Raw genomic sequence first — 57,671 nt, forward strand, 5'->3', positions numbered from 1 at the left:
GAACTAGCTATACATCATTCCCACTCAATCGTCGCTGGTGGCTTACCGCTGATGTCATACACCACGCGGGAAATACCGTTCACTTCGTTGATGATGCGGTTGGACACGCGGCCCAGGAAGTCATATGGCAGGTGCGCCCAGTGGGCGGTCATAAAGTCGATAGTTTCAACAGCACGCAAGGAAACGACCCAGTCGTACTTACGTCCATCGCCCATCACACCAACGGAACGGACCGGCAGGAACACGGTGAACGCCTGGCTCACTTTATTGTACAGGTCAGCTTTGTGCAGCTCTTCAATGAAGATAGCGTCCGCACGACGCAGCAGGTCGCAGTACTCTTTCTTCACTTCGCCCAGCACGCGCACGCCTAAACCTGGACCCGGGAACGGGTGACGGTACAGCATGTCGTACGGCAGGCCCAGCTCCAGACCAATTTTACGCACTTCGTCTTTGAACAGCTCACGCAGCGGTTCAACCAGACCCATCTTCATCTCTTTCGGCAGGCCGCCGACGTTGTGGTGAGATTTGATGACGTGTGCTTTACCGGTTGCAGACGCGGCAGATTCAATCACGTCTGGGTAGATGGTGCCTTGCGCCAGCCACTTCACGTCCTGCAGTTTCAACGCTTCTTCGTCGAACACTTCAACGAACACGCGACCGATAATTTTACGTTTCGCTTCTGGATCGTTCTCCCCTTTCAGCGCGTCGAGGAAACGCTGTTCGCCTTTAACGTGAATGATGTTCAGACCGAAGTGGTCGCCGAACATATCCATAACCTGCTCTGCTTCGTTTAGGCGCAGTAGCCCGTTATCAACAAAGACGCAGGTCAGATTTTTACCGATAGCACGGTGCAGCAGCATGGCAGTTACGGAAGAGTCAACGCCGCCGGACAGGCCGAGGATCACTTTATCGTCACCAACCTGCTCGCGAATACGGGCAACGGCGTCATCGATTATTTTTGCCGGTGTCCACAGCGCTTCACACTGGCAGATGTCACGCACAAAGCGCTCCAGCATACGCAGGCCCTGACGGGTGTGGGTTACTTCCGGGTGGAACTGCACGCCGTAGAAACGTTTTTCTTCGTGCGCCATAATGGCAAACGGGCAGCTTTCGGTGCTGGCAACGGTGACAAAGCCTTCCGGGATAGCGGTAACTTTGTCGCCATGGCTCATCCACACATCCAGCAACGGTTTGCCATCTGCGGTCAGTGAATCTTCGATGCCACGGATCAGTGCGCTGTCGGTCTGAACTTCAACCTGTGCGTAGCCGAATTCACGCTCGTGAGACCCTTCAACATGGCCACCCAGCTGCATCGCCATGGTCTGCATACCATAGCAGACGCCGAATACTGGTACGCCTGCATTGAAGACGTACTCTGGTGCACGCGGGCTGTTCGCTTCGGTGGTGCTTTCCGGGCCACCGGAAAGAATAATACCGCTTGGGTTGAATTCGCGAATTTGTGCTTCCGTAACATCCCATGCCCACAGCTCACAGTAGACGCCCAGCTCACGTACGCGACGTGCCACCAGTTGCGTGTACTGCGATCCGAAATCGAGGATGAGAATGCGATGTTTATGAATATTGTCTGTCATTGACGCTAATTCCGAGGCAAGTGAAACAAATTCGCCCGGCATAGAAGCCGGGCGCGGAAACTGATCAGGAGCCCATACGGTAGTTAGGGGACTCTTTGGTAATGGTCACGTCGTGAACGTGACTTTCCTGAATACCCGCACCGCTGATGCGTACAAACTCTGCTTTCGTTCGCAGCGCGTCGATAGTACCACAGCCGGTCAGACCCATACAGGAGCGCAGGCCCCCCATCTGCTGGTGGATAATCTCTTTCAGGCGGCCTTTATAGGCCACGCGGCCTTCGATACCTTCCGGTACCAGTTTGTCAGCGGCGTTATCGCTCTGGAAATAACGGTCAGAAGAGCCTTTGGACATCGCGCCCAGAGAACCCATACCACGGTAGGATTTATAAGAACGCCCCTGGTACAGTTCAATTTCACCCGGAGATTCTTCGGTACCGGCCAGCATAGAGCCCACCATTACCGCCGCCGCACCTGCCGCGATCGCTTTCGCGATATCGCCAGAGAAACGAATACCGCCGTCAGCGATAACCGGAATACCCGTACCTTCCAGCGCTTCAACCGCGTCAGAAACGGCAGTGATCTGTGGAACACCCACACCGGTAACGATACGGGTCGTACAGATGGAACCAGGGCCGATACCCACTTTCACCGCACTGCAACCGGCTTCAGCCAGCGCACGAGCACCAGCGCCCGTTGCAACGTTACCGCCGATGATTTGCAGATCCGGGTATTTCGCACGGGTTTCACGGATACGCTGTAAAACACCTTCAGAGTGGCCGTGAGAAGAGTCAATCAGCAGCACGTCAACGCCTGCAGCAACCAGTGCATCAACACGATCTTCGTTACCTGCACCCGCACCGACTGCAGCACCAACGCGCAGACGACCATGCTCGTCTTTACAAGCGTTAGGTTTACGCTCAGCTTTCTGGAAGTCTTTTACGGTGATCATGCCGCGCAGATGGAAGCCGTCATCAACGACCAGCGCTTTCTCAACGCGTTTTTCGTGCATTTTTGCCAGCACAACTTCACGCGCTTCGCCTTCACGTACGGTCACCAGACGCTCTTTCGGCGTCATGTATACGCTAACCGGCTGGCTGAGGTCGGTCACAAAACGCACGTCACGACCGGTGATGATACCCACCAGCTCGTTATCTTCTGTCACTACCGGGTAGCCCGCAAAACCGTTACGCTCGGTCAGTTCTTTTACTTCACGCAGGGTGGTAGTCGGCAGCACGGTCTGTGGGTCAGTAACCACGCCAGATTCGTGTTTCTTCACGCGGCGAACTTCTTCCGCCTGACGTTCAATAGACATGTTTTTGTGGATAAAACCGATGCCACCTTCCTGTGCCAGAGCAATGGCAAGGCGCGCTTCAGTCACGGTATCCATGGCTGCGGAGAGCATAGGAATGTTCAGACGAATCGTTTTCGTCAACTGCGTGCTGAGGTCAGCAGTATTCGGCAGAACGGTAGAATGAGCGGGAACGAGGAGGACGTCGTCAAACGTCAGGGCTTCTTTGGCAATACGTAGCATGGGCAATATCTCGACCAGATTGGTTAATAAATATTGCCGTGGCATTATACAGAGCGTAACCGATTGCATCCACACTTTTTTGCAAAAAAACCTTGCGATCCCCGGTAGGCGGGTTACTATCGATTGAATAACCTGCTGATTTAGAATTTGATCCCGCTCACATGTTATCCTCTCAAACCTCTTCAATTTTTACCGTAAGTCGCCTTAACCAGACGGTGCGCCTGCTGCTCGAGCAAGAGATGGGGCAAGTGTGGATCAGCGGCGAGATTTCTAACTTTACCCAGCCCTCTTCCGGTCATTGGTACTTCACCTTAAAAGACGATACCGCCCAGGTACGCTGCGCGATGTTTCGCAACAGCAACCGCCGCGTCACGTTCCGTCCGCAGCACGGACAACAAGTGCTGGTACGTGCCAATATTACGCTGTACGAACCGCGCGGTGATTATCAAATCATCGTCGAAAGCATGCAGCCAGCGGGTGAAGGTTTATTGCAGCAGAAGTATGAACAGCTCAAAGCCAAACTGCAGGCCGAAGGATTGTTCGATCAGCAGTTCAAACAATCACTCCCAACGCCAGCTCATTGTGTCGGGGTGATCACTTCGAAAACCGGGGCGGCGCTGCACGATATTCTCCACGTACTCAAACGTCGTGATCCTTCCCTGCCGGTGATTATCTACCCGACAGCGGTACAGGGCGACGATGCACCGGGGCAAATCGTTCGCGCCATCGAACTGGCGAACGCCCGTAACGAGTGTGATGTCCTGATCGTTGGCCGTGGCGGCGGTTCGCTGGAAGATTTATGGAGCTTTAACGACGAACGCGTGGCGCGGGCTATTTTCGCCAGCCGCATTCCGGTGGTCAGCGCCGTCGGTCATGAAACCGATGTCACCATCGCTGATTTTGTCAGTGACCTGCGGGCCCCTACGCCGTCTGCGGCAGCAGAGATTGTTAGCCGCAATCAGCAGGAATTATTACGCCAGATTCAGTCCGTTCAGCAGCGTCTGGGCATGGCGATGGACTACTACCTCGCCAACCGCAGTCGTCGCTTCACGCAGACCTTCCACCGTCTGCAACAGCAACACCCTCAGCTACGTCTGGCGCGTCAGCAAACCACACTGGAACGACTGCGTCAGCGGATGAGCTTTGCGCTGGAAAACCAAATCAAACAGGCCAACCAGCGCCAGCAGCGCATACTGCATCGTCTGAACCAGCAAAACCCGCAGCCACGTATTCATCGTGCACAAACGCGCATTCAGCAACTGGAATATCGGCTGGCGGAAAATATTCGTGCACGGCTTAGCGAGCAACGAGAACGTTTCGGGAATACCGTTACCCATCTGGAAGCCGTCAGCCCGCTGGCAACATTGGCACGCGGCTATAGCGTTTCTACCGCCACCGGCGGCGGCGTGTTGAAAAAGGTCAAGCAGGTGAAAGCCGGCGATCTCATTACCACACGGCTGGAAGACGGCTGGGTGGAGAGCGAGGTCACCACCGTGACCCCGCAGAAAAAAACGCGTTCGCGTAAAGTACAGTAGCGGAAGGCTACTGTACACAGGCCGCAAATCCGTTCGTTTTAGCCGGATCGATATTGCAGTTATCATCACCACTTGACTCATTGACTGCACAATAATATTTACTGCCTTTGGTGTTTGACAGATACGAGTAACTGGCTGTTGTCGGCTATCCTGTAGTGCTGAATATGCGATACAACGCCGTTAAATCACTTGAGGAAGGCGCTTTCAGCAAACTGCCACATTGGGCAGCCAGATCCCAGGTATTCGCATCATTTACACGCGCCATTGCCCAGTCTTCTTTATTCATCGTCACATGCAGCGGCGGCGTTATCCCGGACGGCAATTCCGCCAACAATCGCGGTCGGAGCAAGGTCACACCATTAGCCTTTACAGTGTCCTTCATATGCCCCCAGTAGTTCGCTTTGTCAGTGTCTGGGCTTGTGGGCACCGTAAAAATATTATCCAGCGTAATGCTAACCTGCGTGTTACTCATCAATGCAGCCGTCAGCGTCGTTTTCAAACCGAGGCTCTTATTTTGTGCCAGGGTAAACGTCGCTGTACCATCTGCCCCCGTGGTTCCGGTAAACATGCTGGCGGCTGTAGTCATATCGCTGGTCGAACTGGCTGGCGTGACCGCGTGCAGGATTAAATCATCCGCGCCCATATCCGCTTCAACATCACCGTCAGTTATCACCACGCCAGCGCGGTTTGTCGAATCTCCACGAGAGAGGGTAAAGCTGGCATTGGCGACCGGGTTGCCGCTACCGTCTTTGACCGTAACGGTCAATGGAATGGTGTCACCCTTCTCAGCTACTGCCGCCGATTTCGCCGTATCCATCGCGGTGGAAGTCAGCGTTATGGCGGACTCCATTTCACGAGGATCGACCAGACAAACCTGACCGGCGGTCGCGCTTGCCGAACTGGTTGATCCGCCGCCACCCGTGCTCAACATCATGAACTGGTAGTTTCCCGTGCTTGCCTCTTTATCACCCGCCCACCAGGGTTCGTTTGAACCGCTAGGCCAGCCGTAGCGAGCACCAATTCCGCCGGACACGCTGAGGTTATCCATAAACAGCTTTTCCATATCACTCTTGAGCGGCTGATAAGCTTTATCACAGCCTGTGGCACCGGCTTTATCTGTGTTCCCGGCTGTCACCATCGGCCAGATTTCGTTGTTATAAGTATACGTTTTGCTGTACGACGACATCTCTGCGGCGAGCAACGGTCTTTTGAAGCTCACCCCCGCGCTGTTGGTCGCGGTTTCCGGCATATGGCCCCAGTACGCGGCTTTATCGGTATCCGGGCTGGTCACGACAGTAAATATCGTCTCCAGGGCGGACGTTGGCGTTGGATAAGTCCCTAATTTCGCCGTAATGGTGGTCTTAAGCCCCATAGCATCATCCTGGCTCAAACTAAATGTTGCCGTACCGTCTGCCCCCGTCACGCCGCTATAGGTGCTGGCCTTAGTGCCCAGCACCGTGGTCGCAGGTGTTGGCGTTAGTTCCTCCAGTGCAAGATCGTCCGTCGCCCCTTTACTGTCAGAGGTCTTCACCAGGCCACTGCGCGATACACCATCACCCCGTGAAAGGGTAAAGGCGGCATTCGCGGCAGGACTGCCATTCACATCTTTCACCGTGACGGTCAGCGGGACGGTTTCGCCTTTTTTAACCTTCGCGTACTGATTCGCTTCATCGAAAACACTGGATGTCAGTTCAATCGTTGCCGGCTGCGGCGCATGAGGCGTCGTTCGGCAGGCCTGCATCTGCATCGTGGTCGACGACGTCGTAGCATTACTCGTACCCGTGCTTAAATTAAGGCTTTGATATTGGCCTGTACTGGATAAGTCTACTGCCCACCAGTTTCTGCCCGACGACAGTGGCCAGCCATAGGTAGTTTCCAGTTCAGTGTTCGGGTATTTATTATACAGCGCCTGCAAATCGCTCAGCAGCGGTTGGTAGGTAGGATCACAGCCCGTTGCCCCTGCCGTTTGAGCTTGAACAGCCGTTGGATGCGCCCAATATTCATTGTTTTTATTATAGAAACCTACGCCTGATGGGACTTCTGACTGTAATTTTGGACGCGTATAGGTGACGCCGTCCGGCCCTTCAACCGTCTCCGGCATATGGCCCCAGCGGAAAGCCGTATCGACGTCCGGGCTGGTCAAGACGGTAAAGATACCGCCAACGCCCTCGGTCGAGACATTGTTGTCCACAATCACTGCATAGAATTCGGTTTTCAACCCCGTCGTACTATCCTGGCTCACATTGAGCTGAACTTTACCGTTACTGTCAGTCGTGCCGTACCAGTATGTCGGTGACAAATTGTATTTTTGCGTCACAGCATCCGACGCTGGCGAAACCGGTTCTAAAAGTGTGTAGGATTCCGTAAGCGTATCGTTTGTGGAGGAACCCGGTGCATTTCTAAAATTTGAAAGCCCACGGTAAAATTTAATACTCATACCCACCTGAGGCTGCCCAGCATTATCGGTGATGCCAATTGTCAGAGGGATTTTCTCACCTTTTTTCACCACGTAGCCCGCTTTATTAGCATCCCATAACAAACTGGAGGTCATCGCAATATTTAGCGTTCTTGGCTCCACGCGACACAACTGCAAAGCTGCCTGAGAGCTCGCTTGCGTATTCTCGCCCGAGTACAAATTAATACGTTGTGTCATCACGCCGGTATGGGCAGCATTAGTGACTACATTGCCAGCAATCCACACAAGCGACGTGCTGTTTACCGGCAAGCCAAACTGCGTCATCAGCTCACCGTTCGGGTGGTCGCTTTGCAGCGTCGCCAGATCGCTCGCTGAGGCGGTGCTCATCTGATCGCACTGTACTAAATACGCCATGTTCGTTGTTGAGTACCAGACTTCTCCGTCCCCGGTCAGCGAGTATGCTGTCGTGTTGCTTGTCGACGAGAGCTCTGCTCGCAGCAGCGGACGTTTAAATTCAACATTTTTACTGTTGGTAAACGTCTCTGGCATATGACCCCAGTATTTCGCGATGCTGGTATCCGGGCTAGTAATTACCGTGAAAATGGCATTTTTACTGTCCGTTACCTTACTATCATCCGCCAGCGTCGCACTAATGGTTGTTTGCAGACCAGTAGTGCTATCCTGCGTAATGTTAAACGTCATGAGTCCTTGGGCATCTGTCTGTACGTAAAGGTATTTTTCTTTAGTATCCAGCAGTGTGCTGACCTGGCCTGAAGAGATATCACTCAGTGTGATATCGTCTGCGTTGTTAGTGCTATAAATCACGTTCGCACGGGTTTTGGCATCACTACGGGTAATCTTCACCAACGCATTGCTCACCGGTAGTCCGGTTGTATCGGTAACCATAACAGTCGCGGCAATCTTCTCGCCTTTTTTCGCTTTCGCGATGCCTGTAGTTTCATCTTCACTGGCAAGCGTCAGCGTTAGCTTGCTGGCAAGCTGGCGCGGTGAGGCAAGACAGGTTTGCATGTAATAGGTTGATGTACTGGTTGTGGATTTAATATCCGCAGCACTCAATAGATTGACTGCCGCATACTGTAACTGGCTAGCGTCCTCAGACAACACAGAATCACCAGACCACCAGTACTGACTATCGCTGACGGCGCCGTTATTGCTCATCGGCCAACCGTTGATGGTACGCATTGCTCCGTCAGGATAGCGGGTGTACAGCGTCTGCAAATTCGCCGTTATTGGCAAATTGCTACGTCCGCAACCGTTAGTACCTTTCCAAGCCTCACTGGCGGTGAGCATTCCCCACGTTTCGCCTTTATCATAACTGCCATTGACGATAGTCACCGTTTTACCCGGTGTAGCGCTAAACTCGCTCGACAACAGTGGGCGTTTATACACCAACCCTGTACTGTCAGTCACCGTTTCGGCCATATGCCCCCAATAGTTGGCTTTTGCCGTATCCGGGCTGGTCACTACGGTAAAAATCGTTGATAAAGACTGACTGGTGTTGGTGATATTCTCAATCGATGCCTGTAATGGCGTACTGAATCCCGCGCCACCGTCTTGGTTAATACTCAGCGTCACTGTACCGTCGCCGCCAGTGGCCGTGTAGTACTCAACGCCGCTATCAATGCCAGTGCCCTGGTTAATCTGAATAGCTGCGGCTTCACTCGCGTTAACGTCCTGATTACTGCGCCCCACGCTGTCACCGTGTGTAAAGATAACCGGCGTATTGCCCACCGGATTACCGCTGTCGTCGAGGGTGGTAATAACAATCGGGATGGTTTCACCTACTTTCGCTTTGGCGAAGCCGTCGCTCTCTTTATAGAGCGTTGAGGTCAACGTCAGATGCGTTGCCGTAGAACGCGCATTCTGCAAACAGGAGAAATAGAGCTTTTCGCTCCACAATTGCGACGTGATGCCGTTATCGCGCAGGTTGAGCGATTTAACATAGCGATTCTCCGTTGCGCGGCTGAGATCGGCGGTGCTGTTTTGGTAGTTTTTTCCATCCAGCGGCCAGCCCTGCTGTGTATTCATTCCTCCACTCGGCCACCCCGAATACAGCGACTGCAGGTCTGCCAGTGTCGGAACATAAGCCGCACCACAAGCAGTAGAAATCGAGTGGAAATCTACGGTTCCCCAGGCTTCATTATTTTCATTTACGCTACCTGCGGTAACGCCGCTGGCAATTTCAGCCAACAACAGTGGACGCTTAAATACTGCACCGTTCGCCGCCGTGACGGTTTCCGGCATATGCCCCCACATAGCGGCTTTATCGCTATCCGGGCTGGATACCACGGTGAAGATGGTGTCCAGATTGTCGCTCACACTGGCGTTGTCATACAGCGTGGCGGTTATCGCGACTTTGGTGCCATGGGTATCCGGACGGGTAACGCTAATCGTTTTGCTACCATCATTGCCGGTAATGCCGCCAATTTTTGTCACCGTATCATTCAGTGATTCACCATCAATCACCACGGGTGACACAATACCATCACCGCTACCGGCAATATGTTTGCTACCCTGGCGCGTATAACCATCGCCGCGGCTCAGTACAAAAGGTACACCGGGCAACGGATTACCGCTGGCATCTTTTACCGTCACCTTAAGCGCCAGCGTATCGCCCTTTTTCACCTTCGCCGCCTGCACAACATCGCTCCACTGCGCAGGGGTTACCGCCTCAATGGTAATAGTGGAGGCAACGGGGTTATCACTGGCAAGACAGCTGGTATAGACAGAGGCGTTACCGCCGGTACTTTCTGCGCCACTGGCTAGCGACATCATTTTCCACGTGGTCTCACTGGCAAACGTCGCCGACCAGTATGATTGAGCCACCGGCCAGCCTTGGACATTGTGCATAGCTCCACTGCTGTTGGCGTTATATAGCGCACTGAGTTGATCGGCGCGAGGCAAGCGGTTTGCCGCACATCCACCAGCCCCGGTACTGCCCGCCGCATCGGTATGCGTGATGCGCACCCACGTTTCGTTATCTTCCTCCTGAGTTCGCGTTGCAGTGACCTCTGTTGCCAGCTTAGGCCGCTCAAATGTCAGGCCATCTGCGGTCACCGTATCCGCCATGTGGCCCCACATTTCCGCATTTGCCGTGTCCGGGCTAGTCGATACCGTAAACTTCACACTGCGTGCTATCGGCGTTGTGATAAGCGAATTGACGGGGACAATGCTCAGTTGAGTCAGTAACCCAACTCCCTGCGGTTGCTCGATGATAAGCGTCGCGTTACCGCTGTCATCAGTCATTCCCTGATACGTCATAGAAGCCTGAGATGAGCCAAAAGACTCGCCGCCCATCACCAACGTACCATCAGTTGCATCGATATAACCTGCAGTCAGTCCGCTACGGCTTTTACCGTGTGCCATCGTGACGGCAAACGCCGCATTAGGGACAACCAGCCCATTCAGCGCATTGACCGAGTGCACCGTCATGGTTATCTGCTCACCTACCTTCGCCACCGCCTGACGTAGATTGGCATCACCATTCATCGACACGTCTAGCTGTGTAACCAGTTCGTTGCCAGAGCAGCTGAGATAGTTGGGTTCTGTACCGCTAAACATCGCATCGGTTCCGTTCGCGAGATTGACGTGCGCAGTCTGAGTACCGTCGGTATCGGCGGAAATATAGCTATGGCTGGCAGTTGGCCAACCATAATTGGTCAGCATGGCGTTGCCAGAGTGGGCCGAATAGAGCGCATCCAGAATCACCTGCCCCGGCACTTGCCCTACACCACACTGCGCGGTCGCCGCAGTGACGGAATTAAAAGTCGCCCAGTCCTCATGATTCTCAACGGTTGAACTGGTATTTGCCGTTGCCTCACCCGCTAGCAGTGGTCGTTTGTAGATATTACCCGCCTCAACAACGCCCTGCATATGACCCCACATGCGTGCCTGCGTAACATCCGGACTCGTTACTACAGTAAAGATGACGTTAGCCGTGGATTCGGTGCCATCCGCCAGTACCACACGCAGCGGTGTCAGAACGCCTGCACCGTTGTTCTGCGTTAACTCCAGTGACAGCTGGCCGTTGGCGTCGGTAATACCATGGTAATGATTCGGCGTACCGGACCCTTCAATGCCCACCAGCACAGGATTGTCATCCCAACCGTATTTAGCCCCTTCAGCCTGAGCCTCGGTATTGGTTTGCCCCTTACGGTTCTGCTCATCACCGACAAAAAGATCAAAATAGCGATAAGGCAGTGCTGAACCGGTCTCTTTATCGGTAATGGTGATCCTCATACTGATAGAGTCCCCCACCGGCACCTTTGCAGCATTCAGACTGCTATCCATATTATCCAGCGTCAACGTCAACGCAGGCGTCACGTCCGGCGAGGCTTTATCGACACAGCTCACCACCGATGTTGTCGTATCGGGTTCTTCAACAACACGACGGCTGAACATATTGACACCTAAGTGATTCGTCGCCAGCGTCCCTGCCGACGATGACCAATACTCATTGGTACCCGCCACCGGCCAACCCAACTGGTTCGCCAGATCGCCGCGAGCAATTTTCAACCCCATTAACTGACGCGCATCGGGTAAAATGTCACAGTGTTCATCGGCACCACTCCAGTTAAATAGCGCCCAGGTCTCGTTATTTGCACTCACGGTCCCGCTTGTACCTTCTGCTTCTGCCGCGAGCTTCGGTCGAGTGAAGGTATAGGTTTCACCTTCCACATCCGCGCTGGAGGTTTCCGCCATATGCCCCCACATATTGGCATTGGTGCTATCCGGGCTGGTTAGTGTGGTGAAAATCACATCAACGCTAGCTTTCAACGTGGAGGCATTGGCCGGAGAAACCGTCAGCAGAGTTTTGACGCCAGGGCCATTCGCCTGCGTGATTACAACGCTGGCGTTACCATTAGCATCAGTGGTGCCGTGATATTCCGTTGTCGTGGTGGTCAGTTCGGTGTCGCCAACATGCACGGGTGCAGTATTATTCACGGTATTCTGGCGGTTCAGTGCATCGCCACGGGTGATTACAAATGCCGTATTACCTACAGCATTACCCTGACAGTCATGCGTGGTGACCGTCAGCGTGATGCTCCCGCCCACATTCACCTTTGCAGCTTTCAGCGTTTCGTTGTAATTATCCGCCGTTACCTTCACTGGATCGCCAGCCGCGGCGGTAATCGTTACCGGAATCTTCTGCTCTAGCAGGGTGGTGGCATTGCTGAAGGGGGTACCCGTGATCGTTTGCAGATATAAAACAGCCGGCGTGGATGAATCATCGTTCTCAATTTTCGGCCAGATTACATAGTTTTTCCCGGCCATATTCTGCGCACAGAATGTTTGATTGGCGACAGGCTGCGGATTGAGCGGCTCATCCGGAGTCGCAGCATCGGCCCAGGTTAGGGCAACGTTCGGCGTTTTCTCTTCCCAACGAACGGGCGGTACCGCAAAAATATCGCCTTCGGTATCCAGAGGATTAACGAGCTGCAGCGCGCTAGCCGTATCGTCGGTGTTGAAGTCACGTGGCATAGCACTAAAATTAATGGTGTTGGTTTCATCTGACTTGAGCTGAATACTGCCCTGATAGACAGGGATCGTGACACCGTCGGCCAGCGGCACAGTACCGTTGATTGCATCGGTTGAGGTGTTCACTTCTTGCCAGGTACCGCTTTTCAACGCACCGGACACTGGCGCAGAAAAACTGCTGAACATTAACAGCATGATCAATAAAAAGTGGGAAATCCCTTCCCTGCGCAGACTGCCATCCATAAGCTATATCCACCTGTATTTGCTCTGTATTCAACATCTTTTGCTTAACCGTTAGCTAAGCAAAAGACGCGGAAAAGACCATCCCTTTGCAGGGATGGTCGGGTAAGTATTATTTGCGTTGATAATCGATAGACAGTCCGTAACCCTGCACGCCATCGTTGCCAAGGGTAACACCACTGCTTTCGCCGTTGTCGAAGGCACTCTTCGCTTCGGCATTGGTAACCGGAACCACCAGATCGGTGTTGTTATAGGTACTGCTGACAAGACCGCCCGCCGCGCCCAGTTGCTTACTGTTGCCGGTAAATTTCCAGCGGTAGTTGTAATCGCTGGTAACGTCTTCACCGGTATCGTAGGTGCCGTTACTGTTTTTATCTTTCCACAGCAGAACTTTATAGGTGGTATTGGTTTTAAGCGTAGTCGCCGTACCCAACAGGTTAGTCGTCGAACCTGACTCGTAAACAACCACTTTCACGTTTTCATCAACCACTGGACCTTCCGGAATATCATCATCGTCCGCACCGCCGCCCGCGTTGGTAGAAAGGTCACCGAGCAGCAGTACGGTGGCAGCGTTGGGATCCCCGGTGGTAGTGGTTGGTGTCATTTTGATACCGAGATAATAGTCGGCATCATCGGCCTGAATGGTGTAGCTATCCTGCCCGGTTGTTCCGCTAATCTCTGCCGCATCCGAACCATCCTGGCTCTTAGAACGCACCCAAACCATTGTCGCTTTGGTGGCGGTATTGTTGGCGTCAAGGTCACCTTCCGTATCGCCAATCGCCCAGTTGAGCGTCACCTTATCGCCCACGTGGAACTGCTTGTCACCTTCGCTGATGACCGTACGACTAGCGCGTTCGACAGTGACCGTCACATGATCTTTGTCGGTATCTGTAGTTTTATCTGCCGCGCGAGTGATCCACGGTACAGTCCCCTGAATCGTCCCCGTGCTGTCGGAAACAATCTGCCATTGTCCACTCTTAAGATTGCCATTTGCCGCCATAGCCGGAACGGAACAATATCCTGCGACTACCAGTGCCAGAGCGACCTTAGTTAGTCGACGTTTTACGATTTGCTGCATTAAGACTCTCCTTTTCTTTATGTTTCAGCGATTGGCCGCTCAGCCACTACGCTGTGCTATTTCTGGCTATACGAAACCCGTATGCCGTATCCCTGAACGCCATCCTGGACATTCGCGCCAAATTTCTGCGCGGCCTCTTTGTTGGTTGCAGGAAGAACTAGATCTTCATTGGTGGTATTTGACTCGGCGCCGGTATGCCCATGCGTGCTCTGCCCAGTGAAGTCCCACTGGTAGTCATACTGCGCCATTTCTTCTTCCGTCAGCTGCTCTGACATCTGGAATACGCTATCGCTGTTGGCATCACGCCAAAGCACGAAGCGGTAGGTATTATTGAGCGTGGGGTGTTGTTGTTCTTTGCCCATCAAATTGACCGGCTGTGCGGCTTTTACTTGATAGATGATACCGCTGACACCACCGGAGTCACTTCCCAGGAAGGTAACGTCAACATAGTTACTGTCGCCATAAACATCCGTATTTGCTTTCCAGCGGTAGGTTCCCGGCAACGTACTCGACAACGTAACCGTACCCGCCGTTTTGTCTCGATTAGCGATAAATACACAGGGGTTTTCTACAGTACACGCCGTCGTCGACAGCGCGACTTTTTTATCATTGCTGTCGTACAGCTCAGGGGTCATTACGTCATCAACCAGCTCGTTGCCATTACGGTCGGTGGTATCACCATTCGAATCGGTTAACAGCACGTCCAGCACCACGCCATCAGCACCATCAGCCTGTGCACTGGCAGCGTGGCTGTGATCGGTACGATCGGCATCAGCGATATTATCGACAACCAGCTCAATCCGCCTGTCCTGCTGCACGGTAATTTCCGCAATGCCCGAGTTCTGTTTGTTCCCCTTATCATCTTCCAGGGTGATGCGGACTTTCCAGGTATTCAACGTCGTGCGTTCTTCTTCTGTGCTGGCATTGATCCACGCTGGTAGCACCAAATTCCAGCGGTTATTGTTACCTTCTGTGAGCATGTTCGCTTTTACCACCGGCATCACCAGCGTGCGGTTGGCGTTGTTTTTCGCCTGCCATGAGGCTGTAATAATTTTATAGCGATGGTTAATGAGCGCGTTGATCGTCCATTTACATTTCTCCAGGCCAATACCGGCTTCCGGTTTGTCCTGAATGACGCATTCTGGGTTTTCGTTGGTTTCATCGGCTTTCAGCCACAGAGTGACATCCAGCGGATCCTTTTCGCGGTATTCCAGAACGATAAAATTATTACGATCGACAAAATCGGTGCGGCTTCCAGCCAACGAGTGCTGGGTTTTCACATTTTCGGGATCAAGCTGTGCTGCCAGCGGGGTACCAAACTGGTAGGTCATTGATGCCGTTACGCTTAAGTCAGTATTGTCTCCCGTACCAGCCTTATAATCTGCCGCCAGCGTAAGTAAAGGAACCGGTGTGTAACTCATTCCAACGGTCACAGCGTGCGGATTTTTTTGCAGGTTATCTGTCCCGAACAGCGCGACCTCATCACCATAATACTGCTCATAAATCAGTTTGCCGCCAAGCTGCGGATAGAATGGTAGCCACGCCTCTGTCCGCACGTCCCAGCCTTGAGCCGGACGTTCTTCGTAAAACTCAAAATCTTCGGAATCTTTCCAGTCCGACAGAGGATGGTAATAGTTTCCGGAAAAACGCAGAAAATCGGTCCACGCCTCGCCACCTAAACCCAGACGGCGGTGACCACGCGTAAAATCGTAGTCATAAAACACGTTGCTCCCCAGCAACCACGCCCCTACATTCTGACGCACGCCGAACCCCACGTTACCAATGGTACGATCTTCTTTTCGCTGGGCTGAAAACTGACTAAAAAACAATGTGCTTTGGGTATCGTACCAGGGAACAAAATAATCCAGCGAACTACCTTCCAGATCCCCCCCTTCACCAATTGCCAGGTTGGTACGCACTTTGCCATAGGGCGACATTAATGATTCAATTCCAGATTGTGCAGACGAAGTCATTTGCCCCTGAAAATAGCTACGGGCCTGAGATTCAAGCGCTTCTGGTGTTAGATTATCAAACCCTTGCGTGGCAGAATTAATAAAATAGTCAGCGCTTTTTTCTGTATATGATTTTCCGAGATTCTCTTGTTCTTTTTTTTGCGCTGAGTCACTGGCTAAATCAGGTAATGAGGTTTCACTCACTTTTTCAGCTACTGGAGATACACTGGTGCCTGAGGCTGAAACAACGCCACCATAAAGTAACACGAGTATGAGAATGCGCATCCATTGCGCCATACGACAACCATCCTTGAGTTTATCGCAATAACTAAAATATAATATTGTTTTATATCGAGAAATTCACTCCGGCTTACAATGTAAATATCAATTCATTACGCGAATGAATATATAAACATTCTAAATATTGCCTACTATTGATAATATCAGACATAAAAATAAGTAGGCAAATTAGAAACTCTAAATTTACTTTTAATTATTATTAATAAAAAACTCGACGCGTTTCTTTGAAATAAGTCCGTGCCCATACGGACAAAAGTAGTCCACAGCACCGCAGGCTTTTAATATCTGGAGTTGCTGATGACACTCCGGACAACGCGCTTCGAGCTGAATATCTTTATGACAGTTTTCGCAGTGCGCCGCTCCGTTTTGTGGCTCTACTCGTGTCTGACAATCCGGGCAAGTAACCGACATGATAACTCCTTGAGATAATTTTCACTGTCTGGATTTTAACACGATTCACCGAATGAATGAGACCGACGCCGATGCGGACACCTCAAATGGTGCAAAGATGCGGTAGTGATAAACAGGGGATGGCGTGGTATGGGCTGGATTGCCGGGGCATAACGCCACCCCGGCGAAATGGAGAGATTACTTCGCGTTAGCTGCCGGTTTAGTCTGTGTATTTTCCAGCATACGGCGGATCGGAACAATGAGGACGATCAGGACCGCGGCGCAGATAAGCAGCGCAATGGAGCAACGCGCAAACAGGTCTGGCAGCATATCCAACTGGTCAGCCTTCACGTGGCCACCAATCAGGCCTGCGGCCAGGTTACCCAGCGCGCTTGCACAGAACCACAGCCCCATCATCTGACCACGCATTCTTTCTGGCGCCAGCAGCGTCATGGTCGCCAGACCAATTGGGCTCAGGCACAGTTCGCCGAGCGTCAGCATCAGGATACTGCCCACCAGCCAGAATGGAGAAACACCCGCGCCGCCATTTGTCAGCACGTCCTGCGCTGCAAGCATCATTATGCCAAAGCCCGCCGCCGCACAAAGAATGCCGATAACAAACTTGGTGATACTGCTTGGGCGAATGTTCATGCTCGCAAGTTTAGGCCACGCCCAGCTGAATACCGGCGCCAGCAGAATGATAAACAGGGCGTTAATCGACTGGAACCACACGGCCGGGATTTCAAAGTCCCCGATCATACGGTTAGTGTAGTCGTTGGCAAACAGGTTAAACGAGGTCGGTTTCTGCTCAAACGCAGACCAGAAGAACGCCGCAGAAACCAGCAAGATAAAGCAGACCAGCAGTCTCGCGCGTTCTTTACGGTTCAGGCCCGCAAAGACAAACAAGTAGATGAAATAACAGGCGACGGATGCCGCAATCACGTACACCAGCATGCTGGCTACCGCAACCGGGTTAATCACAATCACACCCTGCGCAATCAGCGTAACAACGACGGCCACACCCGCAGCCAGCGCGAGTAACCACGCACCGACACCGTTTTTCTTCGCTACCGGGTTGTTCCAGGTGGAGTCCAGCCCCACTTCGCTATCGTAACGTTTCATCGCCGGTACGGCAAAGATACGGAAGATAATCAAAGCTACCAGCATTCCGATACCGCCAATACCAAAACCCCAGTGCCAGCCATGCGTCTTAATCAACCAGCCGGAGATCAGCGGTGCAATGAACGAACCGATGTTGATGCCCATATAGAACAGCGAGAAACCGCCGTCACGGCGCGCATCGCCTTTTTTATACAGCGTACCGACCATGACCGAAATACAGGTCTTAAACAGACCAGAACCCAGCACGATGAACATCAGGCCGATAAAGAACAGGTTGTTACCCATGATGGCAGAGAGCGCAATCGACAGGTGGCCGAGCGCAATCAGAATAGAGCCATACCACACCGCTTTCTGCTGGCCGAGCCAGTTATCCGCCAGCCAGCCCCCCGGCAGTGCAGCGAGATACATGGTACCGGCAAAGATACCGACAATCGCAGAGGCATTTTCACGCGCCAGCCCCATTCCACCGTCATAAACGGTGGCCGCCATAAATAAGATCAGTAACGGACGGATGCCGTAAAACGAAAAACGCTCCCACATCTCCGTGAAAAATAGCGAGCCTAGCGGATAGGGATGGCCGAAGAACGTTCGGCTTTCTTGTGGTTGAGTAGACGGTTGCATAATTCTCCTGAAAAGATATGTGTTGTGCGAGTAAACACCACGCTGTACGCCGGCCAGTTATGTATCTGGTCGATTTTTTTACAGGTAGCGAAAAGTTAATTAGCCATTTGAGGGTCTGGAGCCAGTTTTGTCTAGTACCAACCCCTGCACTTTAAGATGAAAATTCGACAATTGTCTACTTTCTTAGATTTAAACTTGGTCAAAAAAGAATAGTCATTGACATTATACAGACACACAGGACTATAAACAGACGAAAAAAACCCGCGACAAGCGCGGGTTTTCATAATCAGCAAGGGTTACTTACTTTTTTTAATATGTTGAATCAAACGCTTACGCTTGCGCATTTGTGTTGGCGTCAACGTATTACGCTTATTCGCATACGGGTTTTCCCCTTCTTTGAACTGAATACGGATCGGCGTACCCATCACTTCCAGCGACTTACGGAAGTAGTTCATAAGATAACGTTTGTAGGAATCAGGCAGGTCTTTAACCTGGTTGCCGTGAATCACCACAATTGGTGGGTTATAGCCACCAGCATGCGCATATTTCAACTTCACACGACGACCGCGCACCAGCGGCGGCTGGTGATCTTCTGTCGCCATGGTCATGATGCGGGTCAGCATCGCGGTACTGACGCGGCGGGTTGAGCTGTCATACGCTTCACGCACTGACTCAAACAGATTACCCACACCACTGCCGTGCAACGCAGAGATAAAGTGCACGCGGGCAAAATCGATAAAGCCCAGACGGAAGTCCAGCGTCTCTTTAACCTGCTCTTTCACTTCCTGGGTCAGGCCGTCCCACTTGTTGACGACGATGACAAGTGAGCGCCCACTATTGAGAATAAAGCCCAGTAGCGACAGATCCTGATCGGAAATACCTTCGCGGGCATCAATCACCAGCATCACCACGTTGGCGTCTTCAATCGCCTGCAGCGTCTTGATAACGGAGAATTTTTCTACCGCTTCGGTAATTTTTCCGCGCTTACGCACGCCTGCAGTGTCGATCAGCACATATTCGCGCCCATCACGTTCCATCGGGATATAAATACTGTCACGCGTGGTTCCCGGCATATCGTAAACCACCACGCGGTCTTCGCCGAGAATACGGTTAGTGAGTGTGGACTTACCGACGTTCGGACGCCCGACAATCGCCAGTTTGATTGGCAGATCCTGTGGATTGAAGTCGTCTTCAGGCTCTTCTTCACCGTTTTCTTCGGCTTCCAGCTTCGCCCAGTATTCCGCGTCTTCATCCACTTCTTCCTGCGGCGCTACGTCATCCATCCACGGCAGCAGAACGTGCTCCAGCAGGCTGAGAACACCACGACCGTGAGAAGCTGCGATCGGGTGAATTTCACCTAACCCCAGCGAATAAAAATCAACCACCGCCTGATCCGGATCGAGTCCGTCAGTTTTGTTGGCGACCAGGAAAGTCGGTTTTTGGCGCGAACGCAGATGTTTGGCGATGGCTTCATCTGCCGGCATCAGGCCAGCACGCGCATCAACCATGAACAGCACAACATCCGCTTCTTCGATGGCTAGCAGCGACTGTGCAGCCATGCGGGTTTCGACCCCGTCTTCGGTGCCATCAATACCGCCGGTATCAACACAGATAAACTCGCGTCCTTCAATCTCAGCACGACCGTACTTACGGTCACGAGTCAGACCCGGGAAATCCGCAACCAGCGCATCTCGGGTGCGAGTTAGACGGTTAAATAACGTGGATTTGCCAACGTTAGGGCGCCCGACAAGCGCGACCACAGGTACCATGTTTAAAGCCTCATTTAAAAAATCATCAGACAACGGACGTATTTTTACGCCATTGTTAAAAACAGGAAAACGGCCCCTGCACCAGGAGCCGTTTTTCAAAGCGAGCGGCAGGACGATTAACGCGTAATGGAATACAGCGTACCGTCTTTCGCCTGGATCAGCAGTTTACCATCAGCCGATACTGGCTCGGTCAGGAAACCGGAGCTGTCGACTTTCTGCTGGGCCACAAAGCGGCCATCATCAATGTTAATCCAGTGCAGATAGCCTTCGCTATCGCCGACAACCAGATTGCCATTATACAGCGCCGGAGACGTCAGCAGACGGTGAAGCAGATCGCTCTGCGTCCACAGCGTTACGCCGCCGTCAGTGGTTAACGCCAGCACGCGGTCATTCTGATCTACCAGATAGATACGGTTGCCATCGACGATGAAATCATTCACCGAGCCGAGTTCACGTTTCCACATAACCTGGCCGCTGCGCAGATCCAGCGCCGTCAGGTTACCATTATAAGCCAGGGCGTACACAACGCCATTAACGATAACCGGCGTGGTGTCAACATCACTCAGACGATCGATTTCTGTTGGACCGGTCGCCTGAGAAATACGTTGCTGCCAAATCATCTGGCCCTGTTGCATCAGCACGGCGCTCACGCGACCGTTATCACCGCCGACAATCGCCGCACCAAAAGCGCTAGCCGGGGCTGATTCGCCGCGTAACGAAAGCGATGGCATATCCAGGTTGACGGTCCATTTGACGGCACCGTCAGCTTCGTTTAACGCCTGCAGTTGACCGTTGCTGGTGTGAATCAATACCACACCATCACTCACCACCGGGCGAGACAGCGCTTCACCGGCAACACGAGTCTGCCAGGCAATAGTACCGTCGCTGGTATTAAGCGCATAAACCTGGGCTTTTTCGCTGCCGATATAGACGTGACCACCGGAAACCGTCACACCACCAGAAAGCTGTGCAGAGACTCTAGAGAACCAGCCGTCTTTTTCCGCCAGATTGACGGACCAGACTTCTTTGCCATCATCCGCGTTCAGAGCTTTAACGACGCCTGTACGATCCGCCGCATAGACAACGTTATCTGCCAGCGCAGGATGAAGATTGGAATAGAAATCACCAATACCGTTACCTACAGACGTGCTCCAGGCTGTAGACGGAGTAAACTGGTTTTCAACCACCGGTAATGGGGACATCTTAACGACATCTTCTTCGCCACCAAACAGTGAACAGCCGCTTAATAGGGTAACGGAAAGCAGCCCTGGCAGAAGTAATTTACGCAATTGCATCGGGTCCCTCTCAGATGGACAAATTATTGATTTTCATCTGCATCATTTCGCTCAGAGCAGGAGAGGCTTCGCTTTTTACACCCGCTTCCCATGCGCTACGCGCGCCTTGTTTATCGCCTTTGCTCAGCAACGCTTCGCCACGCAGAGCGGCGACAATGGCCGCCCACCCTTCACCTTTAATGGTGTCGAGCGTTTTCAGCGCGGTATCCGCTTGTTTAAGCTGAACTTGCACACGCGCAAGACGCAGATTAATCACCGCTTTGAGATTCTCATCGCTGGTCGCCGCCAGTCCTTGTTGCAACTGGGTAGCGGCTTTCTCAAGTTCGTTTTGATCAACAAACTGCTGCGCCAGTTCCATCGACGCTAACGCGCCGTAGGTATTTTTGTTCTCTGCAGCAAATTTCTCTGCGGCAGGAATACTGTCCTGCTTACCCGCACTGACCGCAGTCACTGTATTTTGATACGCCAGAGAAGCAGAGCGTGTGGACTCCGTCTGATGGCTGGTCCAGTAACGCCAGCCAACCAGTGCGCCAACCCCTAAAATAACCCCAACCACCAGCGCTTTGCCATTTTCGGCAAAGAAGCGTTTTACCGCATCAACCTGGTCGTTTTCGTTCTCGTAAATTTCCACGCTGTCCTTCTCCTTAGCAAGTCAAAGTGCGCAAATGCGCGGCAACGCTATCCTGCGCTACTGCCGTTTGCTCACCAGTGCGCAAATCCTTCACTACAACAGTACCGTCAGCCACTTCGGACTCACCCAGTACCAGTGCAACGCGAGCGCCCCACTTATCGGCGCGAGCAAACTGTTTCTTAAAGTTGCCGCCACCGTGGTTTGTCATCAGTTTTACGCCCGGAACTTCATCGCGCAGACGTTCAGCCAGCGCCATTGCCGCCGACTGCGTATCTGTACCTGAAGCGATCAGGTATATATCGACAACAGGAGAAGCAATAAATTCCGGATTAACTGCCTGAACTAACAAAACAAGTCGTTCCAGCCCCATCGCGAAGCCAACCGCTGGCGTAGCACGACCGCCAAGTTGCTCGACCAGACCGTCATAACGACCACCCGCACACACGGTACCCTGCGAGCCCAGGCTGCTGGTGACCCACTCAAATACGGTACGGTTGTAGTAGTCGAGACCACGAACCAGTCGTTGGTTAACGGTGTAAGCAATACCTGCTGACTCCAGCAGCGTACACAGACCGGCGAAATGCGCGCGTGAGTCCTCATCCAGGTAGTCGCCCAGCGCCGGAGCGTCGTTGAGCAGCGCCTGCACTTCCGGATTTTTGGAATCGAGTACACGCAGCGGGTTGGTATACATGCGACGCTTGCAGTCTTCGTCCAGTTTGTCTTTATGCTGTTCCAGGTACGCCACCAATGCATCTCGGTAGTTAGCACGGGCTTCCAGAGAACCGATGGAGTTCAGTTCAAGGCTAACATGCTGAGAAATACCCAGTGCACGCCACCAGCGAGCGGTCAGCATAATCAGCTCAGCATCAATGTCCGGGCCTTGTAGGCCAAACACTTCGACACCCAGCTGATGGAATTGGCGATAGCGACCTTTTTGCGGGCGCTCGTGGCGGAACATCGGTCCGATATACCACAGACGCTGTTCCTGATTGTACAGGAGACCATGTTCGATGCCGGCGCGTACGCAGCCAGCCGTTCCTTCAGGACGCAAAGTCAGGCTATCGCCATTACGGTCCTCAAAGGTGTACATCTCTTTTTCAACCACGTCGGTCACTTCACCGATCGCGCGTTTGAATAACGGGGTCTGCTCTACAATCGGCAAGCGGATTTCACTGTAACCGTAGCTGCCGAGCACGTTTTTAAGAGTGCCTTCAATGCGCTGCCAGATGGCGGTTTCGCCAGGCAGATAATCGTTCATGCCGCGAATGGCTTGAATGTTTTTTGCCACGTTTATTCTCTTTATGGATATAAAAATGAACCCTCAGCGCTAACCCGAACAATGCGGGCGCCATGCGGGTTCAATCATACACGGGAAGCACGCCGCTTCCCATCACGTTGTTATTTTTCAACCTGCTGCACGTCAATTCGACGCGCTTCGTCCAGGATGCTGGCTTTGGCACGAATACGGGCTTCTAGCTGGGTAATCATATCGTCGTTATCGATACGATCCTTACGTACACCGTCTTCATACAGGCCGCTTTTCTTGTTGCCACCCGTCACGCCGAGCGTGGAAACCAACGCTTCACCAGGACCGTTTACCACACAGCCGATGATCGAAACGTCCATTGGCGTGATGATGTCTTCCAGACGTTGCTCCAGCGCGTTAACCGTGCCGATGACGTCAAACTCCTGACGAGAACAGGTTGGGCAGGCGATAAAGTTGATCCCGCGCGCGCGAATGCGCAGCGATTTCAGAATATCGAAGCCTACTTTGATCTCTTCTACCGGATCGGCCGCCAGAGAAACGCGCAGCGTATCGCCGATCCCTTCTGACAACAGCAAACCCAGGCCAATCGCGGACTTCACCGATCCGCTACGTGCGCCACCGGCTTCGGTGATCCCCAGATGCAGCGGCTGATCGATCTGTTTGGCTAACAGACGATAAGATTCAACGGCAAGGAACACATCAGAGGCTTTAACGCTCACTTTGAACTGGTCGAAGTTCAGACGATCGAGATGATCCACATGACGCATAGCTGATTCCAGCAGCGCCTGCGGCGTGGGTTCGCCGTATTTTTCCTGCAGATCTTTTTCCAGCGATCCGGCGTTAACGCCGATGCGGATAGGAATGTTGTTATCGCGAGCGCAGTCCACCACCATGCGAATACGCTCTTCATTACCGATATTGCCGGGGTTGATACGCAGACAGTCGACGCCGTATTCCGCTACTTTCAGCGCGATACGGTAGTCAAAGTGAATATCGGCAACCAGCGGGACTGTGACTTGCTGTTTGATAAGCTTGAACGCTTCTGCAGCATCCATTGTCGGTACAGAGACTCGGACAATGTCAGCCCCAACGCGTTCCAGCGCTTTGATTTGATTGACCGTCGCCGCCACATCCGTGGTTCGCGTATTGGTCATAGACTGTACGGCGATGGGCGCGCCATCACCAATCGGCACATTCCCAACGTAAATGCGTGTCGATTTTCTACGTTGAATTGGAGCCTGATTATGCATTAAAAAATCTCCCGCATTGCCGTCTGTTACTGAGCCGCTGGTTGTTCGGCATTTACGGTCAGACGCGCAACCTGGTTAGTTCTGATAAAACGACTCAGGTCGACAGGTTTACCCTGGAACTGAATCTGCACTGCTGCCGGTGCACCAATTTTCAGTTTGTACGGTGCCTGGCCGACAAGATTTAACGTGCCATCTTTACGCTGCATACCGCTAAACAGTTTTTTACCGGTCGCATCACTGACTTCCAGCCAGCAGTCGGCGGTAAAATTCATCACCAGCGCGTTAGGATCGGCGGCAGGTGTTGTCACACCCGCTTGATCGGTCGGCAAAGGTGCCGCCGTAGCCGGTGAGGTTGGCGCCGTTGTCGCTGTGTCTACGTTGGCCTGAGACGGTGCCACTACCGCATTCTGTTGCGCATCTGCAGCAGGTGCTGGCACTGTGGCAGCGTCAGGTGCTGACGCTGCGTCTGCCGCCGCGCCATCATCCGGCGCGGGGGGAGTCATATCCTGACTTGCCGCAGCGCTGGTATCTAACGGCACGCTCTGGGCACTGTCTTTACCCGCATTTAGCTCAGCGGAGGATTGATCGGCCATCGTGGTGATCTCTTCCTGCTGCGCTTTATGATTCTGCCACCACCAGGCGCCAGTAAGTCCAACCACGACAAACAGTACCAGCCAGGTAAAGGTCATTAACCAGCCATCACGCTTTTTGCGGCGCTTACCGAGCGAGAAACTCTGCATCGGCGCCACTTTGGCTGGGCGAATCGGAGCCTGTTTTTCCAGCCCTGGCAACAGTTCTTCTTCAGGAATATGCACCAAACGCGCATAGGAACGGATATACCCGCGCAGAAACGTTGAAGCGAGATCGGCTGGCGCCTTATCTTCTTCAATATCGCGTACCGTGGAGACCTTCAGGCACAGTCGTTCCGCGACTGCCTGTTGGCTGAATCCGAGTTGTTCACGGGCATTGCGCAGGCGAACGCCGGTGGAGAGTGCTTCATTTTTGTCGTGCGTGGCTTCAGTATTCATTCGCTACAGCTGCGTAAATATGGGCTCTGGCGCCGGTGAGCCACAATGCTCACCCACACCGCGAAACATCTGGTCAGTTAACCTTGGTCAGACAGTATAAAACGGTCAGACTATCAATGACAAAACAGCGTAAACCTGAGGGCTAAACTCTTGTTGGGCCGCTACATACTGCCTTAAAGTCGACGAAAACGCACCGTTAATATTGACCTGACGAGTATAACAAATGACCGTATGTCACTTACATTGCACTACGGTACATTAATTATACCGTAGTGCACCAACATCAAACGGTCTTGATGTCGATAGCATCACCCTGCATGCGCTTGCGCAGAGTACGCTTGGTACGGTCAATGACGTCACCCGCCAGCTGACCGCAGGCTGCATCAATATCGTCGCCGCGTGTTTTACGCACGATGGTCGTGAAACCATAGCCCATCAACACTTTGGAGAAACGATCAATACGGCTGTTAGAACTCCGTCCGTACGGCGCGCCCGGGAACGGGTTCCATGGGATCAGGTTAATCTTACACGGCGTATCTTTCAGCAGCTCCGCCAGCTGATGTGCGTGCTCGGTACCGTCGTTAATGTGATCTAACATCACATATTCGATGGTGACGCGGCCCTGGTTGGCGTTCGACTTCGAAATGTAGCCACGTACCGACTCAAGGAACGTAGCAATATTGTACTTTTTGTTGATCGGCACGATTTCGTCACGGATTTCATCGTTCGGCGCATGCAGGGAAATCGCCAACGCAACGTCAATCATGTCGCCCAGCTTATCCAGTGCAGGGACCACGCCGGAGGTAGACAGCGTAACACGGCGTTTTGACAGCCCAAAACCGAAGTCATCAAGCATGATTTCCATCGCCGGAACCACGTTGGTCAGGTTCAACAACGGTTCGCCCATGCCCATCATGACCACGTTGGTGATAGGACGCACGCCCGTTGCCTTCACCGCACCGACGATTTTCGCCGCGCGCCAGACCTGGCCGATGATTTCCGACACCCGCAGGTTACGGTTAAAGCCCTGTTGCGCCGTAGAGCAGAATTTACACTCTAATGCACAGCCGACCTGTGAAGACACACACAGGGTGGCGCGATCGTCTTCCGGGATATACACGGTTTCTACGCGCTGGTCGCCAACGGCAATGGCCCATTTGATGGTGCCGTCAGACGAACGCTGCTCTTCCACCACTTCCGGGGCGCGAATTTCAGCGACTTCTTTCAGTTTGTTGCGCAGCACTTTGTTGATGTCAGTCATGTCATCAAAGTTGTCGCTGCAATAGTGGTACATCCATTTCATGACCTGATCGGCACGAAACGGCTTTTCGCCCATCTCTTTGAAGAATTCGCGCATCTGCTGACGGTTCAGATCCAGCAGGTTAATTTTTCCATTTTTATTTGGAACCGCAGCAATGACGACTTCAGAGGTGTTAACTAATTCAGACATAATTTTTTCCGGCCTCGTTGTTACACGTTATGGCCCGTGGAGGGTTGATAAAAAGAAACGCCCCGGCAAGCGGTCTGCTCTTCCGGGGCGTTGCATTGTACAAAGTCTGGCGCAGGGATGCCACGTTTGCACGAAGCATTAGCGAAAATAATATGTAAATGCTAATTCATCTCCAAAGGATTTCGCGTCGCAGGAAGACGGCAAGTTCGAGCATCCCCGGGAGCATAGAAAACTATGTGACCGGGGTAAACGAACGCAGCCAACGCATCGGCGACGTGAAAGACGCAGGAGATCAGCGAGTACGCGGGCAAACCTCGCCTTCGCCAAAGAAATAGGCGATTTCACGCGCCGCAGATTCGACGGAGTCGGAACCGTGGGTGCCGTTCTCGGTGAAGCTGTCAGCGTAATCTGCACGCAGCGTACCTGCCAGCGCATTCGCCGGGTTGGTTGCACCCAGCAGATCGCGGTGACGCTGAACGGCGTTTTCGCTTTCCAGTACGGAAACAACGATCGGACCAGAGGTCATGAATTCAACCAGGCCATCAAAGAACGGTTTGCCGTCGTGCTCGGCATAGAAGCCACGCGCCTGTTCAACGGTCAGGTGCAGCATTTTAGTCCCCACAATTTTGAACCCTGCTGATTCAAAGCGTGCGAAGATGCTTCCAATAACGTTTTTTGCCACCGCATTTGGTTTGATGATGGAAAAAGTACGTTCAATAGCCATGATTACCTCTGAAAAAATTGTTTTGTTGTGGTTTACCTGGCGCGGATTATAAAGAGCATCCCGGCAATTGACTATTGATGAAGGTAACATTTCTTTAAAATAAGATGAATTTCAGCAACAAATAACATCAGACTGGTCTACTGCAAAGCAAATCTCACCGTGGCAACCTGCCCGCCGTCATCCATAACCAACAGCTGGTACTCTCCTGCGACCGTTAAGCGCAGGGTCAGACTCCGCCCACGTTCTTCCAGCCGCTCACCGTTAAGAAACCACCAGCGTTCACCTGTCCCACCGCTGGTTTGTAGCGGCACGGAGACCGCTGGTGAACCGGGTAAGCGTTTCACAATCGCGCCATCGCGAACGCCTGTCAACTGCAGCGGTAAGGAAGCGTCCTGCCCCAACGGCGGGCAGGTTGCGGAAACTGGCGGTAGCCGTGCGGCTCGCCGCTCGGATGGCGGTAGCCAGGGCTCCAGCGGCAACGGCCAGACAATTAACGTCTGTTCTCGCGCCTGCGGGCAGTCTGGCGCCACGCGTTTTTCTGACGCATCTAACCAGACGGGAAAACGAATACCGTTAACCCCTTCCTGCTCGGGTAATAACAGCGTAGGCGGCTGGCTACCGTCCAATAGCCAGGTGGCTAAACGACGACGACAGTTACCGTCCCCGTTGGGCAAAAATTGCCCACCCGGCCAGCACACTACGCCCCGGCTGACCGACTCTGGTCGCGGGTCTTCAGGCTGGTTTGTCCCACGCGCCAGCAGCAGGTTGTTAACCTGATTCAGCAAAGGCACGGCGCTGGCAAAACCAAATTGCCCCACCACCGGCGTGCCGTCGGGTCTGCCGGTCCAGATGCCAATCACGTAACGTGAGTTAACGCCAATCGCCCACGCATCGCGATAGCCGTAGCTGGTGCCCGTTTTCCACGCCAGCGGTACCACACGACTCAGGGCGTTATCCGGCAGGGGCTGCGCGTCGTCCGCCATAATCCGCCGGATAATCCACGCCGCACCAGCGGACATCAGCGGGCGTTCCAGCAGCGGGTCTTCCGGCTGCAGACGGAGCTTTCCTGCTTTTCCCTGACGGGCAAAGGCGCTGTACGCCGCGACCATATCCTCAAGCCTGGCTCCCGCGCCCCCGAGGATCAGTGACAGATTTGGCGCAGCCCCTGCCGGTAAATACAACGGTAACCCCACGTTACGCAGCCTGGCGGCAAAACGTTTCGGGCCGTAGGCTTCCAGTACCTGGACTGCCGGCAGATTCAGCGAGCGCACCAACGCCTCGCTCATGCTTACCGGGCCATGAAAACCGCTGTCAAAATTCCCCGGACGATAATCCCCGGTACGCCGCGGTACGTCCTGCAATAATGAGGCCGGGTGAACCAGTCCATCCTCCAACGCGAGTCCATAGACAAAGGGTTTCAGCACCGATCCCGGCGAGCGGATCGCGCTCACCATATCCACATGCCCAAAGCGGGTGTCGTCATTCATATCTACCGAGCCCACCCAGCCACGTACGCGCATATCGGTATGGTCGACCACAATCATCGCCAGCGAACTGCGCGCCGGAAGCCGCCCCTTCCAGTTTTGCGCCAGCTCCTCTAGTTGACGTTGCAGCCCGGCGTCCAGCGTGGTGACAATTTTGTTGCTGCTGCTTTTGTTCAGCATCATGCGTGAGAATAACGGCGCCAATTGCGGCATCTGCCTTGGTGCCAGCCAGACCGGTTCTTCGCGTGATTCCTGCGCCTGTTTTGCCGACCAGACACCCTGCGTCGCCATGCGATCGAGCACTTTATTGCGCGCGGCTTGCGCCCGATCCGGCCAACGGTCCGGACGCAGACGGCTCGGCGCCTGCGGCAGTACAGCCAGCAACGCGGCATCGGAGTAGCTGAGTTGTGCCGGTGATTTACCCAGATACGCCCAGCTTGCGGCACCAACGCCTTGCAGCGTCCCACCAAACGGCGCGCGGTTAAGATACAGCGTCAGGATATCGCGTTTGGAGAGATGCCATTCCAATTGGAATGCACGCCAGAGTTGGCGAAACTTACCGCCAAAAGTGCGCGGATGTGGGTCGAGCAGCCTCGCCACCTGCATGGTGAGCGTACTGCCTCCGGAGACCACGCGCCCGGAGGTGAGATCCTGCCAGGCGGCGCGAAGCACAGAAAACGGATTGACGCCGGGATGTTTCCAGAACCAGCGATCTTCGTAGTTAATGAGCGCCTCAAGATAACGGGGCGAGACCTCTTCAAGCGTGACCGGATAACGCCAGATACCGTCCGCGTCGGCAAAGCGCCACAGCGGCGTCCCGTCCTGAGCCACCACTACTCGCGCAGGATTAACCTCATGCAGCGGCAACGGCCAGATTTTATCCGCCGTCCACACCGCTGCCCCTGTCAGCAACGCAGCGGCTACCAGCCAGCCGCTGCGTTTAACCCACCGATGCATCATTTACGGTCTGACAATCAGCGGGCCCTCAGCCGTGCCGGTGGCACGCCACTGCGGAACATACATCGATTCCACCTGGGGTACAGGTACCTGATACGTCCCCGGTGTGACCGCGCGCGCCAGATACACCAGCGTGACCGGTTGCCCTTCGTTGACTGCCACCGCCGCGACAAAGCGATCGTCGCGGAATTCAACGTGCTGGATATCCGCTTGCTGCATTTGATTAAGCAAATTCGCCACTTCGCTGCCGCTATCCTGCAGGCTGGCGCTACCGTTGGCCAGATTCTGGTTTTCCAGTTCCAGACCAGCAGGCAGAAGATCGACCACCAGCGCATCCGGAACATTCTGGCTGGCTCTAACCGTCAACCAGACCAGCACCAGCTCGCCGCTGCGCAGAGACGAGAGCGATTTACTCTGCCCATCGGTGCCCAGCACCTGACGTTCAATGAGCAGTACATTGCTGGCAGGCTGCGGTGAGCTTTGCGGATAGCCGCTGACGTCCAGACGCAGCCACAGCGGCAGATTACCCGTGTTGGTCACCGCCAGCGTCGCTAACTGTTCCGCATCCAGATTTCGGGTTTGCGATTTATCACCCGCCAGCGGTTGTTCAGAGAGAGAGGTCTGCGCCTGCCACGTGCCCGGCAGATCCTGCAGCGTACGGGCAGCAAGGAACAGCGCATTATTCTCCTGCGTGGAGAGCCAGCGCTGACCGAAAGCCTGCTCCGACAGCGTATTCAGCAAAGTATTTTGCACGTCGGGTTTCAGTTTATTCTCTTCCAGCAAGGCCAGCATCAGCGCGTTGTCGCGTAGCTGACTGCCGTAATCCGCCATCCACTGCTGCGTATCTCGGCGCGGCGTATTGAGTGCCAACGTCAGCGCCTGTTCACTGCGATTCGCATCGCCCATATTTTTCAGCGCAATGCCCAATTGCAGCAGCGGCAGGCCAGAGGCGGCCTGAGCTCGACGCTCCCAGATCTCACGCAGAGCGCCCAGCGGCGCTTTCTGCTGACGGGCCAGTACCAGCGCGGCATAGGACTGTACGGCAAACCGGCTGGCTGCGGTGTCGTCGGTGTAGCGAATCGACATCATGCCCGGATCCTGTAAATAACGCAGCAGACGCGCATTGCCCCGGTTGATCACCTCACTCGGGACGCTGTAGCCCTGTTCATTTGCCCGGACGAGGAAGTCCATAACATAGGCACTCAGCCAGTACTCTTCCGGCCCGTTCTTATCCCACAGCGCAAATCCCCCATCGTCACGCTGCATTTGCAGTAACCGGGAAATACCTATTTCAACCGCCGTGCGGCGTTTTTCATCGCTATCACCCGCTATACCCAACGCCTTCAACTGTGCGGCGTTGGTATACAACGACGGGAATAATCCGCTGGCAGTCTGCTCCAGGCAGCCGTAAGGATAGGCTTTCAATTCGCGAACATAGCGCGCCAGATTCAGCGGCGGCTTGCCGCTGAACAGCAGTTGCCCCTGCACCGTTGCCGGGGAGAAGTTGGTCAATTCCCCGTCCGGTAACTGCCAGGTTTCACCGGCTTGCAGCGCCACGCCGCTATTGAGAGTTTGCGCCGGGAACGCCGGACGCACGCCAATCTTCCACTGTTTATGTTGAACGGGGAGCGTTTCACCTGGCAGCGTCAAACCACTAATAACGGCCTGAATCTCACCATCGCCGAATCCCTCCAGTGCCCGTACCGGAATAAATAACGTGGTACGCACGCCAGGTGCCAGATCCACCGGGGAAGGGTTTTGGCCCATCAGTGACACTAAGCCGCTGGCGGTAAGCTGAATATTCAGCGTCTGCGGCCTATCTGTCAGATTGGTGACGTCCAGCGTCAGGCGCGAAGTATCACCGCCGGCCATAAAGCGTGGCATATTCAGTTCCGCGATCACCGGCGCAGCGACGATCACTTTACTCTCGCTACTGCCAAAGTCATCTGCGGTCCAGGCCTGCGCCATCACCCGCAGTTCACCGTTAAAATCGCCAATCGGCAACGTTACCGTGCCCTCACCTTTCTCGTTGAGCGTGACCGGCAGCGCCTGTTGCGCCACGATATTGACGTGATTAACCGGCGGTTTGCCGCCGCGTTTTAGCTCATCACCATCGCCACCGAAACGCAGTGCCGCCAAACGCCCTTGCCCTTCGATTACCAGGCCGTAAATATCATAAATATCCGCGCCATAGCGTTTCTGGCCGAAAAATGCCTGCCACGGATCCGGGGTAGCGTAATCGGTGATATTCAACACCCCGCTGTCTACAGCGGAGACCAGGACGTTAACCTGTTTAGGTATGTCACCATTTTTGACGCTGGCCTTAACGTTAACGGTCAACGGTTGATTCGGGCGCATTTTAGCCGGATTTTCCAGCGTCAAATCCAGGCGACGATTTTCATCGCCCAGCGGCAAATGCAGTAACCCGACCGCCCGTTTTGGCGTAGCCGAGCGGGATTTGTCGCCAGGGCGGATCACCAACGCGCTAAGATAGAGGTCATGGCGGTTCCAGGTTTTGTCGACCGGAATAGAGAGATCCAGACCATTTGCAGGGACATCGATCTCTTGCCACCACAGCGGGCCTTCGCTGGATTCCACCATTGCATAGCCTTTACCGGCAGCAGGCGCGGCAATGTGCAACTTCATGGTGTCGCCAGGACGATAATTGGGTTTATCCAGCTTCAGAGTGACACGATCCGGGCGCACCGCCCCGCTGCCGTCGCTGTTATCCTGCCAGCTGTATCCGGCCCAGAAGCGCACGCTGCTCACCGTATCGTTGGGTGCTTTCACTTCCAGACGGTAAGCACCCCACTCCACCGGGAAGCTGACCTTACCGGTTTCATCAGCGGTAAGATCCAGCGTTTGCTCGCCTTCGACCAGATCCTTTTGATCGAACTGCGACTGCCAGCCCTCTCCTTCAGACCAGTTCCAATAGTAATCCCGACGTTCGCGGATCAACCGCACCTGCAAGCCGGAAACCGCTTTTTTCTCGCCTTTTGCATCGGCATAAACAATATCAAACGCGGCGTTGCTGTCTTCATCAACGATCGGCTGATTCACCGTGGTATCGGTGCGGTAATCATAAACGGCTTTGGCTGCGAATTGCGGGCGAATACCCGGCAGGGTATCTGCAGGCCAGATAGCCTGTTCTACCCGACGGGTCACCGGACGGCCACCCGACTCCAGCAGGCTGGCCTGCAAAATGACCTGTAACGGCGAGTGAGCTTCCTGCCACTGACTGCTGGTTGTGACTTCGCCACGACCGTTTTCATCCAGCGTCAGCTGAACTTCATCCAGACTGCGGGAGAGATTCTCTTCAGCAATATTGCCAAACTGGAATCCCGGCAATGCAGACACCGCTTCACGCTGTGGTCGCAGGAATAGCTGACCTTGCAGAGCATTACCATTCGCAGGCGCACCGTACAGGTAGTAACCCACCACCGAAAACTTCACATCGTCAGCCGGTGTAATCGGCATTTTATTGGCAGTGAGGTTGAGCGCCATCCGCTCGGGCATAAAATCTTCGACGTGGAAATCCCACATCCGTGAGCGGTTATCGCCGGTGTTGGCGCGAATATGCCACATACCGGTTGGCGCACTGCTGTCCAGCGGCCAGGTCAGACGGTACAGACCGTTTTCGGGCTGGCTGACCACCGTGCGTAATACCTGCCCATCGGGCTTAACGACTTCCAGCTTCACCGGCTGATCGGGCAACGTTTTGCCATCGCTGTCGCGCAGTAATCCGTTGAGGATCACCGTTTCACCGGGACGATAGAGATCGCGCGGACCGAACATAAAGAACTGTTTGCTGTATCCCGGTGCCCCCGCGATATCAAATTCAGCCAGATCCAGCGCCGGTAATTTCAGGTCCAGCAGCGTGGTTTGCCCGTCTTTACGCGCCAGCAATATGGCGGCGTCTTTATCCGTCTCGAGCTTCACGTGTCCCTGCGCATCGCTGGTCGCCTGCGCCAGCGTCTGCCCTTTCTCATTGAGCAAGGTAACATCTATACCCTGCTGCGCAGCGCCGTTTTCCAGGCTCTGGGTAAAGACATCCAGCTGATTGTGGTAACGGTGTGCGGATACGCCAATATCGCTGAGCGTAAATAGCGTGGCAGCATTGCTGTAATTGTATTGCCCGGCCTGGTTCATCACCGCAACGTACACCCCCGCCTGCTGCAACGGCTTGATTTCGCCCAGCGGCAGCAGCAGTTTCTCACGGGTATTGCGTGCCGGATTAAGGTCAAAGCGCCCGGTATAAACCAGCTCTGCCATTTTCAGCAGGTTGTCGGATTCCCAGTTAGACAATGAGTTGCGGTATTCCCACTGGCTGATAAACGCGCCAAGCGACTCCGGCTTCACGCGAAAGAAATTCACATCCACGCTGTTGACGTTCAGCGCCATCACCGGCAGGCCTTCGATTACTTTGCCTGGCAACAGCGAGCCGCGACTGGCAAATCCGACGCTCGGCTGGACATCGCGCGTGGTGATGTTTTTTTCATATTCAGTGCCAAACGTCGCCTTATTCAGCGCCAGTAAATCGCGCTCAATAGTCACCACCAGTTCGCGGTTGGGCTCCAGATGACGTAAGCGTAGCTCTTTCAGGTTGGGCGCCAATTCCCAGGCCCCGTCCACTTTGCCGCTTTTTTTATCGACAACGTGCAGTACGCGAGAAAAATCTTGCTCAGGATCGAGGGGGATGGAGAACGTCAGCACCAGCGTCGCCGCGCCGTCTAACTGGACTTCGGAGGCGTCCAGTAGCGTCAACGGTTTACCCTGACTTTGCTGTGTCAGCTTGTGTAATTGCGCCGGATCTTTTACCGACGAGGTCTGTGGGGCAGGCGTATCATTTTTCGCGTCCGTCGACGGCTTATCATTATTATCGCACCCCGCCAGCGCAAGCATCAGCATACAGGCCGCTACGCGTAAATGTTTCATTTTTCATCCCTGGCCTGAGCGGCCCGTTAGCTACGTAGAATCCCTATTATGCGTGAGATTTCAGGATGTGGAAGTCTGTAACCAATCAACGTTATCTGAATTTTCGTGAATAATGTCGATCCACCCTGACAAATCAGCCTCTTTTACTTGTCCCTTGACGGTAAACAGCCGACAATTTGCCGAAACCTGGTAAAAATGGAGATGCCTATGACCACCGCCTTCTTTGTCGCTGCCGACTGGCTTGTCGAACACATTGACGATCCGGAAATACAGATTCTTGATGCCCGGATGGCGCCTCCAGGGCAGGAAGATCGTGATGTTGGCGAGGAGTATCGCGCTGGCCATATCCCTGGCGCGGTCTTTTTTGATATCGAAGCGCTCTCCGACCATACCTCAGCGTTACCGCATATGATGCCACGCCCGGAGGCGTTCGCCGTAGCCATGCGCGAACTGGGCGTACATCAGGATAAACACCTGGTCATTTACGATGACGGCAATCTGTTTTCTGCCCCGCGCGCCTGGTGGATGCTGCGCACGTTTGGTGTGGAAAATGTCTCCATTCTGGCGGGCGGTTTCGCAAGCTGGCAGCGTGATGAATTCCCGCTGCAGGCAGGGAACGTTGATTTGTCAGAAGGCGAGTTTGACGCGACGTTTACGCCGGAAGCCGTGGTGCGAGTGACCGATGTCCTGCTGGCCAGCCATGAAAAAACCGCACAGATTGTTGATGCGCGTCCGGCTGCGCGTTTCAATGCGGAAGTTGATGAGCCACGTCCTGGCCTGAGGCGTGGTCATGTTCCCGGTGCGCTAAACGTACCGTGGACTGAACTGGTTCGCGACGGCGAGTTAAAAACCACCGAGGAACTGGACGCCATCTTCTTTAGCCACGGCGTGAGCTTTGACAGACCGATTATCGCCAGTTGCGGCTCCGGCGTAACCGCCGCCGTGGTGGTACTGGCGCTTACCACGCTGGGTGTCCCTAACGTGGCCCTGTATGACGGGGCATGGAGCGAATGGGGTGCACGCAATGATTTACCGGTAGAACCGATATTATAAAGCTGGAAATGCCGGATGGCGCGTCGCGCATCCGGCCTACAAAATAGTGTAAATCGTAGGCTGGATAAGACGTATGCGTGGCCATTCGGCAAGGTCTTTTAGATGATCCGGTTCTGTTTAAAATCGCGCAGGAAACCGCCCCAGCGGCGCTCGTAGAACGGCGCGATGTGTTCGGTAATAAAGTGGCTGACCCCTTTCTCACCTTTCACCACCTGGCAGATATCAATCGGTTCATCACCCGGTAACGTATCGGTCGCTACGCTGCCCGTGGCATGAATAATCTCTTCAATATCGCCCTCGGCTTCAATGCCAATCAGCAGATTAGGCTGGGCATCCGGGCTATCTTTAATCGAGCAGATAAACGCCCGTTTTACCGGTTTAATGGTTTTAAACAGCGTCGTGAGCGAGTCGATCATCTGCGCCGGAGGTTCCGCGACCTCGGAGAGGATCAGCGACTCGCCGCCTTCCAGCACTTCCTGGGTACTCAACGGATTGCCTTCTTCACCGAGCAGCAGGCTGATTTCACGCGGCATAAATTCTTTGCCGGTCGGCAGTTTGGCGTTGAGAAACAGCGTCGCACCCAGCGTCATTTCAAACAGCGTGCGTACTGGCATCACAACAAACGCCTGTTCGTCTTCAACGGCCTGCTGCAGAGCGTCAAGGGAGGTGAAAAACGGGATCACGGTGGTGCCGTCTTCTTTTTCCCAGTGCTGCAGATCCAGTGCGCTGTCTTCAGCTATCGCCTCGCCTTCTGCGGCCGTACCCGGAACCCAGACGGTGGATTCCAGCAACGTGCGGAAAAAGGCCGGACGATGCGCAGGCTCCGTCGCTGCTTTTTCCAGCAACGTTTCTAATTCATTTTTTATTTCGGACATAAGATCACAAATTTTGTACATATGGGTTGTAGGCCTGATAAGACGCACCGCGTCGCATCAGGCAAAATGCCGGGTGGCGCTTCGCTTACCCGGCCTACAAAAACACCTTTCAGGCAGTCAGCAGATTCGCGATGGTGCGCACACCCAGACCGGTCGCGCCCGCGGACCACTGCTCAACCGGTGCCTTGCGATAGGTTGCAGAGCAGTCGATATGCAGCCAGCCTTGCTGATAGTTTTCCACGAAATGCGACAGGAAGCCCGCCGCGGTGCTTGCGCCCGCAGGATAGGCCGCGCTGCCGGTGTTGTTCAGCTCGGCAAAGTTGGACGGCAACTGGTTACGGTGGAATTCCGCCAACGGCAGGCGCCAGAACGGTTCATTCTCCTGCGCCGCGCTTGCCATCAGACGAGCTGCCAGCTGGTCATCAAAGCTAAACAGCGCATGGTAATCGTTACCCAGAGCTGTTTTCGCCGCACCGGTCAACGTCGCGGCATCGATGATCAATTCAGGTTTCTGCGCACTGGCGTCAATCAGGCCATCTGCCAGCACCAAACGGCCTTCGGCGTCGGTGTTCATCACTTCAACATTTTTGCCGTTGCGATAGCGAATGATATCGCCGAGCTTGAAGGCATTGCCGCTGATCAGGTTATCCGCGCAGCACAGATACAGCTTCACACGTTTGTTCAGACCGCGAGTGATGGCAAACGCCAGAGCGCCCGTTACCGTGGCCGCGCCGCCCATATCGGACTTCATTGAGTCCATAAACGCGCTTTGCTTGATGCTGTAACCGCCGGAGTCAAAGGTGATCCCTTTGCCGACCAGGCAGGCGTAAACCGGAGCGGTTTTATCACCGGTTGGGTTATAGTCCAGCGCCAGCAGTACCGGTGGACGTTCAGATCCACGACCTACCGTGTGCAGACCCATGTAATTCTGCTCGCGCAGATCTTCGCCTTTGGTGATGCGGTAAGAGACGTTATCGCACGCCACGCTGCACAGCAGATCAACCGCGCGCTGCGCCAGCTGTTCCGGGCCGAGTTCTTCCGCCGGGGCATTGATGGTGTCACGTACCCAGTCAATGATTTTCAGGCGGCTATCCAGTTCCTTCTGCTGCGCGTCGTCGAGCGGGGCCCACTCAACTTTACGGCTGCCTTTAGGTCCTTTGTAGCCCTGCCAGAATGCCCAGCTGCGCTCGGTGTCCCAGCCTTCGCCTTCCAGCTGAATATGTTTGATACCCAGACCGTCGATTTTCCGCGCGGCGCGCTGGATAAGGCCCAGATCGTCTTTTCCATTAAGGTGTAGGGTAATGCCGTCACTGTTAATGCTGTAAGTCGCTTTTTCACCCCAGCGCGCGTCAGCAGGCTGCGTGGATAGCGTAATTTTCATGGCTTCAGTCATTTTATTTATCCTTATTTTCGCGCATACAGGAAAACGGGCCACCCGTGGGCAGCCCGTTGACTTATTCAGCTTCGTCCAGCCAGACCAGCAAAATGGCCTCAAGGATTTTTTCGTTCGATGCTTGCGGATCATCATCGAACTCTTCCAGGTCACAGATCCATTGATGCAGATCGGTGAAACGAACGGTCTTGGGATCGAGATCGGGGAACGCGTCGTACAGCGCCTCGCCGATTTCACGGCTGTCGGTCCACTTCAGTCCCATACTACCCTCTGTTAATGCTCACGCGCATGATTGATTGTGTAACGTGGGATTTCGACCACTAAATCGTCTTCGGTGACGCGAGCCTGGCAGCTTAAACGGCTCTCCGGCTCCAGTCCCCAGGCTTTGTCCAGCATGTCATCTTCTTCTTCCGTGCTTTCCGGCAGGGAATCGAAGCCTTCACGCACGATGCAGTGACAGGTGGTGCAGGCACAGGATTTTTCACAGGCATGTTCAATCTCGATGCCGTTACGCAGGGCAACGTCGAGAATGGTCTCACCGGTCTCAGCTTCCAGAACTGCGCCATCGGGACAGAGATCCTGATGAGGCAAAATAACAATCTTTGGCATATTAAACCTCGTCCACGGAATGGCCTTTCAGCGCGCTACGGACGGACTTGTCCATGCGGCGAGCGGCGAATTCCTGGGTTTGTTTGTCTACGTTTTTAATGGCTTGTTCGATAGCGTCAACATCGTCACCCTGTGCAACCTCGCTCAAATGCGCGGCGGCGGCGTCGATGGCCTGACGTTCTGCGGCGCTTAACAGCGCGGCATCAGCGTTCAACGCACCGGATAAACTCTCCAGTACGCGTGCAGCTTCGACTTTCTGCTCTGCCAGCATGCGGGCTTTTACATCCTGCTCGGCAAAGCTCATCGAATCCTGGATCATGGAAGCGATTTCGTTGTCCGTCAGACCGTAGGACGGTTTGACCTGGATAGAGGATTCCACGCCGGTGGATTTCTCCATGGCCGTGACGCTCAGCAGTCCATCGGCATCAACCTGGAAGGTCACGCGAATATGCGCCCCACCCGCCGGCAGCGCCGGAATGCCACGCAGTGCAAAACGCGCCAGAGAACGGCAATCCTGCACCAGTTCACGCTCGCCCTGCATCACATGAATCGACATCGCCGTTTGGCCATCTTTGAAGGTGGTGAAGTCCTGCGCGCGGGCCACCGGAATGGTGGTGTTACGCGGGATCACTTTCTCCACCAGACCGCCCATGGTTTCCAGCCCCAGGGACAGCGGGATGACGTCCAGCAGCAGCATTTCACTGTCAGGCTTGTTGCCGACAAGAATGTCCGCCTGAATAGCCGCACCGATAGCCACCACTTTGTCCGGGTCGATAGAGGTCAGCGGCGTGCGACCAAAAAACTCACCCACGCGTTCACGCACCAGCGGTACGCGTGTTGAACCACCGACCATCACGACTTCCAGAACGTCCTGCGCCTCAACGCCGGCATCTTTCAGTGCACGACGGCAGGCCAGCAGCGTGCGCTTAACCAGGGCGGAAATCAGTTCGTTAAAGGTTTCGCGGGTAACTTCACCCTGCCACCCGGCCACGTTAACCGTGACGGATTCAGCATCGCTGAGTGCAATTTTTGCGGCAATCGCGGCATCGAGCAGCTCGCGCTGTACGCGGTTATCGCTGCGATCGGCCACGCCCGCCTGCTCGCGAATATAATCAGCCAGCAGATGGTCGAAATCATCACCACCGAGCGCGGAATCGCCGCCCGTCGCCAGCACTTCAAACACACCACGGCTCAGGCGCAGAATAGAAATATCAAACGTGCCGCCGCCGAGGTCATAGACCGCAATCACGCCTTCCTGACCCGAATCCAGGCCATAGGCAATCGCGGCAGCGGTCGGTTCGTTCAGCAGACGCAGCACGTGCAGGCCCGCCAGACGCGCAGCGTCTTTGGTACCCTGACGCTGCGCGTCATCAAAATAGGCGGGAACAGTGATCACCACACCGTCCAGTTCACCGGACAGCGCTTCGGTCGCCCGTGCAGCCAGTGCTTTGAGAATATCGGCGGACACGCGTACCGGATTGAGCAAACCCGCTGCGGTTTCGATCATCGGCAGGCCGTTTTCGCTTGCCTGGAACGTATACGGCAGATGCGGATAACGCGCCTGGATATCCGCGAGCGAGCGCCCCATCATACGTTTTACCGAACTGACGGTGTTTGCAGTGTCCAGCGCCGCGTTGGCACGGGCATCGTAGCCGACAGCGTAGCCCTGCTGCTGATAGTGAACCACTGACGGCAACAGGTGGCGACCTTCGTGGTCAGCCAGCGTTTCGGCCTGGCCGCTGCGTACGGTCGCGACCAGAGAGTTGGTGGTGCCTAAGTCAATGCCTACCGCCAGACGACGCTGGTGCGGTGCGGCACTCAGACCAGGCTCACTAATTTGTAATAAGGCCATTTTCGCTTCCGAAATTAAAAATCGAGCAGTTTTTCTTCGAGTTGTTCTGCACTGCTTCGCAGTTTATCGAGAAAACGCAGTTTACGCACGGTCTCAGCCGCCACATCCCACGCTTCGCTGTCCAGCTGTTCGACCATCAACTGATGGCGAACCTGGTACATCTCGTTGATGCGTTTCATCAACGCATCCAGACGTTCACTGTCTTTAGCCTGTTCAATCTCGTCCAGCTCTTCGCGCAGCTCGAGTTGCTCCATCAGGAACGCGGTATCGCGCACCGTGTGCTGCTCGTTTCTGATATCAAAGCCGTGTAAAGACAGTAAGTATTCAGCGCGCATCAAGGGATGACGCAGCGTTTGCCAGGCCTGGTTGATCGTGGCGGACTGCGAAACTGCAGCAAGTTGTTCCGCCTGGGAACCGCTGGCAAATTTATCAGGATGATACTGACGTTGTAGATCCTGAAAACGGAGGCTCAGCGCCTGAGTATCGAGCTGATAGCGGGCCGGTAAGCCAAAGAGGGTGAAGTAGTCCATAACATTCTCAGGGGTAGCCTGTTAGAACAAACCCCACACGTAGCAGCAAGGCCACGGTGGGGTTTTCGGGTGACGCACGTTACACGTGGAAGCTTTCGCCGCATCCACACTCGTCTTTCACGTTAGGGTTAGTGAACTTAAACCCTTCGTTCAGACCTTCTTTGACGAAGTCTAACTGCGTACCGTCCAGAAATTGCAGGCTTTTACCGTCGATCACGACTTTAACGCCTTTGTCTTCAAACACGGTATCTTCAGCCGCCGGCTCGTCAACAAATTCCAGTACATAGGCCATACCTGAGCAGCCGGAGGTTCTCACACCCAGGCGCAGGCCAAACCCTTTACCACGGTTTGCCAGGAAGGTATTTACTCGCGCTGCTGCACTGTCGCTTAAGGTAATCGACATAATAAAACCTCAACTCTTAATTATTTTGCTTCACGTTTGCTTTTGTAATCCGCAATCGCGGCTTTAATCGCGTCTTCAGCCAGAATAGAACAGTGAATTTTCACCGGTGGCAGTTCAAGCTCGTCTGCGATATCGGTGTTTTTAATCGCCTGTGCTTCGTCCAGCGATTTCCCTTTCACCCATTCGGTAACCAGAGAGCTGGAGGCAATGGCGGAACCGCAGCCATAAGTCTTAAAACGCGCGTCTTCAATGATACCTTCATTGTTGACTTTGATCTGCAACTTCATCACGTCGCCACAGGCCGGTGCACCCACCATACCGCTGCCCACGTTCTCGTCGCTGTTGTCAAAAGAACCCACGTTACGTGGATTCTCATAATGATCGATTACTTTTTCGCTGTAAGCCATGATGAATTCTCCTTATGTGTACCCTAAATAATTCGAGTTGCAGGAAGGCGGCAAGGGAGCAAATCCCCAAGAGCGTACATAAGTACGTGACTGGGGTGAGCGAGCGCGGCCAACGCATCTGCAACTTGAAGTATGACGGGTATACCGATTAATGATGTGACCATTCAATACTGTTGATGTCTACGCCCTGTTTGAACATGTCCCACAGCGGGGAAAGTTCACGCAGACGGCCGATAGACTTGCGAACCAGATCGATGGTGTAGTCAATCTCTTCTTCGGTAGTGAAACGACCTAAAGAGAAACGGATTGAGCTGTGTGCCAGCTCGTCAGTCATACCCAACGCGCGCAGCACGTAGGAAGGTTCCAGGCTTGCAGACGTACAGGCAGAACCGGAAGAAACGGCCAGATCTTTCAGCGCCATGATCAGCGACTCGCCTTCAACGTAGTTAAAGCTGACGTTAAGGATGTTCGGTGCGCCATGCTCGAGATCACCGTTCAGGTAGACCTCTTCCATGTCTTTCACGCCGTTCCACAGACGGTTACGCAGACTGCGCAGGCGCGCCATCTCGGTTTCCATCTCTTCTTTCGCGATACGGTAAGCTTCACCCATACCCACGATCTGGTGGACAGGCAGCGTACCAGAACGCATGCCGCGCTCGTGACCACCGCCGTGCATCTGTGCTTCGATGCGGATACGCGGTTTACGACGAACGTACAGTGCGCCGATACCTTTCGGACCGTAGATTTTGTGACCGGAGAAGGACATCAGGTCAACTTTCAGCTGGCTCAGGTCGATAGGCAGTTTGCCCACGCTCTGGGTCGCATCAACGTGATAGATGATGCCACGCGCACGGCACATTTCGCCGATAGCCGCGATATCCTGCACCACGCCAATTTCGTTGTTCACGTGCATAATAGAAACGAGGATGGTGTCATCACGCATCGCCGCTTCGAGTTCTTTCAGGTCAATAATGCCGTTACGCTGCGGGGCGAGGTAGGTGACTTCAAACCCTTCGCGCTCCAGCTGACGACAGGTGTCCAGCACGGCTTTGTGTTCCGTTTTGCTGGTGATGATGTGCTTGCCTTTTTTCTGATAAAAGTTAGCCGCACCCTTAATCGCCAGGTTGTCGGATTCGGTCGCGCCGGAAGTAAAGACGATTTCACGCGGATCGGCACCCACCAGGTCAGCAATCTGATTACGGGCGATATCTACCGCCTCTTCAGCATGCCAGCCAAAACGGTGAGAACGGGACGCTGGATTACCAAAGTTTCCGTCCAGGGTCAGACACTGCATCATTTTCTCGGCAACACGCGGGTCCACCGGCGTGGTTGCGGAGTAGTCGAGATAGATCGGTAATTTCATTGCTCTATAAACTCCGTACATCGCTTCAATGCAAGGAACCAGGCAACCGGCTGGATGTACGGCCGAGTTAACGGGGTGTCCAACACCCCGGCCTGATTCTAAAATACTTTTATTATGCGCGTAACTTAACGTCGATCGCGTCTTGCGTGCGGGTGCTGCGTGGAGCGTCATGCGTGTGCTGGCGACCAGACACATCCAGGACTTCCTGGTTATTCACCAGTTCACCCAACGTAATGTTGTTGAGAAAACCCGTCAGACGGTCGCTCAAATCGCGCCACAGCGCATGGGTCAGGCACTTATCGCCGCCCTGACAACCACCTTTGCCCTGACAACGGGTGGCATCTACCGACTCGTCAACAGCGCTAATGACTTCACCTACTGCGATGCTGCCTGCATCTTTACCCAGCAGATACCCGCCGCCTGGTCCACGTACGCTTGAAACCAGACCGTTTTTACGCAAACGGGAGAACAGCTGCTCCAGGTACGACAGGGAAATGCCCTGACGTTCAGAAATATCAGCCAACGGTACCGGGCCCGTTTCGGAGTTGAGCGCAACGTCCAACATTGCGGTCACGGCATAACGCCCTTTTGATGTCAGTCTCATGTCTTACTTAGCCTCAAACTCGCCCCTGCCCGGGGTTTTTTATTGTAAAATGGGGGTATTGCATAGCAGGGGCAAGTCTGACATTCCCGACTAAATCAGTCAACTATTTACTTGACTAAATTAGTCAGGTATTTAACCTTCAGTGCCGTTTTCATTTGCCGGATAGCACTTCGCTTATCCGGCCTACAAATCGTGCAGCTATACGGCATCAAGACGCCTACTTTCCTTTATTCTGCTGCTCTATAGAAGCAAGCATTCCGCGCAGAATATTCAGCTCCTGGCTCTCAGGACGCGCACGCGTGAACAGACGACGCAGTTTGTTCATCACCTGCCCCGGATGGTTCTCGCGGATAAAGCCCGTCGACAGTAGCGTCTGTTCCAGATGACCGTAAAAACGCTCTAAATCATCGACCAGCGGATACTCGGTTTCTTCGTATTCTGCCGTCTTACCGCTTTCCTGCGTTGCCAGCCAGGCCATTCGCACTTCATAAGAAATGACCTGAACCGCCATCGCCAGGTTCAGCGAACTGTATTCCGGGTTCGCGGCAATCGCGACGTGATAATGGCATTTTTGCAGTTCGTCGTTGGTCAGACCTACACGTTCACGACCAAATACCAGCGCAACCGGGGTGTTCGCCGCTTCGGCGACGCTTTTTAAACCGCATTCGCGCGGGTCGAGCATCGGCCACGGCAAGGTACGGGAGCGCGCGCTGGTTCCGACCACCAGACTACAGCCAGCCAGCGCTTCATCGAGGGTATCGACGATTTGCGCATTACCGATCACGTCGCTGGCACCGGCCGCCAGGGCGATGGCCTGGGAGTCAGGTTTGACCAGCGGATTCACCAGCCACAGATTGGTTAAACCCATGGTTTTCATTGCGCGGGCAACGGAGCCCATATTGCCGGTGTGAGAGGTCTCCACCAGCACAATTCGAATATTTTGCAGCATTGTCTTTCTTCGGCTAAAGATTATTCGGCCATATTATCATAAAACGAAGACATATACCGAACTCGCTGCTATACTCTGCGCCGTTTTCCCGTTCTTTAACATCCAGTGAGAGAGACCGATGCATCCGATGCTGACCATCGCCGTGCGCGCAGCGCGCAAGGCGGGTAATGTAATTGCCAAACACTACGAAACACCAGACTCTGTAGAAACCAGCCAGAAAGGCAGCAATGATTTCGTGACTAACGTCGATAAAGCCGCAGAAGCGATTATTATCGAAACAATCCGCAAATCTTACCCTCAGCACACCATCATCACCGAAGAAAGCGGTGAACATATTGGTGAAGATCTGGATGTTCAATGGGTTATCGATCCACTGGATGGCACCACCAACTTCGTAAAACGTCTGCCGCACTTCGCGGTATCCATCGCAGTACGCATTAAAGGCCGTACTGAAGTCGCCGTTGTTTACGATCCAATGCGTAACGAACTGTTCACCGCAACGCGCGGTCAGGGCGCACAGCTGAACGGCTACCGTCTGCGTGGCAGCACCGCTCGCGATCTGGATGGCACCATCATCGCCACCGGGTTCCCGTTCAAAGCCAAACAGCACGCGCCTTCTTATATGAAGATCCTTGGCAAAATGTACACCGAATGCGCTGACTTCCGCCGCACCGGTTCTGCTGCGCTGGATCTGGCCTATGTTGCCGCCGCACGCGTTGATGGTTACTTCGAAATCGGCCTGAAGCCGTGGGATTTTGCCGCAGGTGAACTGATTGCACGTGAAGCAGGCGCACTGGTATGCGACTTCACCGGCGGTCATAACTACATGTCAACCGGCAACATCGTTGCAGGTAACCCGCGCGTAGTGAAAGCCATGCTGGCGAACATGCGTGACGAACTGAGCGACGCGCTGAAGCGTTAATCAGTTGTGGTGCCGGATGCGACGCTGACGCGTCTTATCCGGCCTACATTTCATACTCATACCGCTTACTAACCTAAAACGGTCGTAATCCCCTTCCCACCGGCACCGCACTCACCCACATCACCACCGCAGCAACCACTAAAATCGCACCACCGGCCAGTGCCAGCGTGGTCCAGGCCATCTGTCGCCACAATACCGGCGCTTTATTGCCGCTGAGTTTCAGCGCCATCGTCCGAAAACTGTGTACCAGTAATGCCAGAGAAGTAATGGTCAGAGAGGTTCCCGCTGCCATCGCCAGCGCCGACGCCATGCCCCAGCCAAAGACGCCCACCACTTTACTAAACAGCAGCACCATTATGGCGCCGGAACAAGGGCGCATTCCCATCGAGAGAATGATCATCAGCCGGGCGCGCCAGTCATCGCCGCTTTGCAGCTGTTCCGGGTTGGGCACATGCTGATGCCCGCAACCACAGCGTTCATCATGCACATGATGCGGCGTGAAAGCGGTAAATGTCGGGCGACGCAGCAGCGCGCGTATTTTTTTTAACGCCCGCCAACACAGTAAAACCCCCAACACGCCGACCAACGCATAGCTGGCTTTCTCCAGCCAGAAACTGCTCATATGCAGTTGCCGGGCGGGCAGTTGCAGTACCGTGAGCACCACAACGACCAGACCGATCGCCACCAGCCCCTGTAATAAGGACGAGGCCAGCGTCAGCCCGATGCTCGACCTCAGCTTCGAGGGATGCGTCGCCAGCCAGGTGGTAATGACGATTTTCCCGTGCCCCGGACCCAGCGCGTGCAATACCCCATAAATAAAGCTAAACAGCAGCAGCGATCCGCCCGCACGGGTGGGATTGGCGGCCACCGCTTTCAGCAAGCCGCTCATCTGCTGGTTAACGTCCCGTTGCCAGAGAATACTTTGCACCATCACCTGCGGCCAGGCCTGCCAGATCCACAGCACGCCACCGATCGCCAGCAGTAAAAAGAGCGCCAGTGGCCATAGCATGAGCCAGCGGCGTCTGGCTACGCGTTGTTGATAAACTACTGACATTGTAGCGTTACCGTCTGCGCAAATTGTTTACCCAACTCCATATCCTCCGGCGGCGCGTCTTCTTTATCCAGTGACTGCGCAAAGCTCAGCGTTTGTTCATTAGGCGTCGGGGTATGCACGCTAATCCGGCATTGCTTGCTGAAGCCCGGCGCCAGCGCGGCATCGCGGTCCTGGTCGTAACTCATATCCACGTAGTAGGTGGGATCAAACGAGGAAATACTATAAGTCTGTCCGGCAAGCGGCTGTGGTTGGGCCAACGGCAGTACAAACGTCAGCACCGCCTGATGTTCCTCGCGCTCCATGCCATATTCCGTCGGGCGATTTTTAAATTTTACCTTTTGCCCGTTGTGCCACACTTCGGTGAAATAGTGCTGTCCGAGGACATTGGCCATCACTTCCGCAGCCAGTTTTTTCCAGATCTCATCCCCCGGTTTGGCATTGCCCGCATCGTACAGCAGGTCAGCGGAGGTGATTTCATCCATCGTCCAGCGCATTTTCAACGCCACAAACTGGTTATTTTCACTCACCAGTTCGGTTTTCAGATGAATAAAACTGTGAGGATGCGCGCCCGCGCCAAAAGACAGGACGACCAGAAACAACGTGACAATGATGCGTTTAACACGCGGCATGATTTCTCCACAATAAATCCAGCCCGCCATCAAAAGGACGTCGTTGGCGAGAATACGCTGAGGATAGCATTGAACGATAAAATATTGGGCCCCTTTTCCGGTATCGATTCAGTTCTCAATTTCGAAAATTTGTTCATCGTTGGCAACGGAAAAAAAGAGGATTTACCGCATCCCCTTAATACAAATGATAACAAAATGTTAATATTTAGTTTCATTTTAATTGTTTGATAACAATAAATTTGACTTCACACACGCGAAATCCTTCACATTTAACTAAAAATTAACTCAAATAGATCCTGCATTTTACAAAAATGGGCATAGATCACATTCACAGGATTTATGATTCATTCCCTCTTCCCTTCGTTGTTAACCTCACGCCGTGACATGCCCTGCCCCCTACTAAAGGTACAACTATGAAATTCAAACTCGCATTACTCAGTGCAACCCTGGTTTCTGCATGCATGTTGTCCGGCACGTCCTTTGCGGCGGAAAAATATGAAATTGCTGTGGTTGCCAAAGTCACTGGTATTCCCTGGTTTAACCGTATGGAGACCGGCGTTAACGAAGCAGCAAAAAAACTGGATGTGAACGCTTACCAGACCGGTCCGTCTACGCCAGACCCGGCTCAGCAAGTGAAAGTGATTGAAGATCTGATCGCCAAAAACGTGAATGCGATAATCGTAGTGCCAAACGATGCCAAGGTCCTTGAGCCGGTACTGAAAAAAGCGCGCGAGAAAGGCATTGTGGTCCTGACGCACGAATCCCCAGACGAGCAAATCGGCCAGTGGGATATCGAAACCATCGACAGTGAAAAATATGCGCAGGCCAACGTTGATGAGCTGGCGAAAAGTATGGGCGGCAAAGGGGGTTATGCCATCTATGTCGGTTCGCTGACCGTGCCGTTGCATAACGCATGGGCCGACTACGCGATTAAGTATCAGAAAGAAAAATACCCGGAGATGTTCGAAGTGACCTCGCGTCTGCCGGTAGCGGAAAGTATTGATAAGTCCTATTCCACGACGCTGGATCTGATGAAAACCTATCCGCAAATGAAAGGGATTATCGGCTTCGGTTCACTGGGTCCGATTGGGGCAGGCCAGGCCGTACAGAAAAAACGCGCCAAGGATAAAATTGCCGTCGTCGGTATCGCCATGCCAGCCCAGGCCGCACCTTACCTGATGCGTGGAGATATCAAAAAAGCACTGTTGTGGGACCCGAAAGATGCGGGCTACGCACTGGTGACGGTTGCTGACCAACTGCTGCAAGGCAAAGAGGTCAATGACTCTCTGAGTATTGATGGTTTAGGGAAAGCCGATATCGACATGGAGAAGAAAGTGATCCGTTTTAACAAGATCCTCGAAGTCACCAAAGACAACGCGCAATCACTCGGTTTCTAAGGCTTTAGCCAACACCAGGGAACCTTAACGCCGACCGCCTGGTCGGCGCTATCCACCACACTCACACTCAGCGTCCGTCAGGACGCTCGCAGGGGTATTGTCCATGGCAGACACCACCGCATTTATCACTCTTGAGAATATCAGCAAACAATTCCCGGGCGTGCTGGCGCTGGATAACGTGAATCTGACGCTGAAAAAAGGCGAAGTTCACTGTCTGGCGGGCCAAAACGGCTGTGGCAAGAGCACCATCATTAAAGTGATCTCCGGGGTCTATCACCCTGAAAAAGGCGCGCAGATTTTACTTGATGGCAAGCTGTTCCATCACCTGACGCCACAGCTTTCTTCTCACTATGGCATCCAGGTCATCTATCAGGATCTGTCGCTATTCCCCAATTTTAGCGTCGCGGAAAATATTGCGGTTAACCGCTACCTGCCCGGCGGTGATATCTGGGTACGTCGCGGCGCCATGAAACAACAAGCGCTGGCAGCCATGAAGCGCATTGGTGTAACCCTCGATCCGGACAAAAAGGTCGAGAAACTCTCCATCGCCGACCGCCAACTGGTGGCGATTTGCCGGGCGATTGCCGCCGATGCACGGCTGGTCATCATGGATGAACCCACCGCCTCGTTAACCCGTCAGGAAGTCAACGGCCTGCTGCGGGTGGTTAACGAACTGAAAGCCGCCGGCATTTGCGTGGTATTTGTCAGCCATCGTCTTGATGAAGTGATGGAGGTGGCTGACCGGATCAGCGTGATGCGCGACGGGAAACTGGTCGGCACGTATCCTGCCAGCGAACTGGACAGCCACGAACTGGCCTTCCTGATGACCGGGCAACGCTTCCATTACAGCCCGCTGCCGGAGAAGTCATTCGACTCCCACGAACCGTTGCTGGAACTGCGCAACCTGAGCCGTCGCGGAAAATACCAGAATATTAATTTGTCACTGCACGGCGGTGAGATTGTCTCGATTGTCGGCCTGCTGGGCGCCGGGCGCACCGAGCTGTGTCTGAGTCTGTTTGGCATGACCCACCCAGAGAGCGGCGAAATGCGCATTAACGGTCAGCCGGTCCGGCTGCGTAATAACCACGATGCCATTCAGCACGGGATCGGCTACGTCTCAGAAGATCGCCTGACGCAGGGACTGATCATGGAGCAGTCGATCTACGACAACACTATCGTCACGGTCTTCAATCAACTGCACACCCGCAGCGGCCTGCTCGACCATGCTAAAGCACAAAAGCTGGTCGCTGATCTGATCCGCGAGCTGAACATCAAAGTGTCCGATCCGCACCTGCCGGTCAAAACGCTCTCCGGCGGCAACGCCCAGCGTATCGCCATTGCCAAATGGGTCGCGACCCATCCGCGCATCCTGATCCTCGACTCCCCCACCGTTGGCGTCGACATTGCCAACAAAGAGGGCATTTACCAGATTGCCCGCGATCTGGCCGAGCAGGGAATGGCGGTGCTGATGATCTGCGATGAGATCCCGGAAGCCTATTACAACAGCCACCGCGTGCTGGTGATGCGTCGCGGCAAACTGGTGGCGGAATTTAATCCTCATCAGTGTCGTGAAGAGGAGATTGCTGAAGTGGTCGAGGTCATCAATGAATAGTCTGCATTTCTCCCGTTTGCTCGGGCAACATGAATTCTGGCTGGGCCTGCTGGTGGTGGCACTCGCCATAGGACTAAGCGTCAGTACCGATGAGTTCCTGTCGCTGGGGAACCTGACGGACGTCGCCACCAGCTACGCCATTCTCGGCATTCTGGCCTGCGGCCTGTTTGTGGTGCTGATTTCCGGTGGGATCGATATTTCATTCCCGGCGATGACCGCCATTGCCCAGTACGCGATGGCCAGTTGGGTGATCGGCCACGGCGGCAACTTTGCGCTGGCGCTGGTTATTGCCATTGCCGTCGGACTGCTGCTCGGGCTTATTAACGGCTTTCTGGTCTACTGGCTGCGCGTACCGGCGATCATCATTACCATCGCCACGCTGAACGTCTACTACGGCCTGCTGGTGTACGCCACTAAAGGTACCTGGCTGTATGGCTTCCCGGACTGGTTCATGAACGGCATCAACTGGTTCTCGTTCACCGCAGCGGACGGCTACGACTACGGACTGACCCTGCCCCTGCTGTGTCTGGCGGCGGTGATTATTGTGACTGCCGTACTGATGAACTATACCCGCCTCGGCCGCCAGGTTTACGCCATGGGCGGCAACCGCGACGCGGCGTCGCGCCTGGGTCTGAATTTGCTGAAGCTGCATTTCTACGTGTACGGCTACATGGGGATTCTGGCAGGCGTTGCCGCCGTGGTGCAGGCACAAATCACCCAATCCGTCGCGCCCAACTCCCTGCTCGGTTTTGAGTTGACGGTACTGGCGGCGGTCGTGCTCGGGGGAACCAGCATGAGCGGTGGACGCGGTACCCTGACCGGAACGTTGCTCGGCGTTGTCCTGCTGGCCTTCTTACAAAACGGCCTGACGCTGCTGAGCGTCTCCTCTTACTGGCACACCGTGTTCAGCGGCGCCATTATCCTGGTCAGCATTAGCGCCACGGCCTGGAACGAAAAACGTAAACTGGCAAGGGAGCTTTGAGATGAAAACAATCGCCAGATTTTTACCCGGTGATGCCATCATTCGTCTGCAATGCATCATTATTGTGGTCGTCGCGCTGGTCTTCTCGGCCCTGCTTGGCAGCCGTTTTTTCAGCGTGGCTAACTTCCAGTCCATCAGCTCACAGCTACCGATCCTCGGCATGCTGGCGCTGGGAATGGGCATGACCATGCTGACCGGCGGCATTAACCTGTCCATTATTGCCGGAGCTAACGCCTGCTCGCTGGTAATGGCGGCAATCATTGTCGCCCATCCGGATAACCCTCTGTTCCTGGTCATCGCCCTGCTGGCGGGAGCTGCCGTGGCGGTAGCCATTGGTACGCTGAACGGCGCGCTGATCGCCTGGGTCGGCGTGTCGCCGATCCTCGCCACGCTCGGCACCATGACACTTATCTCCGGGCTGAATATTCTGCTCTCTAACGGCACGGTCATTTCCGGCTTCCCGACCGCTATTCAATACCTGGGTAACGGCACGATTGCCGGTATCCCCGTGGCGCTACTGCTCTTTTTCCTCGTGGCCATCCTGCTGTGGGTATTGCTGGAACACACCACACTTGGGCGCAGCCTGTATCTCGTCGGGTCCAACGAACAGGCAACCCGCTACAGCGGCGTGAATACGGTACGGGTACAGATCTCCGTGTACGTCATTTCGGCCCTGCTCGGCTGGGTAGCCGCCATCCTGATGATGGCGAAATTTAACTCGGCAAAAGCCGGATACGGCGAATCCTATCTGCTGGTCACCATCCTCGCCTCGGTGCTGGGTGGCATCAACCCGGATGGCGGCTTCGGGCGTATTATCGGCCTGGTGCTAGCGCTCATTGTGCTGCAAATGCTGGAAAGCGGCCTTAACTTGCTGGGGGTCAGTAGCTATCTGACGATGGCGCTGTGGGGCGCGGTGCTGATCCTCTTTATCGCATTACAGAATCGTAAAGCCTGATTCCAGGAGAAAAAATTATGGCAAGTTACTTTATTGGTGTGGATGTCGGAACCGGTAGCGCCCGTGCAGGCGTGTTTGATCTCAACGGCAGAATGGTCGGTCAGGCTAGCCGGGCGATTGAGATTTACCGTCCGCAGGCCGATTTCGTTGAGCAATCCTCAGATAACATCTGGCAGGCAGTGTGTAACGCGGTTCGTGATGCGATTAACCAGTCAGATATCAACCCGATTCAGGTGAAAGGTCTGGGCTTCGACGCCACCTGCTCGCTGGTGGTGCTCGATAAAGAAGGTAAACCGCTGACCATCAGCCCTTCCGGGCGCAGCGAACAAAACATTATTGTGTGGATGGATCACCGCGCCATTACTCAAGCCGAGCGCATTAACGCCCTGCATCATCGAGTGCTGGACTACGTCGGCGGGATTATCTCGCCGGAAATGCAAACGCCAAAACTGCTGTGGCTGAAGCAGCATATGCCCAACACCTGGGCCAATGCAGGCTACTACTTTGACCTGCCGGATTTCCTCACCTGGCGCGCGACAGGCGACGACACGCGCTCGCTGTGCTCGACGGTGTGTAAATGGACCTATATGGGTCATGAGGACAAATGGGATGCCAGCTATTTCCGCCAGATTGGGCTGGAAGACTTGTTGGAGCACGATGCCGCTAAAATTGGCCGCGACGTGAAAACGATGGGGGAACCGCTCGGTCATGGCCTTTCTGCACGGGCCGCCAACGAAATGGGTCTGATCCCAGGGACCGCGGTCAGCGTGTCGATTATTGATGCCCACGCCGGAACGCTGGGCACCCTCGGCGCCAGCGGTGTGACCGGCGAAGTAGCTGATTTTGACCGCCGCGTCGCGCTGATTGGCGGCACGTCCACCGGTCATATGGCAATTTCTAAAGAGCCGCGCTTTATCAGCGGCGTCTGGGGTCCTTACTACTCCGCCGTCCTGCCGCAATACTGGCTCAACGAAGGCGGACAGTCGGCCACCGGCGCGTTAATCGACCACGTTATTCAGTCACACCCGTGCTACGACACGTTGCTGGCGCAGGCAAAATCACAGGGGCAGACCATTTACGAAGTGCTGAATGCGCTGCTGCGTAAAATGGCCGGCGAACCGGAAGATATCGCGTTTCTGACCCGCGATATGCACATTCTGCCCTATTTCCACGGTAACCGTTCCCCGCGCGCCAACCCTACGCTCACCGGTGCAATTACCGGCTTGAAGCTGTCCCGGACGCCGGAAGATATGGCGCTGCAGTATCTGGCGACCATTCAGGCCATTGCGCTGGGGACGCGGCATATTATCGAAACGATGAACCAAAGCGGGTATACCATCGATACCATTATGGCCAGCGGCGGCGGCACGAAAAACCCAATTTTCGTACAGGAACATGCCAACGCCACCGGCTGTGCGATGCTGCTACCGGAAGAAAGTGAAGCCATGCTGCTGGGCAGCGCCATGATGGGAACCCTCGCCGCAGGTGTGTTCGATACCTTCCCGGAAGCGATGTCAGCGATGAGCCGCATTGGTAAAACGGTCACCCCGCAAACCAACCGTATTAAGCAGTACTACGATCGCAAATACCGGGTTTTCCACGAGATGTACCAGGACCATATGAAATACCGCCAGTTAATGCAGGAGGACGCATGAGTGATTCATGGTCCCAGGCGACCGGCGTATGGCAGCTCTACAGTGAGGCTCTGGCGGGATTGGGCCAGCATCTGACAGAGCAGACCTGGCAGTCTTTAATGACCGAACTGCGCGACTGCACAGGAAAAATTGTCGTCACTGGCGTCGGTACGTCCGGCATTGCCGCACGTAAAGTGGCGCATATGCTGGCCTGCGTCGAACGCCCGGCAATTTACCTCAATGCCACCGACGCTGCTCATGGCGACCTGGGTTTTTTACGCGCAGACGATCGGGTGATTATGCTGTCGCGCGGAGGGAATTCAGATGAGCTTACCCGACTGCTGCCGGGACTGGCTGCGAGGAACGTGCCGATAATTAGCGTGACGGAAAACCCAAACTCCGCCATCGCCAGCGCCTCACGGCTGGTGATTTCCACCGGCGTACAGCGCGAGGCCGATCCGCTGGACATGCTGGCGACCACCTCCATTATTCTGGTCCTGGCAATATTTGATGCCGCCTGCGCCTGTCTGATGAGCGAGAGTGGCTACTCTAAAGAAACGCTGTTAGCCGTGCATCCTGGCGGCGATGTGGGATTAACGCTGAGCCGTGGGCAGTAACGCCTGACAGCTGTTCCGGAGGTAATAGATCTGTTGCCTCCGGTATATTGCTACGTTCACCTTATGTTTTTCACTTATCTGAAATGATAGTACCCGTGAACGTGACCCTGAGCCGGAATCACATGTTCTCCATAATGCTTAACTGACAAACAGTACAGCCACTGGTAGTGTTTTTTTATATTGCAACAAAAGATAAAACAGTGAAAAAACGTGTTAACGCGCTGCGTTTAACTCCCGCCCACTGTTCCTCGCGTTAAAAATTCTGTGACGGTCTCCAGCATTCCTGGCGGAAAGGATTCCATTCTTCATTTCTATGAGCAAACTTTAGCTATTCTTACCAAACATACTTTCGGGAGACTCTACAGATGATGACAACGCTTGCCCCGCCATCTGTACTTTCTGCTCCCCAGCGCCGCTGCCATGTGCTGCTGACGCTGTTCCAGCCGGGGCAAATCGCGACCACCCAGACATTTAGCGCCCTCAATGGCGTCGAAGACGATGTGGTCCGCGAGGATATCATCGGCGCGGGGATTGAAATCCAGCGTTATCATCGCCTTACTATCATTGCCACGCAGAATGGTGGCTACCAGATCGAAGGATCGGCACTCAATCAACGATTGTGCTTTCTGCACTGGCTACGACGCGGCCTGCGGCTGTGCCCGGGCTTTATCACCGGGCAGTTCACACCCGCGTTAAAAATGCAGCTCAAACAACGCGGTATCGCCCGCACGCTGTATGACGACACCAATCTGCATGCACTCATCAACCTCTGTTCCCGGCGACTGCAAAAGCCGTTTGAATGCCGGGATGTCCAGTTTCTGCGCCTGTTTTTACAGTACAGCCTGCTGCAACATCACGCCGGGCTCCACCCGGAGTTTAACCCGCTACAACAGCGCTGGGCGCAATCCTGCGCCGAGTATGCGCTCGCCGAAGAAATCGGTCGTCACTGGCAGCGCCGTGTGATGCAAAGTGCGCCACCGGGCGAGTCGCTGTTTATGGCGCTGCTGTTCTCGATGATCCGCATCCCCGATCCCATTCGCGATAACCATCAGCAGGACCGCCGCCTGCGTCTGGCCATTGCCCGACTGGTGCTACGTTTTCGCGAGAGCGGCAACGTCCGCTTCAGTGACGAACAAGGATTGAACGACCAGTTGTACGTGCATCTTGCTCAGGCGTTGAACCGTAGCGTGTTCGCGATTGGCATTGATAACACCCTGCCGGAGGAGTTCAGTCGGCTCTATCCCCGGCTGGTGCGCACCACGCGAGAAGCGCTCAAGGGATTTGAAGCGGAATACGAGGTGCATTTTTCTGAAGAAGAAGCGGGGCTGGTCGCCGTCATTTTTGGCGCATGGCTGATGCAGGAAAAAGATCTGCACGAGAAGCAAATCATTCTGCTGACGGGCAATAATGAACGACTGGAGACGCATATCGAACAGCAATTACGTGAGCTGACCCTGCTGCCGCTGAACGTAAAACATATGCCGATGCAGGACTTTCAGAAACAGGGCTCGCCGCGTGGCGTGGCGCTGATTATTACCCCGTACACCACGCCGCTACCGCTGTTTTCACCGCCGTTGATTCATGCGGATCTGTCGCTTACGCTGCATCAGCAGCAGCAGATCCGCAAAATCCTCGAATCATAACACCGGTGATTGCGCCGTCACTTTAGGCCGCAAGACGATGGCGGGCAGCGCCACCAGCGCCATAACCCAGAATACACCGCTGCCCATATTCTGGTACAGGTAACCAGCGAACACGGTCATAATGGCAATACTGCCGCCCATCGCAATGGCGGAATAGACCGCCTGCAAACGAATCACTTCGCTGCTCTGGCGTGCGGCAATGTAGCGCATAGCCGCCAGGTGACACACGGTAAACGTACCGCAATGCAGGATTTGCACCACGATAAGCCACGGCAGCTCGGTGCTCCAGCCCATCAACCCCCAGCGCACCACGCCACACACGGCGGAGAGCAGCAACAGATCGCGGGCGCTAAAGCGGCGGAACAGCTTGTGGCTGAGTGCGAAGATAATCACTTCCGCGACCACACCCAGTGACCATAAATAGCCCACCGCTGACGCCGAATACCCGGCAGACTGCCAGTAAATAGCGCTGAAACCATAATAGGCGGCGTGCGCCCCTTGCAGCAGGCTCACGCAGGCAAGAAAGCGCCAGCTCTGCATAACCAGCTGACGCCATGCTGGCCATCCGGTACTCTCCTGCTGGCGAACTTCTCCCGCAGGCTGCACGCTCGGGCGGATCATCATACCCAGCAGCATTGACGCCAACGCCAGTGACAGCAGCACCAGGATCACCCGATAGTCATACAGGGTCACCAGCTTACCGGTCAGCGCCGAGCCAATCACAAAGGCCACAGACCCCCACAACCGCACCCGGCCATAGTCCATGGTGATTTGCTTTTGCCAGGTATTCGCCAGCGCATCCGTCAGCGGCACCAGCGGCGAGAAGAACAGGTTAAACCCGACCATCACCACCATCAGCCACGCCACGTGCGTCCCCGCCCAGAAGGCCAGCGCAAACACCAGCGTCAGCAGCGCTAAAATGCGTAAAGCGGAAATCAGACGAGAGGGATCGCTCACGCGCGGCGCAATGAGCAAACTACCGAGAAAACGTGCAATTAACCCCGCGCCTAACAGCAGGCCGATGGTTTCAGGCGTCAGCCCCAACCCTTCGAGCCACACGCTCCAGAAAGGCAGAAAAATCCCGTAGCTAAAAAAGTAGGTGAAATAACCGAGCGCCAGCCA

Annotated in this window: 41 protein-coding genes (1 of these 41 running past the window's edge); 10 read left to right on the forward strand and 31 right to left on the reverse strand. The window is 54.4% G+C overall.

Going from position 1 to position 57,671, the window contains the following annotated elements; translation table 11 throughout:
- Window positions 1-14: 14 nt before the first annotated feature.
- Both guaA and guaB read right to left on the reverse strand, forming a co-directional pair.
- Window positions 15-1,592 carry a glutamine-hydrolyzing GMP synthase gene (gene guaA, locus FDW88_RS00900; protein ID WP_096759358.1) on the reverse strand — a complete coding sequence of 526 codons (1,578 nt, stop codon included), beginning with the start codon at window positions 1,590-1,592 and terminating at the stop codon, window positions 15-17.
- 64 nt (window positions 1,593-1,656) lie between these two features.
- Window positions 1,657-3,123 (reverse strand): IMP dehydrogenase, encoded by a 1,467-nt coding sequence (gene guaB, locus FDW88_RS00905; protein ID WP_117343514.1) that lies wholly within the window; start codon window positions 3,121-3,123, stop codon window positions 1,657-1,659.
- 161 nt (window positions 3,124-3,284) lie between these two features.
- On the opposite strand from guaB, the gene xseA reads away from it, so the two are divergent.
- Window positions 3,285-4,658, forward strand: a complete 1,374-nt coding sequence (gene xseA / locus FDW88_RS00910; protein WP_137361836.1) for an exodeoxyribonuclease VII large subunit — start codon at window positions 3,285-3,287, stop codon at window positions 4,656-4,658.
- A gap of 145 nt (window positions 4,659-4,803) precedes the next feature.
- On the opposite strand, the gene FDW88_RS00915 is transcribed toward xseA, so the two are convergent.
- The 15 genes from FDW88_RS00915 to FDW88_RS00985 all read right to left on the reverse strand — a co-directional run bounded on the left by FDW88_RS00915 (window position 4,804) and on the right by FDW88_RS00985 (window position 35,066).
- Entirely contained in the window at window positions 4,804-12,816 is an 8,013-nt protein-coding gene (locus FDW88_RS00915) for an adhesion domain-containing protein (protein ID WP_137361837.1), read from the reverse strand.
- Window positions 12,817-12,925: 109 nt separating this feature from the next.
- Window positions 12,926-13,891: a SinI family autotransporter-associated protein gene (locus tag FDW88_RS00920; protein WP_137361838.1), complete on the reverse strand. Its 966-nt coding sequence runs from the start codon at window positions 13,889-13,891 to the stop codon at window positions 12,926-12,928.
- Between the two features lie 56 nt (window positions 13,892-13,947).
- On the reverse strand, window positions 13,948-16,140 hold the full coding sequence (gene sinH / locus FDW88_RS00925) for an intimin-like inverse autotransporter SinH (RefSeq protein WP_137361839.1): 2,193 nt from the start codon (window positions 16,138-16,140) through the stop codon (window positions 13,948-13,950).
- Between the two features lie 192 nt (window positions 16,141-16,332).
- Window positions 16,333-16,554 (reverse strand): zinc ribbon domain-containing protein, encoded by a 222-nt coding sequence (locus FDW88_RS00930; protein ID WP_137361840.1) that lies wholly within the window; start codon window positions 16,552-16,554, stop codon window positions 16,333-16,335.
- A gap of 177 nt (window positions 16,555-16,731) precedes the next feature.
- Window positions 16,732-18,276 (reverse strand): peptide MFS transporter, encoded by a 1,545-nt coding sequence (locus FDW88_RS00935; RefSeq protein ID WP_115257788.1) that lies wholly within the window; start codon window positions 18,274-18,276, stop codon window positions 16,732-16,734.
- Between the two features lie 296 nt (window positions 18,277-18,572).
- Window positions 18,573-20,045 carry a ribosome biogenesis GTPase Der gene (gene der / locus FDW88_RS00940; protein WP_115257787.1) on the reverse strand — a complete coding sequence of 491 codons (1,473 nt, stop codon included), beginning with the start codon at window positions 20,043-20,045 and terminating at the stop codon, window positions 18,573-18,575.
- A 116-nt stretch (window positions 20,046-20,161) separates the two neighbouring features.
- Complete coding sequence (gene bamB, locus FDW88_RS00945; RefSeq protein WP_096756176.1) at window positions 20,162-21,340, reverse strand: outer membrane protein assembly factor BamB; 1,179 nt, start codon at window positions 21,338-21,340, stop codon at window positions 20,162-20,164.
- Window positions 21,341-21,350: 10 nt separating this feature from the next.
- Window positions 21,351-21,971, reverse strand: coding sequence for a YfgM family protein (locus tag FDW88_RS00950; RefSeq protein ID WP_137361841.1), 621 nt, complete (start codon window positions 21,969-21,971; stop codon window positions 21,351-21,353).
- 13 nt (window positions 21,972-21,984) lie between these two features.
- Complete coding sequence (gene hisS, locus FDW88_RS00955; RefSeq protein ID WP_096756174.1) at window positions 21,985-23,259, reverse strand: histidine--tRNA ligase; 1,275 nt, start codon at window positions 23,257-23,259, stop codon at window positions 21,985-21,987.
- Between the two features lie 110 nt (window positions 23,260-23,369).
- Complete coding sequence (gene ispG, locus FDW88_RS00960) at window positions 23,370-24,488, reverse strand: flavodoxin-dependent (E)-4-hydroxy-3-methylbut-2-enyl-diphosphate synthase (protein WP_096756173.1); 1,119 nt, start codon at window positions 24,486-24,488, stop codon at window positions 23,370-23,372.
- A gap of 26 nt (window positions 24,489-24,514) precedes the next feature.
- Window positions 24,515-25,516 (reverse strand): cytoskeleton protein RodZ, encoded by a 1,002-nt coding sequence (gene rodZ, locus FDW88_RS00965; protein WP_115257785.1) that lies wholly within the window; start codon window positions 25,514-25,516, stop codon window positions 24,515-24,517.
- A 283-nt stretch (window positions 25,517-25,799) separates the two neighbouring features.
- A complete protein-coding gene (locus FDW88_RS00970; RefSeq protein WP_115257784.1) occupies window positions 25,800-26,966 on the reverse strand; it encodes a bifunctional tRNA (adenosine(37)-C2)-methyltransferase TrmG/ribosomal RNA large subunit methyltransferase RlmN in 1,167 nt (388 codons plus the stop codon).
- Window positions 26,967-27,258: 292 nt separating this feature from the next.
- Window positions 27,259-27,690, reverse strand: coding sequence for a nucleoside-diphosphate kinase (ndk, locus tag FDW88_RS00975; RefSeq protein ID WP_044714626.1), 432 nt, complete (start codon window positions 27,688-27,690; stop codon window positions 27,259-27,261).
- Window positions 27,691-27,827: 137 nt separating this feature from the next.
- Entirely contained in the window at window positions 27,828-30,134 is a 2,307-nt protein-coding gene (gene pbpC / locus FDW88_RS00980; RefSeq protein ID WP_371414750.1) for a peptidoglycan glycosyltransferase PbpC, read from the reverse strand.
- Window positions 30,135-35,066 carry an alpha-2-macroglobulin gene (locus FDW88_RS00985; protein WP_137361842.1) on the reverse strand — a complete coding sequence of 1,644 codons (4,932 nt, stop codon included), beginning with the start codon at window positions 35,064-35,066 and terminating at the stop codon, window positions 30,135-30,137.
- A 207-nt stretch (window positions 35,067-35,273) separates the two neighbouring features.
- On the opposite strand from FDW88_RS00985, the gene sseA reads away from it, so the two are divergent.
- Window positions 35,274-36,119: a 3-mercaptopyruvate sulfurtransferase gene (gene sseA / locus FDW88_RS00990; protein ID WP_096756169.1), complete on the forward strand. Its 846-nt coding sequence runs from the start codon at window positions 35,274-35,276 to the stop codon at window positions 36,117-36,119.
- Window positions 36,120-36,217: 98 nt separating this feature from the next.
- Here sseA and sseB read toward each other — a convergent pair whose 3' ends face one another.
- The 11 genes from sseB to trmJ form a co-directional block, all read right to left on the reverse strand.
- Complete coding sequence (gene sseB / locus FDW88_RS00995; protein WP_137361843.1) at window positions 36,218-36,994, reverse strand: enhanced serine sensitivity protein SseB; 777 nt, start codon at window positions 36,992-36,994, stop codon at window positions 36,218-36,220.
- 109 nt (window positions 36,995-37,103) lie between these two features.
- Window positions 37,104-38,387 carry an aminopeptidase PepB gene (gene pepB, locus FDW88_RS01000; RefSeq protein ID WP_117343508.1) on the reverse strand — a complete coding sequence of 428 codons (1,284 nt, stop codon included), beginning with the start codon at window positions 38,385-38,387 and terminating at the stop codon, window positions 37,104-37,106.
- A gap of 61 nt (window positions 38,388-38,448) precedes the next feature.
- On the reverse strand, window positions 38,449-38,649 hold the full coding sequence (gene iscX / locus FDW88_RS01005) for a Fe-S cluster assembly protein IscX (protein WP_003037694.1): 201 nt from the start codon (window positions 38,647-38,649) through the stop codon (window positions 38,449-38,451).
- Between the two features lie 11 nt (window positions 38,650-38,660).
- Window positions 38,661-38,996 (reverse strand): ISC system 2Fe-2S type ferredoxin, encoded by a 336-nt coding sequence (fdx, locus tag FDW88_RS01010; protein ID WP_003037690.1) that lies wholly within the window; start codon window positions 38,994-38,996, stop codon window positions 38,661-38,663.
- A 1-nt stretch (window position 38,997) separates the two neighbouring features.
- The gene (hscA, locus tag FDW88_RS01015; protein WP_096756167.1) at window positions 38,998-40,848 is read right to left on the reverse strand and encodes a Fe-S protein assembly chaperone HscA; all 1,851 of its coding nucleotides are present in this window, start codon (window positions 40,846-40,848) and stop codon (window positions 38,998-39,000) included.
- Between the two features lie 14 nt (window positions 40,849-40,862).
- Complete coding sequence (gene hscB / locus FDW88_RS01020) at window positions 40,863-41,378, reverse strand: co-chaperone HscB (protein ID WP_137361844.1); 516 nt, start codon at window positions 41,376-41,378, stop codon at window positions 40,863-40,865.
- Window positions 41,379-41,457: 79 nt separating this feature from the next.
- Window positions 41,458-41,781, reverse strand: coding sequence for an iron-sulfur cluster assembly protein IscA (gene iscA / locus FDW88_RS01025; RefSeq protein WP_003835203.1), 324 nt, complete (start codon window positions 41,779-41,781; stop codon window positions 41,458-41,460).
- Window positions 41,782-41,801: 20 nt separating this feature from the next.
- The gene (gene iscU / locus FDW88_RS01030) at window positions 41,802-42,188 is read right to left on the reverse strand and encodes a Fe-S cluster assembly scaffold IscU (protein ID WP_002913991.1); all 387 of its coding nucleotides are present in this window, start codon (window positions 42,186-42,188) and stop codon (window positions 41,802-41,804) included.
- Between the two features lie 148 nt (window positions 42,189-42,336).
- Window positions 42,337-43,551, reverse strand: a complete 1,215-nt coding sequence (gene iscS, locus FDW88_RS01035; protein ID WP_096756165.1) for a cysteine desulfurase — start codon at window positions 43,549-43,551, stop codon at window positions 42,337-42,339.
- A gap of 112 nt (window positions 43,552-43,663) precedes the next feature.
- Window positions 43,664-44,155 (reverse strand): Fe-S cluster assembly transcriptional regulator IscR, encoded by a 492-nt coding sequence (gene iscR, locus FDW88_RS01040; protein ID WP_005120405.1) that lies wholly within the window; start codon window positions 44,153-44,155, stop codon window positions 43,664-43,666.
- Between the two features lie 217 nt (window positions 44,156-44,372).
- The gene (trmJ, locus tag FDW88_RS01045) at window positions 44,373-45,104 is read right to left on the reverse strand and encodes a tRNA (cytosine(32)/uridine(32)-2'-O)-methyltransferase TrmJ (RefSeq protein WP_115257779.1); all 732 of its coding nucleotides are present in this window, start codon (window positions 45,102-45,104) and stop codon (window positions 44,373-44,375) included.
- A gap of 118 nt (window positions 45,105-45,222) precedes the next feature.
- Here trmJ and suhB point away from each other — a divergent pair, with 118 nt between their 5' ends.
- Window positions 45,223-46,026 carry an inositol-1-monophosphatase gene (suhB, locus tag FDW88_RS01050; protein ID WP_096756163.1) on the forward strand — a complete coding sequence of 268 codons (804 nt, stop codon included), beginning with the start codon at window positions 45,223-45,225 and terminating at the stop codon, window positions 46,024-46,026.
- A 73-nt stretch (window positions 46,027-46,099) separates the two neighbouring features.
- On the opposite strand, the gene FDW88_RS01055 is transcribed toward suhB, so the two are convergent.
- Both FDW88_RS01055 and FDW88_RS01060 read right to left on the reverse strand, forming a co-directional pair.
- Window positions 46,100-47,080 (reverse strand): nickel/cobalt transporter, encoded by a 981-nt coding sequence (locus tag FDW88_RS01055; RefSeq protein ID WP_115257778.1) that lies wholly within the window; start codon window positions 47,078-47,080, stop codon window positions 46,100-46,102.
- Entirely contained in the window at window positions 47,071-47,709 is a 639-nt protein-coding gene (locus tag FDW88_RS01060; RefSeq protein WP_137361845.1) for a DUF1007 family protein, read from the reverse strand. The genes FDW88_RS01055 and FDW88_RS01060 overlap by 10 nt, the downstream gene beginning before the upstream one ends.
- Window positions 47,710-48,122: 413 nt before the next feature.
- Here FDW88_RS01060 and FDW88_RS01065 point away from each other — a divergent pair, with 413 nt between their 5' ends.
- From FDW88_RS01065 to csiE, 7 genes are all read left to right on the forward strand, one after another.
- On the forward strand, window positions 48,123-49,106 hold the full coding sequence (locus FDW88_RS01065) for an autoinducer 2 ABC transporter substrate-binding protein (protein WP_135911600.1): 984 nt from the start codon (window positions 48,123-48,125) through the stop codon (window positions 49,104-49,106).
- 103 nt (window positions 49,107-49,209) lie between these two features.
- Window positions 49,210-50,718: a sugar ABC transporter ATP-binding protein gene (locus FDW88_RS01070; protein WP_137361846.1), complete on the forward strand. Its 1,509-nt coding sequence runs from the start codon at window positions 49,210-49,212 to the stop codon at window positions 50,716-50,718.
- The gene (locus FDW88_RS01075) at window positions 50,711-51,700 is read left to right on the forward strand and encodes an ABC transporter permease (RefSeq protein WP_137361847.1); all 990 of its coding nucleotides are present in this window, start codon (window positions 50,711-50,713) and stop codon (window positions 51,698-51,700) included. The genes FDW88_RS01070 and FDW88_RS01075 overlap by 8 nt, the downstream gene beginning before the upstream one ends.
- A 1-nt stretch (window position 51,701) precedes the next feature.
- Entirely contained in the window at window positions 51,702-52,655 is a 954-nt protein-coding gene (locus FDW88_RS01080; protein WP_096756157.1) for an ABC transporter permease, read from the forward strand.
- Between the two features lie 17 nt (window positions 52,656-52,672).
- Window positions 52,673-54,310, forward strand: coding sequence for an FGGY-family carbohydrate kinase (locus tag FDW88_RS01085; RefSeq protein WP_137361848.1), 1,638 nt, complete (start codon window positions 52,673-52,675; stop codon window positions 54,308-54,310).
- Window positions 54,307-54,906, forward strand: a complete 600-nt coding sequence (locus FDW88_RS01090) for an SIS domain-containing protein (protein WP_115257774.1) — start codon at window positions 54,307-54,309, stop codon at window positions 54,904-54,906. The genes FDW88_RS01085 and FDW88_RS01090 overlap by 4 nt, the downstream gene beginning before the upstream one ends.
- A gap of 365 nt (window positions 54,907-55,271) precedes the next feature.
- Window positions 55,272-56,549 carry a stationary phase inducible protein CsiE gene (gene csiE, locus FDW88_RS01095; protein ID WP_135911596.1) on the forward strand — a complete coding sequence of 426 codons (1,278 nt, stop codon included), beginning with the start codon at window positions 55,272-55,274 and terminating at the stop codon, window positions 56,547-56,549.
- Here the strand turns inward: csiE and FDW88_RS01100 are convergent.
- Window positions 56,544-57,671, reverse strand: partial view of a 3-phenylpropionate MFS transporter gene (locus FDW88_RS01100; protein WP_096756153.1) — the 3' portion only. It continues 21 nt past the right edge of the window; only the last 1,128 of its 1,149 coding nucleotides appear in the window; its start codon lies off the right edge, out of view — the gene reads right to left on this strand; its stop codon occupies window positions 56,544-56,546. The two genes, csiE and FDW88_RS01100, sit on opposite strands and share 6 nt — an antisense overlap.

It is taken from the genome of Citrobacter sp. wls829 (assembly GCF_005280825.1).
Taxonomy (GTDB): domain Bacteria; phylum Pseudomonadota; class Gammaproteobacteria; order Enterobacterales; family Enterobacteriaceae; genus Citrobacter; species Citrobacter gillenii.

Bases quoted from the DNA above. Each gene is read 5' to 3' on its own strand.
- iscA (WP_003835203.1), bottom strand. From the start codon at position 41,781: ATGTCGATTACCTTAAGCGACAGTGCAGCAGCGCGAGTAAATACCTTC.
- suhB (WP_096756163.1), top strand. From the start codon at position 45,223: ATGCATCCGATGCTGACCATCGCCGTGCGCGCAGCGCGCAAGGCGGGT.
- fdx (WP_003037690.1), bottom strand. From the start codon at position 38,996: ATGCCAAAGATTGTTATTTTGCCTCATCAGGATCTCTGTCCCGATGGC.
- FDW88_RS01070 (WP_137361846.1), top strand. From the start codon at position 49,210: ATGGCAGACACCACCGCATTTATCACTCTTGAGAATATCAGCAAACAA.
- FDW88_RS01090 (WP_115257774.1), top strand. From the start codon at position 54,307: ATGAGTGATTCATGGTCCCAGGCGACCGGCGTATGGCAGCTCTACAGT.
- iscS (WP_096756165.1), bottom strand. From the start codon at position 43,551: ATGAAATTACCGATCTATCTCGACTACTCCGCAACCACGCCGGTGGAC.
- FDW88_RS01060 (WP_137361845.1), bottom strand. From the start codon at position 47,709: ATGCCGCGTGTTAAACGCATCATTGTCACGTTGTTTCTGGTCGTCCTG.
- FDW88_RS00920 (WP_137361838.1), bottom strand. From the start codon at position 13,891: ATGCAGCAAATCGTAAAACGTCGACTAACTAAGGTCGCTCTGGCACTG.
- iscR (WP_005120405.1), bottom strand. From the start codon at position 44,155: ATGAGACTGACATCAAAAGGGCGTTATGCCGTGACCGCAATGTTGGAC.
- guaA (WP_096759358.1), bottom strand. From the start codon at position 1,592: ATGACAGACAATATTCATAAACATCGCATTCTCATCCTCGATTTCGGA.
- iscX (WP_003037694.1), bottom strand. From the start codon at position 38,649: ATGGGACTGAAGTGGACCGACAGCCGTGAAATCGGCGAGGCGCTGTAC.
- hscA (WP_096756167.1), bottom strand. From the start codon at position 40,848: ATGGCCTTATTACAAATTAGTGAGCCTGGTCTGAGTGCCGCACCGCAC.
- FDW88_RS00915 (WP_137361837.1), bottom strand. From the start codon at position 12,816: ATGGATGGCAGTCTGCGCAGGGAAGGGATTTCCCACTTTTTATTGATC.
- der (WP_115257787.1), bottom strand. From the start codon at position 20,045: ATGGTACCTGTGGTCGCGCTTGTCGGGCGCCCTAACGTTGGCAAATCC.
- FDW88_RS01075 (WP_137361847.1), top strand. From the start codon at position 50,711: ATGAATAGTCTGCATTTCTCCCGTTTGCTCGGGCAACATGAATTCTGG.
- FDW88_RS00985 (WP_137361842.1), bottom strand. From the start codon at position 35,066: ATGAAACATTTACGCGTAGCGGCCTGTATGCTGATGCTTGCGCTGGCG.
- rodZ (WP_115257785.1), bottom strand. From the start codon at position 25,516: ATGAATACTGAAGCCACGCACGACAAAAATGAAGCACTCTCCACCGGC.
- FDW88_RS00930 (WP_137361840.1), bottom strand. From the start codon at position 16,554: ATGTCGGTTACTTGCCCGGATTGTCAGACACGAGTAGAGCCACAAAAC.
- guaB (WP_117343514.1), bottom strand. From the start codon at position 3,123: ATGCTACGTATTGCCAAAGAAGCCCTGACGTTTGACGACGTCCTCCTC.
- FDW88_RS01085 (WP_137361848.1), top strand. From the start codon at position 52,673: ATGGCAAGTTACTTTATTGGTGTGGATGTCGGAACCGGTAGCGCCCGT.
- FDW88_RS01055 (WP_115257778.1), bottom strand. From the start codon at position 47,080: ATGTCAGTAGTTTATCAACAACGCGTAGCCAGACGCCGCTGGCTCATG.
- xseA (WP_137361836.1), top strand. From the start codon at position 3,285: ATGTTATCCTCTCAAACCTCTTCAATTTTTACCGTAAGTCGCCTTAAC.
- trmJ (WP_115257779.1), bottom strand. From the start codon at position 45,104: ATGCTGCAAAATATTCGAATTGTGCTGGTGGAGACCTCTCACACCGGC.
- FDW88_RS01080 (WP_096756157.1), top strand. From the start codon at position 51,702: ATGAAAACAATCGCCAGATTTTTACCCGGTGATGCCATCATTCGTCTG.
- iscU (WP_002913991.1), bottom strand. From the start codon at position 42,188: ATGGCTTACAGCGAAAAAGTAATCGATCATTATGAGAATCCACGTAAC.
- bamB (WP_096756176.1), bottom strand. From the start codon at position 21,340: ATGCAATTGCGTAAATTACTTCTGCCAGGGCTGCTTTCCGTTACCCTA.
- pbpC (WP_371414750.1), bottom strand. From the start codon at position 30,134: ATGATGCATCGGTGGGTTAAACGCAGCGGCTGGCTGGTAGCCGCTGCG.
- ndk (WP_044714626.1), bottom strand. From the start codon at position 27,690: ATGGCTATTGAACGTACTTTTTCCATCATCAAACCAAATGCGGTGGCA.
- FDW88_RS00935 (WP_115257788.1), bottom strand. From the start codon at position 18,276: ATGCAACCGTCTACTCAACCACAAGAAAGCCGAACGTTCTTCGGCCAT.
- FDW88_RS01065 (WP_135911600.1), top strand. From the start codon at position 48,123: ATGAAATTCAAACTCGCATTACTCAGTGCAACCCTGGTTTCTGCATGC.
- sseB (WP_137361843.1), bottom strand. From the start codon at position 36,994: ATGTCCGAAATAAAAAATGAATTAGAAACGTTGCTGGAAAAAGCAGCG.
- hscB (WP_137361844.1), bottom strand. From the start codon at position 41,378: ATGGACTACTTCACCCTCTTTGGCTTACCGGCCCGCTATCAGCTCGAT.
- csiE (WP_135911596.1), top strand. From the start codon at position 55,272: ATGATGACAACGCTTGCCCCGCCATCTGTACTTTCTGCTCCCCAGCGC.
- sseA (WP_096756169.1), top strand. From the start codon at position 35,274: ATGACCACCGCCTTCTTTGTCGCTGCCGACTGGCTTGTCGAACACATT.
- FDW88_RS00970 (WP_115257784.1), bottom strand. From the start codon at position 26,966: ATGTCTGAATTAGTTAACACCTCTGAAGTCGTCATTGCTGCGGTTCCA.
- pepB (WP_117343508.1), bottom strand. From the start codon at position 38,387: ATGACTGAAGCCATGAAAATTACGCTATCCACGCAGCCTGCTGACGCG.
- sinH (WP_137361839.1), bottom strand. From the start codon at position 16,140: ATGGCGCAATGGATGCGCATTCTCATACTCGTGTTACTTTATGGTGGC.
- ispG (WP_096756173.1), bottom strand. From the start codon at position 24,488: ATGCATAATCAGGCTCCAATTCAACGTAGAAAATCGACACGCATTTAC.